This window comes from Streptomyces mashuensis (assembly GCF_014654785.1).
Taxonomy (GTDB): domain Bacteria; phylum Actinomycetota; class Actinomycetes; order Streptomycetales; family Streptomycetaceae; genus Streptomyces; species Streptomyces mashuensis.
Genome location: NZ_BNBD01000006.1, coordinates 114101 through 170527, shown reverse-complemented (window position 1 = coordinate 170527; position 56427 = coordinate 114101). Strand labels below are relative to the sequence as shown.

The 56427-nt window shown below is 72.9% G+C and carries 53 protein-coding genes and 1 riboswitch (1 of these 54 running past the window's edge); of the genes, 38 read left to right on the top strand and 15 right to left on the bottom strand.

Annotation, left to right across the window (positions count from 1 at the left end):
• Positions 1-72: 72 nt before the first annotated feature.
• The 3 genes from IE305_RS17235 to cutA all read left to right on the top strand — a co-directional run bounded on the left by IE305_RS17235 (position 73) and on the right by cutA (position 1250).
• Positions 73-573: an N-acetylmuramoyl-L-alanine amidase gene (locus IE305_RS17235; protein ID WP_229891102.1), complete on the top strand. Its 501-nt coding sequence runs from the start codon at positions 73-75 to the stop codon at positions 571-573.
• 42 nt (positions 574-615) lie between these two features.
• Positions 616-834 carry an EF-hand domain-containing protein gene (locus tag IE305_RS17230; protein ID WP_190130491.1) on the top strand — a complete coding sequence of 73 codons (219 nt, stop codon included), beginning with the start codon at positions 616-618 and terminating at the stop codon, positions 832-834.
• 107 nt (positions 835-941) lie between these two features.
• Positions 942-1250, top strand: coding sequence for a divalent-cation tolerance protein CutA (gene cutA, locus IE305_RS17225; protein WP_229891135.1), 309 nt, complete (start codon positions 942-944; stop codon positions 1248-1250).
• Between the two features lie 9 nt (positions 1251-1259).
• Here the strand turns inward: cutA and IE305_RS17220 are convergent, their stop codons facing one another.
• The gene (locus IE305_RS17220) at positions 1260-1514 is read right to left on the bottom strand and encodes a hypothetical protein (RefSeq protein WP_190130489.1); all 255 of its coding nucleotides are present in this window, start codon (positions 1512-1514) and stop codon (positions 1260-1262) included.
• Positions 1515-1715: 201 nt separating this feature from the next.
• Here IE305_RS17220 and IE305_RS17215 point away from each other — a divergent pair, with 201 nt between their 5' ends.
• Positions 1716-2756: a trypsin-like serine peptidase gene (locus tag IE305_RS17215; protein ID WP_190130488.1), complete on the top strand. Its 1041-nt coding sequence runs from the start codon at positions 1716-1718 to the stop codon at positions 2754-2756.
• Between the two features lie 76 nt (positions 2757-2832).
• Here IE305_RS17215 and IE305_RS17210 read toward each other — a convergent pair whose 3' ends face one another.
• The 4 genes from IE305_RS17210 to gcvT form a co-directional block, all read right to left on the bottom strand.
• Positions 2833-4215 (bottom strand): L-serine ammonia-lyase, encoded by a 1383-nt coding sequence (locus tag IE305_RS17210; protein ID WP_190130487.1) that lies wholly within the window; start codon positions 4213-4215, stop codon positions 2833-2835.
• 167 nt (positions 4216-4382) lie between these two features.
• The gene (gene glyA / locus IE305_RS17205; protein WP_190130486.1) at positions 4383-5651 is read right to left on the bottom strand and encodes a serine hydroxymethyltransferase; all 1269 of its coding nucleotides are present in this window, start codon (positions 5649-5651) and stop codon (positions 4383-4385) included.
• A 38-nt stretch (positions 5652-5689) separates the two neighbouring features.
• The gene (gene gcvH, locus IE305_RS17200) at positions 5690-6067 is read right to left on the bottom strand and encodes a glycine cleavage system protein GcvH (protein WP_190130485.1); all 378 of its coding nucleotides are present in this window, start codon (positions 6065-6067) and stop codon (positions 5690-5692) included.
• Positions 6068-6155: 88 nt separating this feature from the next.
• On the bottom strand, positions 6156-7271 hold the full coding sequence (gene gcvT / locus IE305_RS17195) for a glycine cleavage system aminomethyltransferase GcvT (protein WP_190130484.1): 1116 nt from the start codon (positions 7269-7271) through the stop codon (positions 6156-6158).
• Positions 7272-7462: 191 nt separating this feature from the next.
• Positions 7463-7572: riboswitch (glycine riboswitch) on the bottom strand.
• Between the two features lie 135 nt (positions 7573-7707).
• Here gcvT and IE305_RS17190 point away from each other — a divergent pair.
• The 10 genes from IE305_RS17190 to IE305_RS17145 all read left to right on the top strand — a co-directional run bounded on the left by IE305_RS17190 (position 7708) and on the right by IE305_RS17145 (position 19002).
• Positions 7708-8289 carry an AAA family ATPase gene (locus IE305_RS17190; RefSeq protein WP_229891100.1) on the top strand — a complete coding sequence of 194 codons (582 nt, stop codon included), beginning with the start codon at positions 7708-7710 and terminating at the stop codon, positions 8287-8289.
• Positions 8290-8355: 66 nt separating this feature from the next.
• Positions 8356-9111 (top strand): enhanced serine sensitivity protein SseB, encoded by a 756-nt coding sequence (locus IE305_RS17185; RefSeq protein WP_268255933.1) that lies wholly within the window; start codon positions 8356-8358, stop codon positions 9109-9111.
• A gap of 87 nt (positions 9112-9198) precedes the next feature.
• Complete coding sequence (locus IE305_RS17180; RefSeq protein WP_190130482.1) at positions 9199-10014, top strand: enhanced serine sensitivity protein SseB C-terminal domain-containing protein; 816 nt, start codon at positions 9199-9201, stop codon at positions 10012-10014.
• A 391-nt stretch (positions 10015-10405) separates the two neighbouring features.
• Positions 10406-11404, top strand: coding sequence for an ABC transporter permease (locus IE305_RS17175; protein ID WP_190130481.1), 999 nt, complete (start codon positions 10406-10408; stop codon positions 11402-11404).
• 61 nt (positions 11405-11465) lie between these two features.
• The gene (locus tag IE305_RS17170; protein ID WP_229891098.1) at positions 11466-13280 is read left to right on the top strand and encodes an ABC transporter substrate-binding protein; all 1815 of its coding nucleotides are present in this window, start codon (positions 11466-11468) and stop codon (positions 13278-13280) included.
• A gap of 117 nt (positions 13281-13397) precedes the next feature.
• Positions 13398-14396 carry an ABC transporter permease gene (locus IE305_RS17165; protein ID WP_190130480.1) on the top strand — a complete coding sequence of 333 codons (999 nt, stop codon included), beginning with the start codon at positions 13398-13400 and terminating at the stop codon, positions 14394-14396.
• Entirely contained in the window at positions 14393-15460 is a 1068-nt protein-coding gene (locus tag IE305_RS17160; RefSeq protein WP_190130479.1) for an ABC transporter ATP-binding protein, read from the top strand. Before IE305_RS17165 ends, IE305_RS17160 begins: the two co-directional genes overlap by 4 nt.
• Positions 15457-16545, top strand: a complete 1089-nt coding sequence (locus tag IE305_RS17155) for an ABC transporter ATP-binding protein (protein WP_373311659.1) — start codon at positions 15457-15459, stop codon at positions 16543-16545. The genes IE305_RS17160 and IE305_RS17155 overlap by 4 nt, the downstream gene beginning before the upstream one ends.
• A 76-nt stretch (positions 16546-16621) precedes the next feature.
• Complete coding sequence (locus IE305_RS17150; RefSeq protein ID WP_190130477.1) at positions 16622-18241, top strand: M1 family metallopeptidase; 1620 nt, start codon at positions 16622-16624, stop codon at positions 18239-18241.
• A gap of 92 nt (positions 18242-18333) precedes the next feature.
• On the top strand, positions 18334-19002 hold the full coding sequence (locus IE305_RS17145) for a trimeric intracellular cation channel family protein (protein WP_190130476.1): 669 nt from the start codon (positions 18334-18336) through the stop codon (positions 19000-19002).
• Positions 19003-19016: 14 nt separating this feature from the next.
• On the opposite strand, the gene IE305_RS17140 is transcribed toward IE305_RS17145, so the two are convergent.
• Positions 19017-19616: a TIGR03086 family metal-binding protein gene (locus IE305_RS17140; protein WP_190130475.1), complete on the bottom strand. Its 600-nt coding sequence runs from the start codon at positions 19614-19616 to the stop codon at positions 19017-19019.
• Positions 19617-19685: 69 nt separating this feature from the next.
• Here IE305_RS17140 and IE305_RS17135 point away from each other — a divergent pair, with 69 nt between their 5' ends.
• A complete protein-coding gene (locus IE305_RS17135; protein ID WP_190130474.1) occupies positions 19686-20639 on the top strand; it encodes a helix-turn-helix transcriptional regulator in 954 nt (317 codons plus the stop codon).
• 246 nt (positions 20640-20885) lie between these two features.
• On the top strand, positions 20886-22055 hold the full coding sequence (locus IE305_RS17130; protein ID WP_190130473.1) for a cysteine desulfurase family protein: 1170 nt from the start codon (positions 20886-20888) through the stop codon (positions 22053-22055).
• Here IE305_RS17130 and IE305_RS17125 read toward each other — a convergent pair.
• On the bottom strand, positions 22052-22684 hold the full coding sequence (locus IE305_RS17125; RefSeq protein ID WP_190130472.1) for an N-acetylmuramoyl-L-alanine amidase: 633 nt from the start codon (positions 22682-22684) through the stop codon (positions 22052-22054). The two genes, IE305_RS17130 and IE305_RS17125, sit on opposite strands and share 4 nt — an antisense overlap.
• Positions 22685-22732: 48 nt before the next feature.
• Here IE305_RS17125 and mnmA point away from each other — a divergent pair, with 48 nt between their 5' ends.
• The gene (gene mnmA / locus IE305_RS17120; RefSeq protein WP_190130471.1) at positions 22733-23887 is read left to right on the top strand and encodes a tRNA 2-thiouridine(34) synthase MnmA; all 1155 of its coding nucleotides are present in this window, start codon (positions 22733-22735) and stop codon (positions 23885-23887) included.
• On the opposite strand, the gene IE305_RS17115 is transcribed toward mnmA, so the two are convergent.
• Together IE305_RS17115 and IE305_RS33065 are read right to left on the bottom strand one after the other, a co-directional pair.
• The gene (locus IE305_RS17115; protein ID WP_268255934.1) at positions 23881-24402 is read right to left on the bottom strand and encodes a Uma2 family endonuclease; all 522 of its coding nucleotides are present in this window, start codon (positions 24400-24402) and stop codon (positions 23881-23883) included. The two genes, mnmA and IE305_RS17115, sit on opposite strands and share 7 nt — an antisense overlap.
• A 153-nt stretch (positions 24403-24555) precedes the next feature.
• The gene (locus IE305_RS33065) at positions 24556-24834 is read right to left on the bottom strand and encodes a hypothetical protein (RefSeq protein ID WP_229891094.1); all 279 of its coding nucleotides are present in this window, start codon (positions 24832-24834) and stop codon (positions 24556-24558) included.
• Between IE305_RS33065 and IE305_RS33060 the strand changes: the two genes are divergently transcribed.
• From IE305_RS33060 to IE305_RS17060, 11 genes are all read left to right on the top strand, one after another.
• The gene (locus IE305_RS33060) at positions 24824-25135 is read left to right on the top strand and encodes a hypothetical protein (protein ID WP_229891092.1); all 312 of its coding nucleotides are present in this window, start codon (positions 24824-24826) and stop codon (positions 25133-25135) included. The two genes, IE305_RS33065 and IE305_RS33060, sit on opposite strands and share 11 nt — an antisense overlap.
• Before the next feature lie 242 nt (positions 25136-25377).
• Positions 25378-26082, top strand: coding sequence for an SDR family oxidoreductase (locus IE305_RS17105; protein WP_190130468.1), 705 nt, complete (start codon positions 25378-25380; stop codon positions 26080-26082).
• 40 nt (positions 26083-26122) lie between these two features.
• Positions 26123-27124 (top strand): methionine synthase, encoded by a 1002-nt coding sequence (locus IE305_RS17100; protein WP_190130698.1) that lies wholly within the window; start codon positions 26123-26125, stop codon positions 27122-27124.
• 87 nt (positions 27125-27211) lie between these two features.
• On the top strand, positions 27212-29404 hold the full coding sequence (ligA, locus tag IE305_RS17095; protein WP_229891132.1) for an NAD-dependent DNA ligase LigA: 2193 nt from the start codon (positions 27212-27214) through the stop codon (positions 29402-29404).
• A gap of 173 nt (positions 29405-29577) precedes the next feature.
• Entirely contained in the window at positions 29578-31680 is a 2103-nt protein-coding gene (locus IE305_RS17090; RefSeq protein ID WP_190130466.1) for a putative bifunctional diguanylate cyclase/phosphodiesterase, read from the top strand.
• A gap of 100 nt (positions 31681-31780) precedes the next feature.
• A complete protein-coding gene (gatC, locus tag IE305_RS17085) occupies positions 31781-32077 on the top strand; it encodes an Asp-tRNA(Asn)/Glu-tRNA(Gln) amidotransferase subunit GatC (protein ID WP_190130465.1) in 297 nt (98 codons plus the stop codon).
• 4 nt (positions 32078-32081) lie between these two features.
• Complete coding sequence (gene gatA / locus IE305_RS17080) at positions 32082-33575, top strand: Asp-tRNA(Asn)/Glu-tRNA(Gln) amidotransferase subunit GatA (RefSeq protein WP_190130464.1); 1494 nt, start codon at positions 32082-32084, stop codon at positions 33573-33575.
• Positions 33572-33826, top strand: coding sequence for a hypothetical protein (locus tag IE305_RS17075; RefSeq protein ID WP_190130463.1), 255 nt, complete (start codon positions 33572-33574; stop codon positions 33824-33826). The genes gatA and IE305_RS17075 overlap by 4 nt, the downstream gene beginning before the upstream one ends.
• Before the next feature lie 24 nt (positions 33827-33850).
• Positions 33851-35359, top strand: a complete 1509-nt coding sequence (gatB, locus tag IE305_RS17070) for an Asp-tRNA(Asn)/Glu-tRNA(Gln) amidotransferase subunit GatB (protein WP_373311657.1) — start codon at positions 33851-33853, stop codon at positions 35357-35359.
• 194 nt (positions 35360-35553) lie between these two features.
• Positions 35554-36159: an AMIN-like domain-containing (lipo)protein gene (locus IE305_RS17065; protein ID WP_229891091.1), complete on the top strand. Its 606-nt coding sequence runs from the start codon at positions 35554-35556 to the stop codon at positions 36157-36159.
• A 206-nt stretch (positions 36160-36365) separates the two neighbouring features.
• On the top strand, positions 36366-38603 hold the full coding sequence (locus tag IE305_RS17060; RefSeq protein WP_190130462.1) for an MMPL family transporter: 2238 nt from the start codon (positions 36366-36368) through the stop codon (positions 38601-38603).
• On the opposite strand, the gene IE305_RS17055 is transcribed toward IE305_RS17060, so the two are convergent.
• Genes IE305_RS17055 through IE305_RS17045 form a run of 3 tightly spaced genes read right to left on the bottom strand, consistent with a single transcriptional unit; the run spans position 38569 to position 40963 of the window.
• Positions 38569-38745 carry a DUF6191 domain-containing protein gene (locus IE305_RS17055; protein ID WP_190130461.1) on the bottom strand — a complete coding sequence of 59 codons (177 nt, stop codon included), beginning with the start codon at positions 38743-38745 and terminating at the stop codon, positions 38569-38571. The genes IE305_RS17060 and IE305_RS17055 overlap by 35 nt on opposite strands.
• A 30-nt stretch (positions 38746-38775) precedes the next feature.
• Complete coding sequence (locus tag IE305_RS17050) at positions 38776-39906, bottom strand: PQQ-dependent sugar dehydrogenase (RefSeq protein WP_229891089.1); 1131 nt, start codon at positions 39904-39906, stop codon at positions 38776-38778.
• A gap of 58 nt (positions 39907-39964) precedes the next feature.
• Positions 39965-40963, bottom strand: coding sequence for an aldo/keto reductase (locus IE305_RS17045; protein ID WP_190130460.1), 999 nt, complete (start codon positions 40961-40963; stop codon positions 39965-39967).
• A gap of 85 nt (positions 40964-41048) precedes the next feature.
• Between IE305_RS17045 and IE305_RS17040 the strand changes: the two genes are divergently transcribed.
• From IE305_RS17040 to serA, 6 genes are all read left to right on the top strand, one after another.
• On the top strand, positions 41049-42011 hold the full coding sequence (locus tag IE305_RS17040) for a 2-hydroxyacid dehydrogenase (RefSeq protein WP_190130459.1): 963 nt from the start codon (positions 41049-41051) through the stop codon (positions 42009-42011).
• A 196-nt stretch (positions 42012-42207) separates the two neighbouring features.
• The gene (locus IE305_RS17035; RefSeq protein WP_190130458.1) at positions 42208-45153 is read left to right on the top strand and encodes a putative bifunctional diguanylate cyclase/phosphodiesterase; all 2946 of its coding nucleotides are present in this window, start codon (positions 42208-42210) and stop codon (positions 45151-45153) included.
• Between the two features lie 225 nt (positions 45154-45378).
• Positions 45379-47241, top strand: coding sequence for an acetolactate synthase large subunit (locus IE305_RS17030; RefSeq protein WP_190130457.1), 1863 nt, complete (start codon positions 45379-45381; stop codon positions 47239-47241).
• A 40-nt stretch (positions 47242-47281) separates the two neighbouring features.
• The gene (gene ilvN, locus IE305_RS17025; protein ID WP_190130456.1) at positions 47282-47806 is read left to right on the top strand and encodes an acetolactate synthase small subunit; all 525 of its coding nucleotides are present in this window, start codon (positions 47282-47284) and stop codon (positions 47804-47806) included.
• Positions 47807-47899: 93 nt separating this feature from the next.
• Positions 47900-48901, top strand: coding sequence for a ketol-acid reductoisomerase (gene ilvC, locus IE305_RS17020; RefSeq protein WP_190130455.1), 1002 nt, complete (start codon positions 47900-47902; stop codon positions 48899-48901).
• Between the two features lie 197 nt (positions 48902-49098).
• Positions 49099-50700: a phosphoglycerate dehydrogenase gene (gene serA / locus IE305_RS17015; RefSeq protein WP_190130454.1), complete on the top strand. Its 1602-nt coding sequence runs from the start codon at positions 49099-49101 to the stop codon at positions 50698-50700.
• A 71-nt stretch (positions 50701-50771) separates the two neighbouring features.
• Here the strand turns inward: serA and IE305_RS17010 are convergent, their stop codons facing one another.
• The gene (locus IE305_RS17010) at positions 50772-51197 is read right to left on the bottom strand and encodes a YjdF family protein (RefSeq protein ID WP_190130453.1); all 426 of its coding nucleotides are present in this window, start codon (positions 51195-51197) and stop codon (positions 50772-50774) included.
• A 122-nt stretch (positions 51198-51319) separates the two neighbouring features.
• Between IE305_RS17010 and IE305_RS17005 the strand changes: the two genes are divergently transcribed.
• The gene (locus IE305_RS17005) at positions 51320-52024 is read left to right on the top strand and encodes a GntR family transcriptional regulator (protein ID WP_229891087.1); all 705 of its coding nucleotides are present in this window, start codon (positions 51320-51322) and stop codon (positions 52022-52024) included.
• A 28-nt stretch (positions 52025-52052) separates the two neighbouring features.
• Here IE305_RS17005 and IE305_RS17000 read toward each other — a convergent pair whose 3' ends face one another.
• A complete protein-coding gene (locus IE305_RS17000; RefSeq protein ID WP_229891085.1) occupies positions 52053-53618 on the bottom strand; it encodes an MFS transporter in 1566 nt (521 codons plus the stop codon).
• 96 nt (positions 53619-53714) lie between these two features.
• Between IE305_RS17000 and IE305_RS16995 the strand changes: the two genes are divergently transcribed.
• The 3 genes from IE305_RS16995 (at position 53715) to IE305_RS16985 (ending at position 55955) form a co-directional block, all read left to right on the top strand.
• Positions 53715-54344 carry a TetR/AcrR family transcriptional regulator gene (locus IE305_RS16995; protein WP_190130451.1) on the top strand — a complete coding sequence of 210 codons (630 nt, stop codon included), beginning with the start codon at positions 53715-53717 and terminating at the stop codon, positions 54342-54344.
• Between the two features lie 171 nt (positions 54345-54515).
• A complete protein-coding gene (locus IE305_RS16990) occupies positions 54516-55730 on the top strand; it encodes a cytochrome P450 (RefSeq protein ID WP_190130450.1) in 1215 nt (404 codons plus the stop codon).
• A 30-nt stretch (positions 55731-55760) separates the two neighbouring features.
• Complete coding sequence (locus tag IE305_RS16985) at positions 55761-55955, top strand: ferredoxin (RefSeq protein WP_190130449.1); 195 nt, start codon at positions 55761-55763, stop codon at positions 55953-55955.
• A 17-nt stretch (positions 55956-55972) separates the two neighbouring features.
• On the opposite strand, the gene IE305_RS16980 is transcribed toward IE305_RS16985, so the two are convergent.
• Positions 55973-56427: the 3' portion of a PucR family transcriptional regulator gene (locus IE305_RS16980; RefSeq protein ID WP_190130448.1), read on the bottom strand. 808 nt of this gene lie beyond the right edge of the window; the window shows 455 of its 1263 coding nt (coding positions 809-1263); its start codon lies beyond the right edge, outside the window; it ends in the stop codon at positions 55973-55975.

The following is a 56427-nucleotide window of genomic DNA, read 5'->3' as shown; positions in this document are numbered from 1 at the left end:
TCGCCATTCAAAGGTGACGTCAGCCACGGGCCTTGAATTCCATGAATAGAACCCACGGTAGGGCTTATGTTTATGCGTGATCCTTGGAACCTGTCACTCCCCGCGCACCCCGCCAACTACACCGTCGCCGACCGCCCGGCCTCCCACCCCGTCCGGTACGTGGTGATCCACCTGACCGAGGAGACCTTCGCCGACACCACGCGCATCTTCCAGGACCCCGCCTCCCGCGTCTCGGCCCACTACCTGGTCGCCTCCGCCACCGGCGAGGTCGCCCGCCTCGTGGCCGAGAAGGACATCGCCTGGCACGCCGGCAACTGGGAGTACAACACCCACAGCATCGGCATCGAGCACGAAGGCTGGCCCGCCCGCCCCGAGTTCCTCACCGACGCCCTCTACCGCGCCTCCGCCCGCCTCACCGCCGCCGTCTGCGCCCGGCACGGCATCCCGGCCGACCGCGAGCACGTCATCGGCCACAGCGAAGTGCCCGGCGCCACCCACACCGACCCCGGCCCGCACTGGGACTGGAACCGTTACCTGCGCCTGGTGACTCTGTGCAGGAGGACCGGCGGCTAATCTTTGCCGGTCCCATCCACGACACACAGGGGAGGCCCCACCATGGCCGGAATCAACGAGGCCGAGGCCCGCACGGCGTTCGACCGCTTCGACGCCAACGGCGACGGTTTCATCACCGCCACCGAGTACAAGAGCGCGATGGCGCAGCTCGGCGACCACTTCGTCACGGAGACCATGGCCCAGGCCATCATCGACGAGCGCGACCTGGACGGCGACCGCCTGCTGTCCTTCGAGGAGTTCTGGACCTACCTCAACCGCTGACCCGGGGCCGCCGGTGCTCCGGTACGGTCGGCACCATGCCGGAGCACGAGTACGACGCCGTCCAGGACCCCTCCGCCGCGACGACGGCGAGCAGGGTGATCACGGTGATGACGACGACGGACGGCGAGGAGCACGCCCGTCACCTGGCGGCCACGGCCGTCGAACGCCGCCTCGCCGCCTGCGCCCAGATCGACGGACCCGTCACCAGCGTCTACCGCTGGGAGGGCGAGGTCCGCGCCGACCAGGAGTGGCGCGTGCTGTACAAGACGACGGCGGACCGCTGCGCGGCCCTGGAGGCCCACGTCCGGGCCGAGCACACCTACGACGTGCCCGAGGTCATCGCCCTGCCCGTGACGGCGGGCAGCGACGCGTACCTGGCCTGGGTGCGCGAGGAGACCCGGGAGCCCGGCGCCTGAGCCGTCCGCTCAGCCCTCGGGGTCGCCGCCGTGCCGCATGTTCTCCTGCGCCTCGCGGACGCGCTCGGGCGTCCAGTGGCGCGCCACGTCGTCCGGGCCGCCCGGCGCCACCTGCGTGACGGGGGCGTCCGGCGGAGGCTGTTGGGGCGTCGTGCCGCCGCGCCACAGGGCGGCGGTGACGGTCGCGGCCACCGCGGTCACGCCGGCCAGCGCCAGCACCGCCCGCCGCGTCCGCCGCGAGCTCCGGGACACCGTCCTCGTCATCCCGATCACCTGTCCTCCCCGCCGCTGCCCGCACCGGCCGGCGCGGGACGGCACACGCCGCCACCGTAGCAACGCCCCGCCACCCGGGCCGGGCCCGCCGCCGGGAACCGGCCAATGCGGGCCGAAGCCTTTCTTCCCCCTTCCGCCCCCTGCTGTCATCGCTCGCATCCCAGCAGAACAGCAGGCAAGGGGGGAAACGGGGTGACCACACGCTTCACGACGGCCGTGGCCGCGGCCGGCGCGCTGATGTGCGCGCTGAGCGTCCCGGCCGTGACGGCGCAGGCCGCGACGCCCGGTCCGATGGACGCGAACACGGCCTCCACGGCGGTGCAGCACAGCGCATCGGGCGACGCCTCGCAGGACCCGGCGGCGGTGTTACGCCACTGGACGCCCGAACGGATGAGAGCGGCCCGGCCGATGACGCCGCCGGCGGCGGGCAAGGAGCGCACGGCCGAGCCGCAGTCGCACCGGCTGCCGGCCCGCAGCGCGCCCGGCTCGGCACCCGCCGCGGCCACGAAGGGCGGCGCGGCACCGGACGCCGCGCTCGCCGACATCCCGCGCTCGCAGGTGTGGACGGCGCACGGGCGCATGCCGGCCACCACGATCGGCAAGCTGTACTTCACCACGCCCAAGGGCGGCAGCGAGTGCACCGCCACCGTCGTCAACACGCCGAACAAGTCCGTCATCTGGACGGCGGGCCACTGCGTGAGCGACGGCAACAAGCACTGGTACACCAACTTCCAGTTCGTGCCGGACTACCACGACAACCAGCGCCCGCTCGGCGCCTGGTCGTGGAAGTCGGTCACCACGCCCAAGGGCTGGCACGAGAAGCGGAACTTCGACTACGACCTGGCCGTCATCACCCTCTGGCCGCAGAACGGCCGCAAGGTGGCCGACGTGACGGGCTCGCAGGGCTACAAGTTCAACGGCGGCTACGCCTGGCAGGCCCACGAGTTCGGCTACCCGTACCGCACCCACCCGGCCCGCGGCGGCATCAACGGCCAGCAGCTGCGCTACTGCACGGGGAAGACCTGGCGCACGGGCAACCTCCAGGCCATCCACTGCGACCAGGGCGGCGGCGCCAGCGGCGGCCCCTGGCTGGACGACCTCCAGACGTCCCGCGGCTGGGGCTACATGGTGGGCAACGTCAGCCACCACCTGACGGAGTCCTCCGACGAGGAACGCAGCCCGCACTTCGGTGACGCGGCCGTCAAGGCGTACGACAACGAGAAGAACCGCTGACCCACGCGGCGGGGAAACACACCGGCCGCCGGCACCCCACGGGGTACCGGCGGCCGGTGGCCGTCTCAACGGACGATCAGCACTCGATGACGTTGACCGCGAGACCGCCGCGGGCCGTCTCCTTGTACTTGACCTTCATGTCCGCGCCCGTCTCCTTCATGGTCTTGATGACCTTGTCGAGGGAGACGTGGTGCCGGCCGTCGCCGCGCAGGGCCATGCGGGCGGCGGTGACGGCCTTGGCGGCGGCCATGCCGTTGCGCTCGATGCAGGGGATCTGCACCAGGCCGCCGACCGGGTCGCAGGTCAGGCCGAGGTTGTGCTCCATGCCGATCTCCGCGGCGTTCTCGACCTGCTCCGGGGTGCCGCCGAGGACCTCGGCGAGGCCGCCGGAGGCCATCGAGCAGGCGGAGCCGACCTCGCCCTGGCAGCCGACCTCGGCGCCGGAGATCGAGGCGTTCTCCTTGAAGAGCATGCCGATGGCGCCCGCGGCGAGCAGGAAGCGGACCACGCCCTCCTCGTCGGCGCCCGGCACGAAGTTCATGTAGTAGTGCAGCACGGCCGGGATGATGCCCGCGGCGCCGTTGGTGGGGGCGGTGACGACCCGGCCGCCGGCGGCGTTCTCCTCGTTGACGGCCATGGCGTAGACCGTGATCCACTCCATCGCGCGGGCCTGCGCGTCGCCCTCGGCACGCAGCTGGCGGGCGGTGCTGGCGGCCCGGCGGCGGACCTTCAGGCCGCCCGGCAGGATGCCCTCGCGGGACATGCCGCGCGCCACGCAGCCCTGCATCACGCGCCAGATCTCCAGGAGGCCCTCACGGATCTCCGTCTCCGTGCGCCACGCCTTCTCGTTCTCCATCATCATCGCGGAGATCGACAGGCCGGACTCGCGGGACATGCGCAGCAGCTCGTCACCGGTGCGGAAGGGGTACTTCAGCACCGTGTCGTCCAGGACGATCCGGTCCGCGCCCACCGCGTCCTCGTCGACGACGAAGCCGCCGCCGACCGAGTAGTAGGTCTTCTCCAGCAGCGGGGCGCCCGACTCGTCGTACGCGAAGAGCGTCATGCCGTTGGCGTGGTACGGCAGGGCGCGGCGGCGGTGCAGGATCAGCTGGGACGACTCGTCGAAGTCGATCTCGTGCGCCGAGCCTATTTCGGCGCCGAGCAGCCGCAGCCGCTTGGTCGTGCGGATGCGCTCGACCTCGTCGTCGGCGGTCTCGACGTCGACGGTGCGGGGCGAGTGGCCCTCCAGGCCGAGCAGGACGGCCTTGGGGGTGCCGTGGCCGTGGCCGGTGGCGCCCAGGGAACCGAAGAGCTCGGCGCGGACGGCCGTGGTCTGGGCCAGCAGCCCGTCCTTCTTCAGGCGGCCCACGAACATCCGGGCGGCGCGCATGGGGCCGACCGTGTGGGAGCTGGACGGGCCTATGCCGATCGAGAAGAGATCGAAAACGGAGATGGCCACAGTGGCTGCTCCCTGTCTGGTCGTGGGTCGTGCTGGTGGTGCTCTGTTTCAGTGTGCACGCTCGTGGTGCAGTGATGGAGCGGACGGGGCGCCGCACATCTCACAGTGTGTGCGGCGCCCCCTGCCCCTCGGTGAACGGCGGGTTACCGACCGTTACCCGTGGTGCCTCAGTCCTGCTTCAGGCCCGCGTACAGCGGGTGCTTGTCCGCGAGGGCGGTGACGCGGGCGCGCAGCGCCTGGACGTCGTAGGACGGCTTGAGGGCCTCGGCGATGATGTCGGCGACCTCGCGGAAGTCCTCGGCCTGGAAGCCGCGGGTGGCGAGGGCCGGCGTGCCGATGCGCAGGCCGGAGGTGACCATCGGCGGGCGCGGGTCGTTCGGGATGGCGTTCCGGTTGACCGTGATGCCGACCTCGTGGAGACGGTCCTCGGCCTGCTGGCCGTCCAGCTCGGAGTTGCGCAGGTCGACCAGGACCAGGTGCACGTCCGTGCCGCCGGACAGCACGGAGACGCCGGCCTCCTTGACGTCCTCGCGGGTCAGGCGGTCGGCGAGGATCTTGGCGCCCTCCAGCGTGCGGCGCTGGCGGTCCTTGAACTCCTCGCTCGCGGCGACCTTGAACGCCACGGCCTTGGCCGCGACGACGTGCTCCAGCGGGCCGCCCTGCTGGCCGGGGAAGACCGCGGAGTTGATCTTCTTGGCCAGCTCCTGGGTGGAGAGGATCACACCGCCGCGGGGGCCGCCGAGCGTCTTGTGCGTGGTGGTGGTCACCACGTGCGCGTGCGGCACCGGGTTGGGGTGCAGCCCGGCCGCCACCAGGCCCGCGAAGTGGGCCATGTCGACCATCAGGTACGCGCCGACCTCGTCGGCGATGCGGCGGAAGGCGGCGAAGTCCAGCTGGCGCGGGTAGGCCGACCAGCCGGCGACGATCAGCTTCGGGCGGTGCTCCTTGGCGAGGCGCTCGACCTCGTCCATGTCGACGCGGTTGGTCGCCTCGTCGACGTGGTACGCGACCACGTTGTAGAGCTTGCCGGAGAAGTTGATCTTCATGCCGTGGGTCAGGTGACCACCGTGCGCCAGGTTCAGGCCCAGGATGGTGTCGCCCGGGCTGAGCAGGGCGAACATCGCCGCCGCGTTGGCCTGCGCGCCGGAGTGCGGCTGCACGTTGGCGTGCTCGGCGCCGAACAGCGCCTTGACGCGGTCGATCGCGATGCGCTCGACGACGTCGACGTGCTCGCAACCGCCGTAGTAGCGGCGGCCCGGGTAGCCCTCGGCGTACTTGTTGGTGAGGACGGAGCCCTGGGCCTCCATGACCGCAACCGGAGCGAAGTTCTCCGAGGCGATCATCTCGAGGGTGGACTGCTGGCGGTGGAGCTCGGCGTCGACGGCGGCGGCGACGTCGGGGTCGAGCTCGTGGAGGGAGCTGTTGAGGAGCGACATGAGGTGTTCCTGGACTTCCCTTGGGGCGGAGGAGGGGGTCAGCCGGCGAATTCCGTGTACGCGTCGGCGGTCAGGAGGTCCGCCGGCTCGTCCGTGATCTTCACCTTGAACAGCCAGCCGCCCTCGAAGGGGGCGGAATTCACCAGCGAGGGGTCGTCCACGACGTCCTGGTTGGCCTCGACGACCTCGCCCGACACCGGGGCGAAGAGGTCGCTGACCGACTTGGTCGACTCCAGCTCGCCACAGGTCTCACCAGCGGTGATGGTGTCACCGACCGCGGGGAGCTGGGCGTAGACGACGTCACCGAGCGCGTTGGCCGCGAACTCGGTGATACCCACCGTCGCCACACCGTTCTCGTCGGTGGCCGACAGCCACTCGTGCTCCTTGGTGTAGCGCAGCTGCTGGGGGTTGCTCATGGCTCGATTCTCCTGTACGTGCGTGAGTGCTTCGGCATCGGGTCTTGACAGGTGAGACAGAAGTGGGACGGGGGTGGTGTCCGAGGGGTCAGCGGGCCCGCTTGTAGAAGGGGAGCGCGACGACCTCGTACGGCTCGTGGCTGCCGCGGATGTCCACCGCCACGCCCTCCGTGCCGGGCGTGGCGTGCTCCGCGTCGACGTAGGCGATCGCGATCGGCTTGGCCAGGGTGGGGGAGGGGGCGCCGGAGGTGACCTCGCCGATCACCGCGCCGCCCGCCACCACCGGGTAGCCGGCGCGCGGCACCCGGCGGCCGGTGGCGACCAGGCCCACGAGCTTGCGCGGCGGCTGCTGCGCGGCGCGCTCGGCCGCGGCCTCCAGCGCAGCGCGGCCCACGAAGTCGCCCGGCTTGTCGAACTTGACCACGCGGCCCAGACCGGCGTCGAAGGGCGTCGTCGCCGTGGTCAGCTCGTGCCCGTACAGCGGCATGCCGGCCTCCAGGCGCAGCGTGTCACGGCAGGACAGGCCGCAGGCGACGAGCCCGGCCTCCGCGCCGGCCTCGGTGAGCGCCTGCCACAGCTTCTCCGCGTCGCCCGGCGCGACGAACAGCTCGAAGCCGTCCTCGCCGGTGTAGCCCGTGCGGGCGATCAGCGCGGACACGCCGGCGACGGTGCCGGGCAGGCCCGCGTAGTACTTCAGGCCGTCCAGGTCGGCGTCGGTGACCGCCTTCAGGATGCCGGGGGAGGCCGGGCCCTGGACGGCGATCAGCGCGTAGTTCTCCCGGTCGTCGCGGACGGCCGCGTCGAAGCCGGCGGCGCGCTCCGTGAGGGCGTCCAGCACCACCTGGGCGTTGGAGGCGTTGGCGACGACCATGTACTCCTGCTCGCCCAGGCGGTAGACGATCAGGTCGTCGAGGATGCCGCCGTCCTCCCGGCAGATCATCGTGTAGCGGGCGCGGCCCACGGCGAGCGCCGAGATGTGACCCACGAGGGCGAAGTCGAGGGCCTCGCCGGCCTGCGGGCCCGTGAGGGTGATCTCGCCCATGTGGGACAGGTCGAAGAGGCCGGCGCGGGTGCGCACGGCCACGTGCTCGTCGCGCTCGCTGCCGTAGCGGAGCGGCATGTCCCAGCCCGCGAAGTCGGTCATCGTGGCGCCGAGGGCGCGGTGCAGCGCGTCCAGGGGCGTGCGGCGGGGGGCGTCGGTCATGTCAGGCTCCCGGGCATGAGTCGCGGCGGAGGAATACCGAGGTGAGGAAACACCGAGGTACGGCCTCCCCATCTGTCATCGGAACCTGAGAGGTTCACCGTGACCCCCGCCTGTCAGAAAGGGTCACGGCTTGCACCTTCGGTGGGACCGGGCCCTCCGCGACGGAAGGACGGTCCGCTTTTCAGATCTGCCTCACCCTCGCGGTACGGGGCCTGAGAGATTCAAGGGAGGAACTTGCTCCTTCGGCGCCCGGTGCGCGGCGTCGTACGACGCGGCACCGGGACTCTCCCGCGGGGGCTCGAGCGGCGCGATATGGAGTTGGGCGCGCACATCATTGCACGTACGAGCGTGCGACGGACTGCCCACCGCCCCATGACTTCGATTACGTTTTCCTGGAACGGGAGGGGGAGGGACGGCGGACAAGGTGCGGACGGACGTGACGGCGCGGGCCCCGGCCTGCCCGGACCGCGTCCGGGAACTGCGGTATCCGGCGGGTGACGTGCTGGTGGTCTCCGGGCTGCCCGGAAGCGGGAAGTCCACGCTGATCAAGCGCGCCGTGCGCGACGAGGCGGTGCTGTGCATCGACTCGCAGGACGCGCGCGCCCGCGTCGAGCGCCGGCTGCCGCCCGGGCTGCGCCGGCTCCCCTACGCCCTCTACCGGCCGGTCGTGCGCGGCGCGCACTACGCGGCCCTGCGCCGGGCCCTGCGCTCCGGCACCAGCCTCGTGGTGCACGACTGCGGGCAGTGGCCCTGGGTGCGCCGCTGGCTCGCCCGCGGCGCCGCGCGCCGCGGCGGCTCCCTGCACGTCCTGCTGCTCGCCGTGGACCCCGAGGTGGCGCTGGCCGGCCAGGCCGCCCGGGGCCGTACGGTGTCGCCCGCCGCCTTCCGCCACCACCGCCGCGCCATGGACCGCCTGACGCGCTCCGCGCTGGCCCCCGGCGGCGTGCCGGGCGCCGCCACCACCCGCGTGCTGGACCGCGCCGCCGCCACGGCGCTGCGCGCCATCACGTTCGGGTGACGGCGGGCTCCCGCCGTGCGGGGCACCCCTGTTCGCGGCCCGGGGTCCAGCCGTTATCTTTCGGGGGTGAGCATTCCCGAGCACTCCACCCCGTGGCCGGCCAACGAGCTGGAAGAGGTCCTCGCCGCGTCCGTGGGCATGCCCGGCGCCGGCCCCCGCATCGTCGACGTGCTCGGCCGCAGCAGCATCTGGGTGCCGCTGCCCAACGGCGGCGGCCCGGACAGCCCCGACCTCGACCTGCCCGCGCTGGAGCTCGACGGACAGGCGTACGTACCGGTGTTCAGCTCCCACGAGCAGTTCCTGCGGGTGATGGGCCCGCACACCTCCTTCGCCGTCGCCCCCGCCGTGCAGTTCGCCCGCGGGCTGCCCCCGCAGGTGGGCATCGCCGTCAACCCCGAGGGCACGGTCACGGTGCCGCTGCCGCCCCCCGCCGTCGCCGAGCTGTGCCGCGCCGGGCACGTCCCGCTCGACCCCGCCGAGCCCAGCGGCGGCCGGGTCCGGCTGTTCCAGCCCGACTGGCAGGAGGAGCCCACCGGTTTCCTCGCCGCCGCCGGACTGGAGTTCCGCAACACCCCCGGCGTCCGCACCGCGCGGCGCGCCCTCGCCAGCGTCGAGGGCGGCGACCCCGCCCTGTTCATCGGCGTCGAGCTCGACCTGCCCGACCCCGACAGCCGCGCCGCCGCCATGAACGCCCTCGGCCGCGCGCTGGGCGGCGCGCCCGTGCCCTGGCCCGTCCAGATGGTGTTCCTCGACGTCGCCAACGACCCCGTGGGCCACTGGATCCGCGACACCGTCCGGCCGTTCTACGACCGTGACCTGTGACGGCGGCCCTGCCCGCGGCCGCGGGCTCGTAAGCTGGTTGGACGACCGGACAGCCGGAACAAGAGCCGAGAGAAGAGGCGGACCCAGGTGAGCGCGGGCGCGGAGGGCGGCGTCGAGCAGGTGCTGCGCCAAGTGGCGCCCGGCCGGTACGAGACGTACGAGGCGTTGCTGCGCGCCCTGGCCGAGGGCCGGGTGTGGATGCTGCTCTGGCACGGGCAGCCCGGCGCCCCCGACGCCCAGTACGGCAACATGGAGGTCGAGGGCCACGGCTACGCCCCCTGCGTGACGTCCGCGCAGGAGCTGGCGGCCAGCGGCTGGACCCGCGCCCACGAGGTCGTGCCCGTCACCGCGGTCGCCGCCTCCCTCTACCCCGAGCGCTGGGGCCTGTGGCTCAACCCGCACGCGCCCGGCGGCGGCGTCGGCGTGCCCTGGGCCGACCTGCGCCGCATCGCCGGCGGCCTGGACCGGCTGCCCGCCGGCCCGCTGCGGCTGAGCGAGCCCGCCCTGGAGATCCCGCAGTTCTACGCCCTGCTCGGGCAGAACGCGCACCGCACCCCCGCCGTACGGGCCCTGCGCCGCGCCTGGGTGCAGCCCGCGCTGGGCACGCCCTACCTGGCCATCGGCCTCGATCTGTACGACGCGTCGCCGGCCGCCGTGGAGTCGGTGCGGCAGATGATGCGGCAGTCCGTGGACGCGGTGCCCGAGGGGCTGCCGGTCTCCACGGTGGCGCTGTCCGACGCGTACGACCCGGTCGCGCTGTGGATGCGGGCCCACGCCCGCCCGTTCTTCGACCGGGACGCCTACGGGGGTGCCGCGCCCGAGGCCCCGGCGGCGTCCTCCGGGCACGCGGGCTACGGTTACCCGCCGCCGGCGCAGCCCGGCTGGCAGGCCGGCACCTACTGATCCCGGTACTGATCCCGTACCGGTCCCCGTACTGATCCCCGTACCGATCCCGGGGAGCCGTGTCCGTATAACGGAACCTCCCTTCGCAGATCACGGTTGCGCATCCTTTGCGGGCCAGGGCTGGCGACTGATCGCGGACGCGATGAAGACTCCCCGCATCGAGGGCCGCCGGCTCCCCGCAGCGCCGGAAACGCCTGCTCCGCGGCCCCCCGTGTGCACTGCCCCGCACTGCCTCAGCTCCGTGTGAACGTCCCGCGCAACAGCACCACTTGCACGCCCTGCACGTCCCGTACGTCCTGCACGTCTGGCACGTCCTGCACAGGTGAGTGAACCCGCCGCGGCGCGGCGGGCGTTGGGCCGGCCGTACGCCGGCCGAGAGGGGTCCGCAGACATGACGGCACCACTGCACGACACGGGCGCGGCCGAGACCGCAGCCGTCGATGTCACCGCCGGCGCGCCGGCCAAGGCCATCGAGGGGCGCTCGCCCTGGCGCATCGCCTGGGTGCGGCTCCGGCGCGACAGGATTGCGCTGGCCGGCGGCGTGGTCGTGCTGCTGCTGGTCCTCGTGGCCGTGTTCGCCCCGCTCATCGTGAGCCTGCTGGGCCATCCGCCGAACGAGTACCACGAGGAGCGCATCGACGCGCTGTTCGGCACCCCGAAGGGCGCCTGGGGCGGCATCGACAAGGACTTCCTGTTCGGCGTCGAACCCGTCAACGGCCGGGACGTCTTCAGCCGCGTCGTCTACGGCGCCCGCGTGTCACTGCTGGTGGCCTTCCTCTCCGCGGTGGTGGCCGTGGTGGTGGGCACCGTGCTCGGCGTCGTCGCCGGCTACTTCGGCGGCTGGATCGACACCGTCGTCAGCCGCGTGATGGACGTGCTGCTGTCCTTCCCCCAGCTGCTGTTCATCATCGCGCTCGTCTCGGTCATGCCCAACTCCCTGCTGGGCCTGAGCGGTTCGGGCGTGCGGATGGCCGTGCTGATCCTGGTGATCGGCTTCTTCGGCTGGCCCTACGTCGGCCGTATCGTGCGCGGCCAGACGCTGTCGCTGCGCGAACGGGAGTACGTCGAGGCCGCGCGCAGCCTGGGGGCCGGGCGCGGCTACATCCTCTTCCGCGAGCTGCTGCCCAACCTGGTCGCCCCGATCACCGTGTACGCCACGCTGATGATCCCCACCAACGTGCTCAACGAGGCGGCGCTGAGCTTCCTCGGCGCCGGGGTGAAGTCGCCGACGTCGTCCTGGGGGCAGATGCTCTCCAAGGCCGTCACCACCTACGAGTCCGACCCCATGTTCATGATCATCCCGGGTCTGGCCATCTTCGTCACCGTGCTGGCCTTCAACCTCTTCGGCGACGGCGTGCGCGACGCGCTGGACCCGAAGGGCTCGCGCTGAGCCGGCGCCCTTCCGCACCCAACGCCGACACCACCGCCCACACCACGGAGGTCACGACACCTTGAGCGCGAGAAAAGCCGGAAAAATCACGGCGTCACCGACATCGCAGGCATCCCGGGCCGGGCGTCGCACGGCCGCCGGCGCGGCCCTCGTCGTCGCGGCCCTCGTCTCCACCGCCGCCTGCGGCGGCGGTGGCGGCGGCAAGGACGGCAAGGGCGGCGGCAAGGCCGCGGGCTTCAACGCCGGCATCAACAAGGTGGCGAGCGCCTCGGACAAGAAGGGCGGCGAGCTGAAGTTCATCGGCACCCAGGACGCCGACTCCTGGGACCCGCAGCGCGGCTACTACGGCTTCATGTGGGACTTCGCCCGCTACTACACCCGTACGCTCGTCACCCCGAAGCCCGCGCCCGGCGCGCAGTCCGTGGACGTGGTGGCGGACATGGCCACCGACACGGGCAAGCTGTCGGACGACAAGAAGACCTACACCTTCACCCTGCGCGACGGCCTCACGTGGGAGGACGGGCAGCCCGTCACCAGCAAGCAGATCAAGTACGGCATCGAGCGGACCTGGGCCACCGACAAGATCTCCGGCGGCCCCCAGTGGCTGATGCAGGTGCTGGACCCCGAGCGGTCCTACAAGGGCCCGTACAAGGACGACACGCCCGACAAGCTGGGCCTGAAGGCCATCGAGACGCCCGACGACAGGACCATCGTCTTCCATCTGCCCAAGCCCAACGGCGACTTCCTGCAGATGCTGGCCATCCCGGCCGCCGCGCCGGTGCGCCCGGACAAGGACACCGCCGAGAAGTACGGGCTGAAACCATTCTCCAACGGCCCGTACAAGTTCGTCTCCTACACCGCCAACAAGGGGCTGGAGCTGGTCCGCAACGACAAGTGGAACCGTGACTCCGACCCGGTGCGCAAGGCCCTGCCCGACAAGATCTCGCTCCGGCTGACCAGCAACGCCGACGACATGGACAAGAAGCTCATCGCCGGCGAGTACGACGTCGACATCAACGCCACGGGCATGGGCTCCGCCGGCCGGCAGAAGGCCCTCCAGTCCAGCCGCGGCAACATCGACAACCCGCAGACCGGCTTCATCCGCTTCGCCGCCTTCCCCAAGTCGGTCGCCCCGTTCGACAACGAGCACTGCCGCAAGGCCGTCATCTACGCCTCCGACCACACCTCCCTCCAGACCGCGCGCGGCGGCCCCGAGGCCGGCGGCGACATCGGCACGAGCATGCTGCCGCCCTCCGTGAAGGGCTACGACCCCGGCTACGACCCGTTCAAGCTCAAGCAGGGCAAGCCCGACGAGGCCAAGGCCAAGGAGGAGCTGAAGGCGTGCGGCAAGCCCGACGGCTTCCGCACCACCATCGCGGTCCGCAACAACAAGCCGCAGGAGATCGCCACCGCCGAGTCCATGCAGGCCGCCCTGAAGAAGGTCGGCATCGACGCCCAGATCGACCCGTACGACGGCGCGCAGAGCACCGGCATCATCGGGGCGCCCAAGAACGTCAAGGCCAAGGGCTACGGCATCCTCGTCTTCGGCTGGGGCGCCGACTTCCCCAGCGGCCAGGGCTTCCTCCAGCCCCTCGCCGACGGGCGCTTCATCCAGGAGAGCGGCAACCAGAACTTCCCCGAACTCGACGACCCGGCCATCAACAAGCTCTTCGACGACGCCATCGCCGAGACCGACCCCGACAAGGCGGGCAAGCTCTACCAGGAGGCCAACAAGAAGGTCACCGAGGGCGCCTGGTACATGCCCTTCACCTACGAGAAGAACATCATCTGGCGCAGCTCCCGGCTGACCAACGCCTACACCTCGGACGCCTACAACGGGCGTTACGACTACGCCTCCCTGGGCGTCGTCAGGTGACCGCCGCTCCGTCCGCTCCGCCGGCACAGCCGCCCCTAGGCCCGAAGGGCAGGTGAGGGCCGCGCGCGGCGGCCGGGGACCGTCCTTCCGTCCCCGGCCGCCGCCGGGCCGACCGCAGTGTTCGCTTACCTCGTCAGGCGGCTGTTCGCCGTCATCGTGATGCTGGGCGTGGTCGTCCTGGTGACGCTGAGCATCTTCTTCGCCATCCCCAAGCTCACCGGGACGGACGTCGCCACGCTCTTCGTCGGGAAGCAGGCCGACCCCGCGTCCATCGAGGGCATCCGGCAGAAGCTCGAACTCGACGACCCCATCCTCGTGCAGTTCTGGCACTTCGTCTCCGGCCTGTTCGCCGGCCGGGACTACACCGGAGGGGGCACCACCGAGCACTGCCCGGCACCCTGCTTCGGCTACTCCTTCCGCAACGAGCAGCTGATCTGGCCCGTGCTGACCGACCGGCTGCCCGTCACGCTCTCCCTCGTCTCCGGCGCCGCCGTGCTGTGGCTGCTGGGCGGCGTCGCCACCGGCGTCGTCTCCGCCCTCAAGCGCGGCACCCTCTGGGACCGCTCCGCCATGACGGTCGCCCTCGCCGGCGTGTCCCTGCCCATCTACTTCACCGGCCTGCTCTCGCTCGCCGTCTTCCACTACTGGCTGGGCTGGGTCGACGGCGAGTACACCGACTTCGCGGAGGACCCCGGCGCCTGGTTCAGCGGCCTGATGATGCCGTGGATCACGCTGGCCTTCCTCTACGCCGCCATGTACGCCCGGCTCACCCGCGCCACCATGCTGGAGGTGCTCGGCGAGGACTACATCCGCACCGCCCGCGCCAAGGGCCTGCGCGAGCCCGTCGTCATCGGCAAGCACGCCATGCGCTCCACCATGACGCCCGTCCTCACCATCCTCGGCATGGACCTCGGCGCCCTCATCGGCGGCGCGATCCTCACCGAGTCCACCTTCAACCTCCAGGGCCTGGGCCGGGCCGCGGTCGTGGCGATCGGCGAGCGCGACCTGCCGATGATCCTCGGCGTCACCCTCTTCACCTCCACCGCCGTCATCGTCGCCAACCTCGTCGTGGACCTCCTGTACGCCGTGATCGACCCCCGAGTGAGGCTGTCGTGACCCCTGCCCCCACCGCCTTCCTGGAGGTGCGCGACCTGCGCGTGCACTTCCCCACCGACGACGGCCTGGTGAAGTCCGTGGACGGGCTGTCCTTCACCCTGGAGAAGGGCCGCACCCTCGGCATCGTCGGCGAGTCCGGCTCCGGCAAGTCCGTCACCTCCCTCGGCATCATGGGCCTGCACACCGTCGGCCAGTACGGCCGCCGCAAGGCCCGCATCAGCGGCGAGATCTGGCTCGACGGCACGGAGCTGATGAGCGCCGGCCCCGAGGAGGTGCGCCGGCTGCGCGGCCGCGACATGGCCATGATCTTCCAGGACCCGCTGTCGGCCATGCACCCCTACTTCACCGTCGGCGCCCAGATCGTCGAGGCGTACCGGGTCCACCACGACGCCGACAAGGCCACCGCCCGCAAGCGCGCCGTCGAACTGCTCGACCGGGTCGGCATCCCCGAGCCCCACCGCCGCGTCGACGACTACCCGCACCAGTTCTCCGGCGGCATGCGCCAGCGCGCCATGATCGCCATGGCGCTGGTGAACAACCCCGAGCTGCTCATCGCCGACGAGCCCACCACGGCCCTCGACGTCACCGTCCAGGCCCAGATCCTCGACCTCATCCGCGACCTCCAGAAGGAGTTCGGCTCGGCCGTCATCATCATCACCCACGACCTGGGCGTCGTCGCCGAGCTGGCCGACGACATCCTCGTGATGTACGCGGGCCGCTGCGTCGAGCGCGGCCCCGCCGAGCAGGTCTTCCATCACCCCCAGCACCCGTACACCTGGGGCCTGCTGGGGTCCATGCCGCGCATCGACCGCGAGCAGACCGAGCGGCTCATCCCCGTCAAGGGCTCGCCGCCCAGCCTGATCAACGTGCCGCCGGGCTGCGCCTTCAACCCGCGCTGCCCCTACGCGGACGTACCGGCCGGCGACGTCACCCGCACGCAGCGGCCCGAGCTGCTCCCGGTGCCGGGCGCCACCGCCCACCACTCCGCCTGCCACCTGCCGCCCGCGGAGCGCACCCGGATCTGGAACGAAGAGATCGCACCGAAGCTGCGGGGTACGTCGTGAGGAAAGCCGTGACCAACCAGGACGCTGTGACGAACGAGGGTGCACCGCTCCTCAAGGTCGAGGGGCTGGTCAAGCACTTCCCGATCCGCAAGGGCCTGCTCCAGCGCACGGTCGGCGCCGTCCAGGCCGTGGACGGCATCAGCCTGGAGGTGCGCGCGGGGGAGACCCTCGGCGTGGTGGGCGAGTCGGGCTGCGGCAAGTCGACCATGGGCCGGCTCGTCACCCGGCTGCTCGAACCGACCGCCGGCCGCATCGAGTTCGAGGGCACCGACATCACCCACCTCGGCGTGGCCGGGATGCGCCCGCTGCGCCGCGACGTGCAGATGATCTTCCAGGACCCGTACTCGTCGCTCAATCCGCGGCACACCGTCGGCAGCATCGTCGGCGCCCCCTTCCGCCTCCAGGGCATCACGCCCGACGGCGGGGTGAAGAAGGAGGTGCAGCGGCTGCTGGAGCTGGTGGGCCTCAGCCCCGAGCACTACAACCGCTACCCGCACGAGTTCTCCGGCGGCCAGCGGCAGCGCATCGGCATCGCCCGCGCCCTCGCCCTCAAGCCCAAGCTGGTCGTCGCCGACGAACCGGTCTCCGCGCTCGACGTGTCCATCCAGGCCCAGGTGGTCAACCTCCTGGACGACCTCCAGGACGAGCTGGGGCTGACGTACGTCATCATCGCCCACGACCTGTCGGTCATCCGGCACGTCTCGGACCGCATCGCGGTGATGTACCTCGGCAAGGTGGTGGAGCTCGCCGGCCGCGCCTCCCTCTACACCGGGCCCCGGCACCCGTACACCAAGGCGCTGCTGTCGGCCGTGCCGGTGCCGGACCCGGCGCGGCGCACCAAGCTGGGGGCACCTCCCGGCGGTAGCCGGGGGCGCATTTTGCTCAAGGGCGACGTGCCCTCGCCCATCGCTCCGCCGTCCGGGTGCCGCTTCCACACGCGCTGCTGGAAGGCCACGGACGTGTGCAAGCAGCAGGAACCACCCCTGCTCGAACTGGCCCCCGACCACCGGGTGGCCTGCCACCACCCCGAGCCGGCGGCGGACTCCCCGGCCGATGCGGCCAAGGCGGTGGGGCCGAACCGGTGACAGGGGACGTGCGGCGGCCGTACCCGCGTGCGAAGCTGACTTTCGCGTGCGCGAACGGGCTCGAAAGGGACGGCCGATGGCACCACCCCCCAAACCGCCTGCATTCTCCATACCGCCGGCGCTGCTGCGGGCCCTGACCGGTCTGCGGGAGCGAATAGGCGCCCGAACAGGCGCCTGCGCGGAACGGATACGCGCCTGCCGGGAGTGGACCCGCGCCCGCCTCCGCCGCCTGCGGACCCCCGCCCTGCGCGCCTGGGCCTTCCTCCGGCCCCCCGGCCGCGGCCCCCTGCGGCTCATCGCCGTCGGCGCCCTCGCCGGCACCGTCGTGGCGGTCCTCACCGGCCCCGCCCGTCCGCCCCGCACCCCGGCCGGCCCCTCCCAGCGGCCCACGGCCGGCGCCGCCGGCATCGGCGACGCGTACTTCCCGGGCCTCGGCAACGGCGGCTTCGACGTCCGCCACTACGACCTCGACCTCCGCTACGCCCCCGGCACCGGGCGGCTCGACGGGCGCGCCACGATCACCGCGCGCACCACGCGGGCCCTGTCCTCCTTCGACCTCGACCTCCAGCAGCTGGACGTCCGCTCCGTGGAGGTCGACGGCAGGCCCGCCGCGTTCGTCCACGCCGGCGACGAACTGGGCATCCGCCCCGCCCACCCCCTGCCCAAGGGCCACACCTTCACCACCACCGTCACGTACGGCGGCACGCCCCGGCCGCTCGGCGGGCCCGTCGTCTTCGGCTCCCGCTACGGCTGGATCCGGACCCGCGACGGCGCCTTCGTCGCCTGCGAGCCCAACGGCGCCTCCACCTGGTTCCCCGCCAACGACCACCCCTCCGACAAGGCGACCTTCGACGTGCGCATCCGCGCGCCCAAGGGCCTGACCGCCATCTCCAACGGCCGGCTCGTCTCGCTGACCGACGACGGCGACCACGCGGTCGCCCACTGGCGCGAGAGCCAGCCCATGGCGCCCTACCTGGCCACCGCCACCATCGGCCGGTTCCGGGTCCGGCAGGGCCGGACGCCCGCGGGCATCCCCATGTACGTGGCCACCGACCCCGCGCTGGCCGGCCGCGGCCCCGACTTCTACGCCCTGACCGCCGAGGTCACCGACCACTGGGCACGCGTCTTCGGCCCGTACCCCTTCGAGCAGACCGGGGCCGTGGTCGACGACGTGCCCGAGGCCGAGTTCTCGCTGGAGACCCAGACCAAGCCGCTGTACTCGGCCGTACGGGACGAGTCGACGATCGTGCACGAGCTGGCCCACCAGTGGTTCGGCGACTCCGTCTCCGTCGAGCGGTGGCAGGACATCTGGCTGAACGAGGGCTTCGCCACGTACGCCGAATGGCTGTGGGACGAGCACAAGGGCCGGCAGAGCACCCACCGGTCCTTCCTCGCCGCCTACAACCAGCGCTCCGCCGGCGACCCCTTCTGGCAGATCGACATCGCCGACCCGCGCCGCGAGACGCTGCTGTCGCGCTCCGTCTACTACCGCGGCGCCATGACCCTCCAGGTGCTGCGCGAACGCATCGGCGACCGGGCCTTCTTCTCGCTGCTGCGCCAGTGGACCCGGATGCACCGCGGCGGCAACGTCCGGACCGGCCAGTTCATCGCCCTCGCCGAGGCCGTGTCGCACCAGGACCTGAGCAAGCTCTTCGCCACCTGGCTCTCCAGCCGGGACAAGCCGAAGCTGGGCTGAGCGCCCTCACCCCCGTCGCCCCCGTCGTCCATGTCATCCCAGCAGGTGACACGCCGAACAGGAGCACGGCCGGCGCCGAGTAAGAATGTCTGGTGCTCACCGATCTGTTCAGCCCCACCGTCCAGCACTCGCTGGACCTCGCAGGGATCTTCGTCTTCGCCATCTCGGGCGCGCTCCTGGGCGTGCGCAAGAACTTCGACGTCTTCGGCATGGCGGTCCTGGCCGAGGTCACGGCGCTGGGCGGCGGGCTGTTCCGGGATCTGATCATCGGCGCGGTGCCGCCCGCGGCCTTCACCGACCTGGGCTACTTCCTCACCCCGCTGCTCGCCACGGTGATCGTCTTCTTCCTCCACCCGGAGGTCGAGCGCATCACCAAGGCCGTCAACGTCTTCGACGCCGCCGGCCTCGGCCTCTTCTGCGTCGCCGGCACCGTCAAGGCGTACGACCACGGCCTCGGGCTGACCTTCGCCGCCACCCTCGGCCTGGCCACCGCCGTGGGCGGCGGCGTGCTCCGCGACGTCCTCGCCCACGAGGTGCCCTCACTGCTGCGCTGGGACCGCGACCTGTACGCCGTCCCCGCCATGGTCGGCTCCACCATGGCCGCGCTCCTCATCCGCTACGGCGAGCTGAACGCGCAGACCAGCATGGTGCCGGCCCTCACCGCGTTCGCCCTGCGGCTGATGGCCATGCGCTACCACTGGCGCGCACCGCGCGCCTGGCACCGGCGCAGCGCGGCCACGGAGGGGCCGGACGGCACCTGACCGGCCCCACCCGGTCAGCCCGCCTGCCCCACGGGCCGGCCCAGCCACGCCGCCAGCCGGTCGTACGCGCCGGCGTCCTCCGCCACCGGCTGCACCGGGCCGAACGGCACGCCCTCGCCACGACGGTCCGCCGCCAGCGCCCGCCGCGCCCACGCCAGCGCGTACTCGGCCAGCTCCTCGTCCAGCGGGAACGGGTCGCCGAGCGCGCGCGACAGGTCCCAGGTGTGGGCCACGGTCTCCAGCACGCAGCCGCTCGCCAGGTACGCGCCGCCCGGCATCTCGCCCCACGGCACGCGCACGGGCCGCTCCAGCAGCGCGTCGTCCGACCAGACGGCCAGCAGATGCGCGGCGGCCTCCTCGTACTCCTTCGCCCACGCGCCGTCCGGCACGCCGGCGGGCGGCGCGAGGGTGACGTCGCGGTTCCGCTCGCCGAGGGCGGCACCGGCCCGGGCGCCCGCGACGAGGTGGGCGAGCAGCCCGCGGACGTCGAACTCCTCGCACGGGGTGGGGTCGCCCAGCCGGCCCTCGGTGGCGGCGGCGATCAGCCGGGCGACCTGGGCGGCGGCGCGGCGGTAGAGGGGACGGGGGTCGGCGGTGGTGATCTCGCTGTTCATGCGCCGCAGCCTGCCGCCATAACCTGACACCTGCCGTCAGGTTTTCCGGAGACGGGGGGAGAACGAAAAATGAAGGCGGACCGCCTGCTGTCGGTGCTGCTGCTCCTGCAGAGCCGGGGCAAGGTCCCGGCGGCCGAGCTCGCCCGGCGGCTGGAGGTGTCGGTACGGACCGTCTACCGCGACGTCGAGGCGCTGTCCGCCGCCGGCGTCCCCGTGTACGCGGAACGCGGCCGGCACGGCGGCATCGCGCTGCTGCCCGGCTTCCGCACCGACGTGACGGGCCTGACGGCGGACGAGGCCCGCGCCCTGTTCGTGCTCGCCGGGCCGGGCACGCACGCCGCGCTCGGCCTGGACGGCGCACTGGGCTCGGCGCTGCGCAAGGTCATGGCGGCGCTGCCCGCACCGCACCGGCCCGCCGCCGAGGCCACCAGCCGCCGCATCCTCGTCGACCCCGTCCGCTGGATGGCGGGCCCCGGCCCCGGCGCCGACCTGGGCGACCTGCACACGGCCGTCTTCACCGACCGGCGGCTGCGGCTGCGCTACCGGCACGCCGGGCAGGCGGAGGCGCGCACGTACACCGTCGACCCGTACGGCCTGGTCGCCAAGGCGGGCGTCTGGTACCTCGTGGCGGACCGCCGCGGCCGCCCCCGGCTGTTCCGCGCGGACCGCGTCGCGGCCGTGACGGTCACGGACGACCCGGTCCGGCGCCGGCCGGGCACCGAGCTGACGGACGTGTGGCAGGTCCTGCGCCGGCAGGTGGAGGAACGCCCGGCGGAAGCCCTGGTACGGGCAACGGTGCGCCGGCACCGCCTCGACTTCTTCCTCCGCCTCCACGGCGGCCTCCTCACGGGCCCGCCGACGGACGACGACCCGGCGGTGGTGGAACTCGCCCTGCCGGACCCGAGGGCCGCACGGGCACTGCTGGCGTTCGGAGCGGACGTGGAGGTGCTGGGGCCGGAGGAGGTGAGGGCGGATCTGAGGGAGCGGGCGGAGGAGATCGTGGCGCTGTACGACGGGTATTGACCAAAGCCGGCTGCCGGGCGGGCTGTACGACGGGCATCAGCCAAATCCAGCCCCGCCGGCGTTTGAGGCGCGGGGGTCCGGGGGCGGAGCCCCCGAAAGGGCCGCGCGCAGCGCGGCCGGGGCCCGGGGGCCTGCCCCCGGTTTCGGGAAAGGGCGGGGTGGGGAAAGGCCCGGCGCAGCGCCCCCCGCAGCGCCCCCCACGCACCCGCACCCGCCCCCGCCCGCACTCGTAGAATCGTGCCCACCATGGCCTACCTCGACCACGCCGCCACCACCCCGATGCTCCCGGAGGCGGTGCAGGCGATGACCGCCCTCCTCCCGCTCGCGGGCAACGCCTCGTCGCTGCACGCCGCCGGCCGGCGGGCCCGCCGTACCGTCGAGGAGGGCCGCGAGTCGCTCGCGGCCGCCCTCGGGGCCCGCCCCAGCGAGGTGGTGTTCACCGCCGGCGGCACGGAAGCCGACAACCTCGCCGTGAAGGGCCTCTACTGGGCCCGCCGCGCCGCCGACCCGGCCCGCACCCGCGTCCTGACCAGCCCCGTCGAGCACCACGCGGTCCTCGATGCCGTGCACTGGCTCGCCGACCACGAGGGCGCGGCCGTCGAGTACCTGCCGGTCGACGCGCTCGGCCGGGTGCACGCGGACGCGCTGCGCGAGGCGATAGCCCGGAACCCCGCGGACGTGGCGCTGGTCACGGTCATGTGGGCCAACAACGAGATCGGCACGGTCATGCCGGTGCGGGAGCTGACCGCCGTCGCCGCGGAATACGGCATTCCGGTGCATGCGGACGCGGTGCAGGCCGTCGGCCAGCTGGACGTGGACTTCGCCGCGTCGGGGCTCGCCGCGATGACCGTCAGCGGGCACAAGATCGGCGGCCCGTACGGGGTCGGGGCGCTGCTGCTGGGCCGCCAGTACGCGCCCGTACCGCTGCTGCACGGCGGCGGCCAGGAGCGCCAGGTCCGCTCCGGCACGCTGGACGTGCCGGCCGTGGCGGCGTTCGCCGTGGCGGGCACGCTGGCTGCGGAGCGGCGCGCGGAGTTCGCGCGCGAGATCGGGGCGCTGCGGGACGAGCTGATCGCGGCCGTACGGGCGGCCGTGCCGGACGCGGTGCTCGGCGGCGACCCTGACCCGGCGGGCCGGCTGCCCGCCAACGCGCACTTCTCCTTCCCCGGCTGCGAGGGCGACTCGCTCCTGCTGCTGCTCGACGCGCAGGGCATCGAGTGCTCGACGGGCTCGGCGTGCACGGCGGGCGTCGCCCAGCCCAGCCACGTCGTCCTGGCCACCGGCACCGACCCGGACCTGGCGCGGGGCACGCTGCGGTTCTCGCTGGGCCACACGTCGACGAAGGAGGACGTGGCGGCGGTCGCGGCGGCGATCGGCCCGGTCGTGGAACGGGCCCGCACGGCGGGGCTCAGCTAGGCGGCGGCCCGCACCAGGCGGAGGTACCGCTCCCAGTCCCAGTGCGGCCCGGGGTCGGTGTGGTCCGTCCCCGGCACCTCGACGTGCCCGACGATGTGCCCGCGGTCCACGGGGATGCGGTAGCGCGCGCAGATCCCGGCGGTCAGGCGGGCCGACGCCGCGTACAGGGCGTCCGTGAAGCCGGCCGGGCGGTCGACGAAGCCCTCGTGCTCGATGCCGATGCTGCGCTCGTTGAACCGCCGGTTGCCGGAGTGGAAGGCGACGTCGAGCTCGCGGACGAACTGGGCGACGCGGCCGTCCTCGCGCACGACGTAGTGCGCGGCCGCGCGGTGCACGGGGTCGCGGAAGACGGTGCGCGCGTCGGCGAAGCTGCCCTCGACGACGTGGACGACGACCCGGTCGACGGCGTAGTCGCCGGGGCGGTCGGCGCGCCGCCAGTTGGCCGACGAGGCGGCGATCCACTCGGCGCCGGGGTGGTCGACGGCGCCGTCCGTGCGCGGCTTCTCGACGCCGGGGAGCCGCCACCACCAGCGGGTCAGTTCGTCCTGGGCGGCGTACCCGGCCGCGCCCGCGGCCACGGCCGCCCCGCCGCCGATCAGCAGTCCGCGCCGGCTGATGCCCCGCGCCATCGGTCTCCCCCCTTCGCCGGTGGACGCACACCGTACTCTGGAGGGGCTATGAGTGACTTCCCCGGTGCACCTTCCGCCCCTCGCGACGGCCGTCGCCTCCGCGTGCTCGCCGCCATGTCCGGCGGCGTCGACTCCGCCGTCGCCGCCGCCCGCGCCGTCGAGGCGGGGCACGACGTGACCGGCGTGCACCTCGCGCTGTCGGCGAACCCGCAGTCCTTCCGGACGGGCGCCCGCGGCTGCTGCACGATCGAGGACTCGCGCGACGCCCGCCGCGCCGCCGACGTCATCGGCATCCCCTTCTACTGCTGGGACCTGGCCGAACGTTTCCGCGAGGACGTGGTCGAGGACTTCGTCGCCGAGTACGAGGCCGGCCGGACCCCGAATCCGTGCCTGCGCTGCAACGAGAAGATCAAGTTCGCGGCGCTGCTGGACAAGGCCCTCGCGCTGGGCTTCGACGCGGTCTGCACCGGCCACTACGCGACGGTCGTGGTGAACGAGGACGGCACGCGCGAGCTGCACCGGGCGTCCGACATGGCCAAGGACCAGTCGTACGTGCTGGGCGTGCTGGACGAGCGGCAGCTGGCCCACGCGATGTTCCCGCTGGGCGACACGGTCACCACGAAGGACGAGATCCGCGCGGAGGCGGAGCGGCGCGGCCTGGCCGTGGCGAAGAAGCCCGACAGCCACGACATCTGCTTCATCGCCGACGGCGACACGCAGGGCTTCCTGGCGAAGCGCCTGGGCAAGGCGGAGGGCGACATCGTCGACGAGGCCGGCAACCGGCTCGGCACGCACGAGGGCGCGTACGGCTTCACGATCGGCCAGCGCAAGGGCCTCCGCATCGGCCACCCGGCCCCGGACGGCAAGCCGCGCTATGTCCTGGACATCTCCCCGGTGACCAACACGGTGACGGTCGGCCCGGCGGAGGCACTGGACGTCACGGCCCTCACCGCCATCAAGCCCCGCTGGTGCGGCGTCGCCCCGGAGGGCCCGGGCACGTACACGGCCCAGCTGCGCGCCCACGGCGGCGAGACCGAGGTGACGGCGGAACTGGTGGGCGAGGAGCTCCGCGTCCGCTTCACCGAGCCGGTCCGCGGCGTGGCCCCGGGCCAGGCGATCGTGCTGTACGACGGGACGCGCGTGGTGGGCTCGGCGACGATCGCGGCGACGGAGCGGGTGCGTACGGGGGCGGCGGCTCAGTAGGTGCGGAGGGCCGAGGTGTCGAGGTCGGTGTCGATGGGGGCGCCGATGGGCACCGGGTCGCCGAACTTGCTGACGACGCGGGAGCGGTCCCTGCCGTCCTCGGGCAGTGAGTGGAGCACGCACTCGCGGTTGATGGGGTTCACGACGAGGTAGTAGGGGATGCCTGCGATCGCGTACTTCTCGACCTTGCGGCGGGTGTCCTTGTCAGCGGTCGACGGGGAGACGACCTCACCGACGAGCGCGAGCTCGTCCGCCGGGAAATCCTCGTGGTTCACGCCCTGGTGGGAGAGGTCGGCCACGGACAAGTCGGGGCGCAGATAGGTCATGCCCTGCCAGCTGTCATGGACAGTGTTGACCTTGGTCGCGACGCACCACTGGGCAGCCAGCTGGGTCAGGAGGGTGACCACCATCCGGCCATGAGCCCACCCGACCAGGGTCTCGATGCAGACCTCTCCGTCGATCATTTCGGCGTGCAAGTCCGGGAATGCTGCGTCGATTGCTTCGAATCGATGCATTTCGAGGTTCGTCACCGGGCGCTCCAGCTGAAGTGTCCTGCGTCCGCCCGCGGCAGGGCAGCGACGTGCGGACGACTCTGCCCCAGGCGGCAAGTCGTCCGCACGTCGCTACCGTGTTCTTACTCCGAATAGGGGAACCTGTGTACGGCGGCCTCAGCTCCGCGTCGCCTGCGTCACCGAGCACTTGAACGTGCCGCCCGGGGCGCCCGGCTTCGGGACGTACGGGGTGGAGACGTCGAGGGAGTCCGTCTTGCCCGGGCGGACCCAGGGGATCGACGGGTGGCGCGTGGCCGTGCGGCCGTCGGGGAGGGTGAAGTCCACGGTGAGGCTGTAGCTGTAGGTCTGCGTCGCGCTGCCGTTCGTGGCGCTGATCTTCGCCGTGATGCCGCGGGCGTCGCTGTACGTGCAGCTGTCGATCTTGATGTCGCGCATCGCCTCGTTGCCCGAGCTGCTGCCCCGGCCGGACGAGCCCAGCACCGAGGAGCTGCCGCCGGAGGTGGTGGTGCTGTCCGTGCCGCCGCTCGTGGTCATGCCGCCGCCCGACGTGCTGCTGTCGGTGCCGCCCGTCGTCGTACCGCCCGTCGTCGTCGTGCCGCCCGTCGTGCTCGACCCGCCGGACGAGGAGCTGCTGCTGTGGTGGCTGGAACCGCCGCCGCAGCTCGCGCCGTGGTGGCCGCGGGCGCCGGTCAGGGCGACGACGCAGACTCCGAAGACGGCGGCCGCGCGGACATGACGAAGCTTCACGCTGTGAACTCCCCCGGTTGGTGGCTGAAAAGCAGTGCTCGCGAACCTGAACCTTGACGAGCGCACGTCACGCTAACAATGGCTTTACACCTCGCCAAACCACGGTTGTTCCTGTGACAGGGCCGGAACCGAACAGGTCCCGAACCGGTACATGGCACGGCCGGAATCCGGACATACCCCGCGCCGCCCCGCCCAGCCCCGCCCCCGCGCCCGTAGGGCAAGCTGGGGGGCATGGCAACACATCTGATCACCGGGGCAGGATCGGGCATCGGAGAGGCGGTCGCGCGGCGGCTGCACGAGCGCGGGGACGAGCTGTGGCTCGTCGCGCGCGACGCCGGGCGCGCCAAGGAACTGGCCGCCGCGTTCCCCGGTGCCCACACCCTCGTCGCCGACCTCGGCAACCCCGACCGGCTGTCCTGGGCGCTCGGCCACCAGACGCTCCCCGACCGCCTCGACTCCCTCCTGCACGTCGCCGGGGTCGTCGACCTCGGCACGGTCGGCGAGCTGACCACGAAGACGTGGAACAGCACCCTCGCCGTCAACCTCGTCGCGCCCGCCGAGCTGACCCGGCTGCTGCTGCCGCAGCTGCGCGTCTCGCAGGGCCACGTCGTCTTCGTCAACTCCGGCGCCGGCCTGCGCGCCAACGCCGAGTGGGGCGCGTACGCCGCCAGCAAGCACGGCCTGAAGGCCCTCGCCGACGCGCTGCGCGCCGAGGAGCACACCCACGGCGTGCGCGTCACCAGCGTCTACCCGGGCCGCACCGCCACCGCCATGCAGGTGAAGGTGCACCAGCAGGAGGGGAAGGCGTACGAGGCCGGCAAGTGGATCAGCCCGGAGTCGGTGGCCACGACCGTGCTGTGCGCGCTCGACCTGCCGCGCGACGCCGAGGTGCACGACCTCACCGTCCGCCCGGGATGGTCCGGGTCCGCCGGGTGACGTCTCGTACGCTTCCCGGGTGAGCGAGAACAACAGCAGCATGTGGGGCGCCGGGACCGCCACCGGCGTGGGATCGATGCCGGGAACGGACGCCCGGGAGGCCGCCAGGACCGTCACGGGGTCGCTGGAGACGCTGCCGCACCTGCCGGAGCTGCCGGCGCGCGGGCCCGGCGCGGACATGATCGGCCGCACCGCCGGGCTGCTCGTGGACGTCTTCGCGCACGTCGAGCCCAGCGGTTGGCGGATCAGCGACCGGCCGGGCCGTGACACCCGGCGCGCCCGCTCCTGGCTCGGCGAGGACCTGGACGCGCTGGAGGAGTTCACCCAGGGCTACGAGGGCCTGCTCAAGGTCTCCGCGGTGGGCCCGTGGACGCTCGCCGCCGCGCTGGAGCTGCGCAGCGGCGAGGCCGCGCTCGGCGACCCCGGCGCCTGCCGCGACCTGGCCGCCTCCCTCGCCGAGGGCCTGCGCGGCCACCTCGCCGACGTCCGGCGCCGCGTGCCCGGCGCCCGCGTCGTGCTCCAGCTGGACGAGCCTTCCCTGACCGCCGTCCTGCGCGGACAGATCCGTACCGCCAGCGGCTACCGCACCCACCGGGCCGTGGACCGCGCCGTCGTCGAGGGCGCGCTGCGCGAGCTGGCCGGCGTGGCCCAGGAGGTCCCCGGCGGCGCGCTCGTCGTCCACACCTGCGCCCCCGACGTGCCGTTCGCGCTGCTCCGGCGCGCCGGCGCCGCAGCCGTGTCGTTCGATTTCTCGCTGCTCACCGAACGTGATGACGAGGCGATCGGTGAGGCGGTGGAGGCGGGCGTCACGCTGTTCGCGGGCGTGGTGCCGGGCGTGGACACCCCATTGTCCGACCCTGCCGGTAGCGTCATGGGTGTCAGGACGCTGTGGCGCAGGCTGGGGCTGTCGCCGGGGACTCTCGCCGAGTCCGTGGTGGTCGCCCCGGGGTGCGGGCTGGCGGGCGCTTCGCCCGCGTACGCCCGTGCGGCCCTCGCCCACTGCGTCCGGGCGGCGACATCACTCGCAGACAACCCTGAGTGACGGGTCTCGGGGACAAACGGGAGGACGGGAACGGTGGCTGTCGAACAGCGGGACGCGCGGGGCGGCCGGAGCGGGGAGCTCGAGGGCATCGCGGCGCAGGCCGCGGTGCCCGCCGAGGCGCGCGAGCGGCACGCCCGGCTGGCCGAGCAGGTCGAGGAGCACCGGTTCCGGTACTACGTGAAGGACGCGCCGGTCATCAGCGACGCGGAGTTCGACAAGCTGCTGCGCGCCCTGGAGGCGCTGGAGGAGGAGCACCCCCCGCTGCGCACCCCCGACTCGCCCACCCAGAAGGTGGCCGGGGCGTACGAGACGGAGTTCACCGCGGTCGAGCACCGCGAGCGCATGCTCTCCCTCGACAACGCGTTCGACGACGAGGAGCTCACCGGCTGGGCCGACCGCATCTCCAAGGAGCTCGGCGACACCGGCTACCACTTCCTGTGCGAGCTGAAGGTCGACGGCCTGGCCGTCAACCTCACCTACGAGAACGGCCGCCTCACCCGCGCCGCGACCCGCGGCGACGGCCGCACCGGCGAGGACATCACGCCGAACATCCGCACCATCGAGGAGATCCCCGACGAGCTGACGGGCAAGAACGTCCCCAGCCTGGTCGAGGTGCGCGGCGAGGTCTACTTCCCGGTCGAGAAGTTCGACGCTCTCAACGCACGCCTGGTGGAGGCCGGCAAGCCGCCGTTCGCCAACCCGCGCAACGCCGCCGCCGGCTCGCTGCGCCAGAAGGACCCGCGCGTGACGGCCTCCCGTCCGCTGCACATGGTGGTGCACGGCATCGGCGCCCGCGAGGGCCTCACCATCGAGCGCCAGTCGCAGGCGTACGAGCTGCTGCGCGCCTGGGGCCTGCCCACGGCCGCGCACGCGCAGGTCGTGGACTCGCTGGAGGACGTCCGCGCGTTCATCGCCCACTACGGCGACCAGGACGTCCGGCACTCCATGGAGCACGAGATCGACGGCGTCGTCGTCAAGCTCGACGAGATCCCGCTCCAGGGCCGGCTCGGCTCCACCGCGCGCGCCCCGCGCTGGGCCATCGCGTGGAAGTACCCGCCGGAGGAGGTCAACACCAAGCTGGTGGACATCCGGGTGGGCGTCGGCCGTACGGGGCGCGTCACGCCGTACGCCGTCGTGGAGCCGGTCACCGTCGCCGGCTCCGAGGTCGAGTTCGCCACGCTGCACAACCAGGACGTCGTCAAGGAGAAGGGCGTCCTCATCGGCGACACCGTCGTGCTGCGCAAGGCCGGCGACGTCATCCCCGAGATCCTCGGCCCCGTCGTCGGCCTGCGGGACGGCACCGAGCGCGAGTTCGTGATGCCGGCGGAGTGCCCCGAGTGCGGCACGCCCCTGCGGCCGATGAAGGAGGGCGACGTCGACCTCCGCTGCCCCAACGCCCGCTCCTGCCCCGCCCAGCTCCGCGAACGGCTGTTCTATCTCGCCAGCCGCAAGTGCCTGGACATCGAGAACTTCGGCTACGTCGCCGCCTCCGCCCTCACCCAGCCGCTGGAGCCCGCCGAGCCGCCGCTGCGCAGCGAGGCCGACCTGTTCGACCTCACTGTCGAACAGCTGCTGCCCATCAAGACGTACGTCCGCGACCCCGACACCGGCCTGCCGAAGGTCGACCCCGCGACGGGCGAGCCCAAGGTGGTGACCTTCTTCGCCAACCAGGAGGGCGAGCCGAAGAAGAACACCCTGGCCATGCTCGCCAACATCGAGGCGGCCAAGCAGCGCCCGCTCGCCCGCTTCCTCACCGGCCTGTCCATCCGCCACGTCGGCCCGGTCGCCTCCGAGGCCCTGGCCCGCGAGTTCCGCTCCATCGACCGCATCGCCGACGCGACCGTCGAGGAGCTCGCCGAGGTCGACGGCGTCGCCGGCACCACCGCGGCCGCGGTCAAGGAGTGGTTCGCCGAGGACTGGCACCGCGAGATCGTGGACCGGTGGAAGGCCGCCGGCGCCCGGATGGAGGAGGAGGCGCACAAGGACGAGGGCCCGCGCCCCCTCGCCGGCGTCACCGTCGTCGTCACCGGCACCCTGGCCGGCTGGACGCGCGACGCGGCCAAGGAGGCCCTCCAGAACCTGGGCGCGAAGGTGACCGGTTCGGTGTCGAAGAAGACCGGCTTCGTGGTCGTCGGCGACAACCCCGGCTCCAAGTACGACAAGGCGATGCAGCTGAAGGTGCCCGTGCTCGACGAGGAAGGGTTCGCCGTCCTCCTCGACCAGGGGCCCGAGGCGGCGCGCGAGGCGGCCGTGCCCCAGGAGGCCACCCCCGCGGAGTAATGCCCGCATAGTCAGTGGGCATTACCCCTACAGCGCGTACGGAACGGCTGCAGACGGCCGGATCGCATTCGGGCAACCGCTGCCGATCGCTGCCCGCCGTAGCCTCCTGCGGCCTACTGTTGAGATGTGCGCCTGCCGTGGCGCGGGCACCGCCGGCTGTGAGAGGGACGGGCATGAAACCCACCGACAGCGCCGAACCGGCATCACGGCAGCGCCGGGTGTCCCCACCCGCGCTGCCGACGGTCTGTGCGGGACTGGCCGCGGCGGTCCTCGCCGGCGGCGTCTGCCGGGCCGTCAGCGCCGGCCGGGCCCTCTTCCCCGGCGGCGCCACGGGCGTGTCCCTGGCCGTCCTCACCGGCCTCATCGTCGTCCACCTGGTCGCCCTCGGCCGCGACCGCTGGTGGGGCGGCACCGGCTCCGGTGCCGCCCTCACCCTGGCCGTGCTGCTCCTCTACGGCTGGCTGCCCTCCGCCCTCATCGGCATCGCCGTCGTGGCCCTCGTCTCCCTCGCCCGGCACCACCGCTGGCGACAGGCGTTAGTCCACGGCGCCGCCGACGTCCTCGGCATCGCCGTCGCCGGGCTCTCCCTCGCCGCCTGGGGCGTCACCCCCACCGTCGAGGAGCCCTGGCTGCCCGACACCTGGCAGCCCGTCGCCGCGCCGCAGATCGCCCTCGCCGCCTTCCTCCACCTCGCCGTCACGCGTGCCCTGCTCTGGTACGCCATGGCCCCGCGCGCCCCGCTGACCAGCATCGCCCGCACCGCCCTCGTCCGGCAGGCGCTCGTCGGCATCGCCCTCCTCGGCCTCGCCCCGCTCATCACCGTCGTCGCCGACCACACCCCGCTGCTGCTCCCGCTCTTCGCCGTCCCGCTGATCGCCCTGGACTCCACCCTGTGGATCGCCCGCGCCCGCGCCGAGGAACAGCTGCGCGACCCGCTCACCGGGCTGCCCAACCGGCAGTGGCTCCTGGAGCGCACCTGGACCGCCCTCGACGAGGCCGAGCGCGCCGGCGACCGGGCCGCGCTCGTCCTGATCGACCTCGACCGGTTCCGTTCCGTCAACGACACCCTCGGCCACCTCGCCGGCGACCGGCTGCTGCTCCAGATAGCGGAACGCCTGCGCCTCGCCCTCCCGCGCGACGCCGAGGCCGCCCGGCTCGGCGGCGACGAGTTCGCCGTACTGCTGCCCAGCGCCGACTCGCTCACCGGCGCCCAGCGGGTGGCCCGCGCACTGGTCGCCGACCTCGGCTCGCCCCTCGACCTCGACGGCCTCACCCTCGTCCTGGAGGCCAGCGCCGGCGTCGCCGTCTACCCCGACCACGCCCTCGACGCCGAAGGGCTGCTGCGCCGCGCCGACGTCGCCATGTACCAGGCCAAGCGGGACCGCAGCGGCGTCGAGGTCTACGAGGCCCGCCGCGACGGCAACACGCCCGACCGCCTCGGCCTGCTCGGCGACCTCCGCCGGGCCCTGGACGCCGGCCAGGTCGAACTGCACTACCAGCCCAAGGTCGCCTTCGACGGCCACGTCGAGGGCCTGGAGGCCCTGGTGCGCTGGGTGCACCCCGAGCGCGGCCGGGTCTCGCCCGACGAGTTCATCGCCATCGCCGAGTCCTCCGGCCTGATGCCGCGGCTCACCGAGTACGTCCTGGAGACCGCGCTCGGCCAGGTCGCCAAGTGGTGGGCCATGGGCCTGGAGGTCCCGGTGGCGGTCAACGTCTCCCCGCGCGACGTCCACACCCCCGGCTTCGCCGGGTCCGTCGCCGCCCGGCTCGCCCGGCACGGCGTCCCCGCCGGCGCCCTGCAGCTGGAGATAACCGAGCACGTCCTGCTGGAGGACCCCCAGCGGGCCGCCGACACGCTGGCCGGGCTGACCGGCCACGGCGTGAAGATGTCCCTGGACGATTTCGGCACCGGCTACTCCTCGCTGGTGCACCTGCGCCGGCTGCCGGTGAGCGAGCTGAAGATCGACCGCTCCTTCGTCGCCCGGCTGGCCATCGACAACGAGGACGCGGAGATCGTCCGCTGCACCCTCGACCTCGCCCACTCGCTGGGCCTGCTCGTCGTCGCCGAGGGCGTCGAGGACGACGAGACCTGGGAACGCCTGCGCGACCTGGGCTGCGACGCGGTGCAGGGCTGGCTGGTGGCCGCCGCAATGCCGCCGGACGAGACCACGGCGTGGCTGCGGCTGCGCAGCGGGGCCGGCCGGCGCCCCCCGGTCGCCGCCGAGGCCGTGCCCGCCGCGGACCCCGCCGGCGCGGCGGACCAGCCGGTGACGTAGCCGTCCCGGCAGGGCGGCGGCGGAAAGCGTTTCGCGGGCATGGCACGCGGAGCCATAGGATTGGGGCGAAACCTATACGCCCACCCTTGAGGATCGCTGCATGCCTGGCATCACGCGCGAGGAGGTCGCCCACCTCGCCCGGCTGTCGCGTCTGGAGCTGAAGGCCGAAGAGCTCGACCACTTCGCCGAACAGCTCGACGTGATCATCGGCGCGGTCGCCCGCGTTTCCGATGTGGCCGCCGAGGACGTCCCCCCGACCTCCCACCCGCTGCCGCTGACCAATGTCATGCGCCCGGACGAGGTCCGTCCGTCGCTGACGCCCCAGGAGGCGCTCTCCGGCGCCCCCGCCCAGGAGCAGCAGCGTTTCAAGGTGCCGCAGATCCTGGGGGAGGACTGAGATCGTGACGGACATCATCAAGCTCACCGCGGCCGAGATCGCCGAGAAGATCGCCTCCGGCGAGCTCACGGCCGTCCAGGTCACCGAGGCCCACCTGGCCCGCATCGAGGCCGTCGACGAGAAGGTGCACGCCTTCCTGCACGTCGACCGCGAGGGCGCCCTCGCCCAGGCCCGTGAGGTCGACGCCAAGCGCGAGCGCGGCGAGAAGCTCGGCCCGCTCGCGGGCGTCCCGCTGGCGCTGAAGGACATCTTCACCACCAAGGGCGTCCCCACCACCGTCGGATCGAAGATCCTCGAGGGCTGGATCCCGCCGTACGACGCCACCCTGACGCGCCGGCTGAAGGACGCCGACGTCGTCATCCTCGGCAAGACCAACATGGACGAGTTCGCCATGGGGTCCTCCACCGAGAACAGCGCCTACGGCCCCACCGGCAACCCCTGGGACCTCACCAAGATCCCCGGCGGTTCCGGCGGCGGCTCCTCCGCCGCCCTCGCCGCCTACGAGGCGCCGCTGGCCATCGGCACGGACACCGGCGGCTCCATCCGCCAGCCCGCCGCCGTCACCGGCACCGTCGGCGTCAAGCCGACCTACGGCGCGGTCTCCCGCTACGGCATGGTGGCCTTCTCCTCCTCGCTCGACCAGGGCGGCCCCTGTGCCCGTACGGTCCTCGACGCGGCCCTGCTGCACGAGGTCATCGCCGGTCACGACCCGCTCGACTCCACCTCCGTCGACGCCCCGGTGCCGCCGGTCGTCGAGGCCGCCCGCAACGGCTCCGTCCAGGGCATGCGCGTCGGCGTCGTCAAGCAGTTCCGCGGCGAGGGCTACCAGGCCGGCGTCCTGCAGCGCTTCGACGAGTCCGTCGAGCTGCTGAAGGAGCTCGGCGCCGAGATCGTCGAGCTGGACTGCCCGTCGTTCGACCTGGCGCTGGCCGCGTACTACCTCATCGCGCCCTCCGAGTGCTCCTCGAACCTCGCCCGCTTCGACGGCCTGCGCTACGGGCTGCGGACCGGCGACGACGGCACCCGCTCCGCCGAGGACGTCACCGCCCTCACCCGCGAGGCCGGCTTCGGCGCCGAGGTCAAGCGCCGCGTCATGCTGGGCACCTACGCCCTGAGCTCCGGCTACTACGACGCGTACTACGGCTCCGCGCAGAAGGTCCGCACGCTCATCTCGCGCGACTTCGACGCGGCGTTCGAGCAGGTCGACGTGATCGTCTCGCCGACCACGCCGACCACCGCCTTCGCCATCGGCGAGCGTGTCGACGACCCGATGGCGATGTACCTCGCCGACCTGTGCACCATCCCGACCAACCTCGCGGGCAACGCGGCCATGTCGCTGCCCTGCGGCCTCGCGCCGGAGGACGGTCTCCCGGTCGGCCTGCAGATCATCGCGCCCGCCATGAAGGACGACCGGCTCTACAAGGTCGGTGCCGCGGTCGAGGCCGCGTTCACCGAGCGCTGGGGCCACCGACTGCTGGAGGAGGCACCGTCGCTGTGAGTGGTGACAAGAAGAGCGCGCTGAAGAAGGCCAAGGGCTTCAAGAAGTCGAAGGCCGGCACGTACCTGTCGATCGGCACCACGCTGTTCGGCGCGGTGAGCGTGGTCAAGCAGGCGAAGTCCGCCCGTACCGAGCAGGACACGCTCCAGCTCGTCGACGCGGTCGTGTCCGCCGCCGCCATCGTCACCGGCGTCGCCCTGCTCGTCCGCGAGCTGCGCCGCATGAACAGCGACGACGTCCTCGCGGGCTGAGCCGGGACTGAGAGGTAAATTTCCGTGACCGTCACTGAACTGGTGTCGTACGAGGACGCGCTGGCGACCTTCGAGCCCGTCATGGGTCTCGAGGTGCACGTCGAGCTCGGCACCAAGACCAAGATGTTCTGCGGGTGCTCCACCGCACTGGGCGCCGAGCCCAACTCGCAGACCTGCCCCACCTGCCTCGGCCTGCCCGGCTCCCTCCCGGTCGTCAACGCGGCCGGCGTGGAGTCCGCCATCAAGATCGGTCTCGCGCTGCACTGCGAGATCGCCGAGTGGTGCCGCTTCGCCCGGAAGAACTACTTCTATCCGGACATGCCGAAGAACTTCCAGACCTCGCAGTACGACGAGCCGATCGCCTTCAACGGCTACCTGGACGTCCAGCTGGAGGACGGCGAGATCTTCCGCGTGGAGATCGAGCGCGCCCACATGGAGGAGGACACCGGCAAGTCCACGCACGTGGGCGGTGCCACGGGCCGTATCCACGGCGCGTCCCACTCCCTGCTCGACTACAACCGGGCCGGCATCCCGCTGATCGAGATCGTCACCAAGCCGATCACCGGTGCCGGCGAGCGCGCCCCCGAGGTCGCCAAGGCGTACGTCGCCGAGCTGCGCGAGCTGATCCGTTCCCTGGGCGTCTCCGAGGCCCGCATGGAGATGGGCCAGATGCGCTGCGACGTCAACCTGTCGCTGATGCCGAAGGGCGCCGACCGGTTCGGCACGCGCTCCGAGACGAAGAACGTCAACTCGCTGCGGTCCGTCGAGCGCGCCACCCGCTACGAGATCATGCGCCACGCGGCGGTCCTGACCTCCGGCGGCACGATCGTGCAGGAGACCCGTCACTTCCACGAGGACGACGGCTCCACCACCTCCGGCCGCATCAAGGAAGAGGCCGAGGACTACCGCTACTTCCCCGAGCCGGACCTGGTGCCGGTCGCGCCCGCGCGCGCGTGGGTGGAGGAGCTGCGCAAGGGCCTGCCCGAGCTGCCGCGCGTCCGCCGCAACCGGCTGCGCGAGGAGTGGGGCGTCTCGCAGCACGACATGCAGTCGATCCTCAACGCCGGTGCCGTCGACCTGATCGAGGCCACCATCGAGGCCGGTGCCGACTCCGCCGCCGCCCGCAAGTGGTGGATGGGCGAGCTGGCCCGCCGCGCCAACGAGGAGGGCGTGGCCCTCTCGGCGCTGCCGGTCACCCCGGCGCAGGTCGCCCGGATCGCCGCGCTCGTCGCCGACGGTTCGCTCAACGACAAGCTGGCCCGCCAGGTGTTCGAGGGCGTGCTGGCCGGCGAGGGCGAGCCGGACGAGGTCGTGGAGAAGCGCGGCCTGAAGCTGGTGTCCGACGACAGTGCCCTGGGCACCGCCGTGGACGAGGCCATCGCCGCCAACGCCGCCATCGCGGACAAGATCCGCGGCGGCAAGGTCGCCGCGGCGGGTGCGCTCGTCGGCGCGGTCATGAAGGCCACCCGTGGCCAGGCCGACGCGGCGCGCGTGCGCGAGCTGATCCTGGAGAAGCTCGGCGTCGAGGGCTGACGCGGCCGTCAACACGGCGACAGGGGCCGTCCCTCTCCGGAGGGGCGGCCCCTGTGCCGTCTTTGCCGTCAATCCTGCTGGGTATGTCCCCTGTTGGCCGGATTTTGCCGGTACCGCTCCCCTCGGGAGGAACGGTCCGGCAGGATCGCGACAGCGGGCCCGCCATGCGCCCGCACCAGAGGCTGGGGGTAGCAATGCGACGGTCGATCGTGCAACGGGCGGCACTCCTGCTGGCAGGCGCCGGACTGGCGGCGACGCTGCCGGCCGCTACGGCTGCGGCGGGAACGGCACCGGTGACGGCATCGGCGGCCGCGCGCGCCGAGGCGTGCGCCGCCGGCTGGGGAAGCCTCCCCAAGGCGAGCACCACCACCGACTACAGGCCGCTGCGGGACGTCAGAACCGGCCGGCACGCCTGCTACGACCGCATCGTCTTCGACGTGCTGGGCCCGCACACCGGCGGCCCCATCGGCTACCACGTCCGCTACGTCGACGCCCTGCGCCAGGACGGCTCCGGCGACGTGATCCCGGTGGGCGGCGGCGCGGTCCTCGAAGTCCGCGTGGCCGCGCCCGGCTACGACCCCGCCACCGGCCGGCCCACCTACGACGGCAAGGTGAAGGAACCGCTGCCCGGCGTCGACGTCTCCGGCTACCGCACCTTCCGCGACACCCGCTTCGCCGGCAGCTTCGAGGGCGACACCCAGGTGGGCCTCGGGGTCCGGGCGCGGCTGCCGTTCCGCGTCTTCCAGAGCGGCGACCACGTCGTCGTCGACGTGGCGCACGACTGGCGCGGCTTCCACTGACCCCGGGAGTCCCGCGCATTCCTCCCGTCCGTGTGGTGTCACCCACAAAGAGGACAAAGGATCTTTTCCGGCTGCCACAGTAGGGCGACGGGCCCGCACCGACCCCTCGGACGCGCCCTCGCCCAGCTGCCCAGCGGTCGGACGGCACGGGTCGTTTTCCCGGCTGTATCGACGCGTTCGATACCCGGGGAATCGGTGGACCGGTGATGACCTCTCTTGCCCGGTGGTGCCTGCGCCGCCGCCTCGCCGTCGTCCTCCTGTGGCTGGCGGCCCTCCTGGGCACCACCGCCGCCGCGACCGCCGCCGGCAGCGCCTACTCCGCCGACTACGGCGTCCCCGGCACCGAATCGGCCCGCGCCACCGCCCTGCTGGAGCGCGCCTTCCCCGGCCAGGGCGGCGACGACCGCATCGTCTGGCACACCACCTCCGGAACCGTCCGCGCCGCCGCCGTCGAGCAGCGCATGACCGCCGTGCTGCGCGAGGTGGCCGCCCTCCCCGGAGTGGCCGGCGTCGACAGCCCGTACGGCGGCCGGTACGCCGGCACCGGACAGGGCCGCATCAGCCCCGACCGGCACACCGCCTACGCCCCGCTGACCTTCACCGGCACCCCCGGTGCGGACCAGGTCGCCCGCGTGGTGAAGGCCGCCCGCGCCGCCGCCGGCGACGGGCTGGACGTCGCGGTCGGCGGCAGCGCCGTGGCCGCCGGGCAGAGCACCGGCAGCCACCTCAGCGAGATCGTCGGCCTGGTCGTCGCGGCCGTCGTCCTCCTCCTCGTCTTCGGCTCGCTCGCCGCCAGTCTGCTGCCCATCGCCACCGCCCTCGTCGGCGTCGGCACCGCCGCCATGGCCACGAGCCTGCTCGGCCACCTCATGCACGTCGCCGACTTCGCCCCCATGCTGGGCACCCTCATCGGCCTCGGCGTCGGCATCGACTACGCCCTGTTCATCGTCACCCGCCACCGCAAGGGCCTGCGCGCCGGCCTGCCCGTGCCGCTCGCCGCGGAACGCGCCGTCGCCACCACCGGGCGCGCCGTCGTCTTCGCCGGCGGCACCGTGTGCGTGGCCCTGCTGGGCATGCTCGTGCTGCGCCTCGACTTCCTCACCGGCGTGGCCGTCGCCGCGTCCCTGACCGTCGTGCTGACCGTGGCCGCGTCGGTGACGCTGCTGCCGGCGCTGCTCTCGTACATCGGGCAGCGCGCCCTGGGCCGCCGCGAGCGGCTGCGCCTGGCCGAGGGCGGCCCGGCGCCGGAGGAGCCCCCCACGGGTCCCGCCGCGCGCTGGGCGGCGTTCGTCGAGCGGCACCCCCGCAAGCTGGGCGCCGTGGCCGCCGGCGTGATGCTGCTGCTGGCGCTGCCCACGTCCGCCCTCCACCTGGGCACCTCCGACCAGGGCAGCGCGCCGCGCAGCGCCACGACCCGGCAGGCGTACGACCTGCTGGCCGCGGGCTTCGGTCCCGGCGTCAACGGGCCGCTGACGCTCGTCGCCCCGCTGGACGGCGCCGCCGAGCGGCTGGCCTTCCAGCGTCTGCCCGACACGCTCCGGCACACGCCCGGCGTGGCCGCCGTGAGCCCGGTGACCCTGAGCGGCAGCGGGGACACCGGTGTCCTCACCGTCGTCCCCACCACCTCGCCGCAGTCCCGCGCCACCAGCGACCTCGTGGACCGCCTGCGCACCCACGTCCTGCCGCGGGCCACCCACGGCACCGGGACGGAGGTGCGGGTGGGCGGCCTCACCGCCGCCTACGACGACTTCGCCGCCGTCATCCTCGGCAAGCTGCCGTGGTTCGTGGGCACCGTGGTGGCCCTGGGCTGCGTGCTGCTGCTCCTGGCGTTCCGCAGCATCGGCATACCGCTGAAGGCGGCCGTGATGAACATCGCCGCCGTCGCCTCGTCCTTCGGTGTCGTCGTGGCCGTGTTCCAGTGGGGCTGGGGCAGCGAACTGCTCGGCCTGGGCCGCGCGGGACCCGTCGAGCCGTTCCTGCCGGTGGTGATGGTCTCCGTCCTCTTCGGCCTCTCCATGGACTACCAGGTCTTCCTGGTCAGCCGGATGTACGAGGAGTGGCTGGCGTCCGGCGACAACCGGCGCGCGGTCCGGGTGGGCCTGGCCGAGACCAGCCGTGTGATCAACTCCGCGGCGGTCATCATGATCTCGGTGTTCCTGGCGTTCGTGCTCAGCGGCGACCGCGTGATCGCCATGTTCGGCATCGGCCTGGCCACGGCCGTGGCCCTGGACGCGTTCGTGCTGCGCACGCTGCTCGTGCCCGCGCTGATGCACCTGCTGGGCCGGGCCAACTGGTGGCTGCCCGGCTGGCTGGAGCGGCGCCTGCCGCGCCTGAGCATCGAGCCGGCCGAACCCCTTCCGGCGGGGACCGGGCGGACCGGACCGGAGCAGGTGCCCGGCCCGGCCGCGGTCACGGAGCGGCGCGAGGAGCCGGCGGCCGTATGACGACGCGGCCCGAGTCGAGGTCGACCGGGCCCGCGGCCGGATCGCCGTCGCCGACGTCGTCGCGGACGAGTTCGAGCTTGTTGCGCTCGTCCTCGGTGTGCCGGCGGCCCGGTGCGAACAACTCCTCTATCGCGTTGAACATCCGCCTCTCCCGTCCCTTCCGGCCGGCCTCTCAGCCGGTCGCCAGCCGCAGCAGGCGGTCGTCGCCGGGGCGTGGATCGCCCCGGCCGTCGGTGTTGCTCGTGGTCAGCCACAGGCCGCCGGCCGCCGCCGCCACGACGGTGCGCAGCCGGCCGTAGGTCCCCTTGAGGAACGCCTCGGGCGGCCCCGTTGTTTCCGCCGCTCCTCCCCTGGGCAGCGGGACGCGCCACAGCCGCTCGCCCCGCAGCGCCGCCAGCCACAGCGCGCCGTCCGCGTAGGCGAGCCCGCTGGGGGAGGCGTCGGCGGGCCGCCACTGCACGACGGGGTCGGTGAAGCCCGCGCGGTGCGCGACGCCCTCCACACGCGGCCAGCCGTAGTTCCGGCCCGGCTCGATCAGGTTGAGCTCGTCCCAGGTGTCCTGCCCGAACTCCGCGGCCCACAGCCGCTTGTCCGCGTCCCACGCCAGGCCCTGCACATTGCGGTGCCCCCAGGAGTACACGAGCGAGGACGGGCCGGGGTTCCCGGGCGCGGGGCGGCCGTCGGGCGTCATGCGGAGGATCTTGCCGCCCAGGGAGGAACGGTCCTGCGCCAGGTCGCGGTGCCCGCTCTCGCCGGTGCCCGCGTACAGCATGCCGTCCGGCCCGAAGGCGATCCGCCCGCCGTTGTGCACCTCGCCCTTGGGGATGCCGTCCACCACCACGCGCGGCGCGCCCAGGCGCCGGCCCTCGGGGGCGCCCTCGTCCACCGGCATCCGCACCACGCGGTTGTCGGAGGCGGTGGTCAGGTACGCGTACAGGGCGTGGTCGGAGGCGTAGCCGGGGGAGAGGGCCAGCCCCAGCAGACCGCCCTCGCCGGACGCGGCGACGCCGGGGACGGTGCCGAGCGTCTCCTGGCGGCCGTCGCGCACCGCGACGTGCGTGACCCGGCCGGTGTTCCGGGAGCCCACGAGCAGGTCGCCGCCGGGCAGCTCCGCCACGCCCCAGGGCGAGTCCAGCTGCGTCGCGACCGTGCGCCGCACCTCCACCGGGCCGTGGGCCGGGGTGCCCGCCGAGGCGGAGCCGGACGGCCCGGAGGGGTGCCCGCCACTGTCCGAACAGCCGCTGATCACACCGGTCGTGGCGAGCAGGAGGGCGCAGAGAACGGCGGCCGGGCGTCGTCGCACGGGGGTCCCTTCGCCGGTACGGGCGCGGTCACCCTCCTTGATACACGGGTCCGGGCCCTCAGTCCCAGGAACCCAGCGCCGCGGGCAGCGTGGCGATCTCCGTCAAGTCCTGCGGGGTGAGCCGCAGTCCGGCGGCCGCGGCGTTCTCCACCGCCCACTCCGGCCGCTTGGTGCCGGGCACCGGCACCACGTGCCGGCCCTGCGCCAGCACCCAGGCCAGCGCCACCTGGGCGGGCGTGGCGTCGTGCCGCCGCGCGACGCGCCGCAGGCCCGCCACTATGGGCTGGTTGGCCGCCATCATCTCGGCGGTGAAGCGCGGGTGGCGGGCCCGCACGTCCTCCGGCTCGAAGCCCTGGCCGGGGGTGAGGGTGCCGGTGAGGAAACCGTTCCCCAGAGGCATCGCGGCCAGCACGCCCACGCCGCGCGAGGCGCACCACGGCACGAGCCGGTCGAGCGCCTCCCGGGACCACACCGACAGCTCGGCCTGGACGCAGCCGACCGGGAAGACCTGCTGGACGCGCTCCAGCTGCCGGATCGTCGCGTCGTACATGCCCGCGCCCGCGCCGTAGCCGCGCTGGGCGCGCGCCCCCATCGCGCACCACCCCAGCGCGCGCACCTTGCCGGCCGCGACCAGCTCGGCCATCGCGCCCCAGGTCTCCTCCACGGGCACCTCGGGGTCGGGGCGGTGCAGCTGGTAGAGGTCGATGACGTCGGTCTGGAGCCGGCGCAGCGAGGCGTCGCAGGCCCGGCGGACGTAGGCGGGGCGGCCGTTGGCGACGATGTGCTGGTCGCCCACGAGCAGGCCGCACTTGGTGGAGACGAACGCCTCCGGGCGCCTCTCCCGCAGCACCCGCCCCAGCAGCAGCTCGTTGGTGAAGGGCCCGTACATGTCGGCGGTGTCCAGCAGGCTGGTGCCCGCGTCGAGGGCGGCGTGTATCGCGCGCAGGGCGCGCTCCCCGCTCTGCTGGGAGGCGCTGTAGGCCCAGTGCATGGGCATGCACCCGAGGCCGACCGCGCCCACCTCCAGCGCCGCCGCACCGACTGTCCTGCGCTCCACCGGTTGCTTCCTCCCGTTGTCCCGCCCGCTCCGCGCGCCCCAAACTAACCTCTGGTCCCACCGCCCTTTCGCATAGCCTCCAGGCATGAGCGCAGATCACAGCGGTGGCGGCCGTCCCCTGGCCTGGCTGCCGATCCCTCCGGAGGAGATCCCCGGGCTCCCCGCGGAACTGGAGTACGCCCACTGGGACGGCGGCCCCGACTACCCCACCGACCCGGCCCGGTGCGTCTTCTACGCCGTGCCGTACATGCAGCCGGTCGCGGTGACCACGCGGCCGCTGCCGGAGATGCGGCGGCTGCGGGTGATGCAGGCCCTCATGGCGGGCGTGGACGACCTGCTGCCGTCGGTGCCGCTGCTGCCGCCGGGCGCGCGGCTGTGCAACGCGCGCGGGCTGCACGACGCGAGCACCGCCGAACTGGCGCTGACGCTGGTCCTGGCCTCGCTGCGGGGCGTTCCGGGGTTCGTGCGGGCGCAGGGCGCGGGGGAGTGGCGGCCGGAGTTCCGGCCCGCGCTGGCGGACAAGGAGGTGCTGATCCTGGGCTACGGCTCGATCGGCGCCGCCGTGGAGGACCGGCTCGCGGCCTTTGAGTGCGCGCGGGTGGTGCGCGTCGCGCGCTCCCGGCGTACGGCAGCACGGGGTCCGGTGCACGCGGTCACCGACCTGCCGGAGCTGCTGCCGGGCGCCGACGTGGTGATCGTCGTGACCCCGCTGACCGAGGAGACCCGCGGCCTGGTGGACGCCGGCTTCCTCGCGCGGATGAAGGACGGCGCGCTGCTGGTGAACGTCGCACGCGGGCCCGTGGTCGACACGGAGGCGCTGCTCGCCGAGCTCACCACGGGCCGGCTGCTGGCCGCGCTCGACGTCACCGACCCCGAGCCGCTGCCCGCCGGGCACCCGCTGTGGGCGGCACCGGGCGTGCTGATCACCCCGCATGTGGGCGGCCCGTCGTCGGCCTTCCGGCCCCGCGCCGAGGCCCTGCTGCGCGACCAACTGACCAGATTCGTACGGGAGGAGCCCCTGCGGAACGTCGTCGTCACCGCCCGCTGAGCACGCCCTTTACCACGCTCGGGCACGGTCCGACTGCACAGCGTGTCCGGAGCCCCCTCGTCGATTACGCAGTGTATATGAGCTATGTCCCTGAGTGACGATCCTGGTGTATCGTCCCGACGGGGGCTGCTCCGCGCACCGAACCGGCGCAGCGAAGTACCGGAACTCGAGGGGGGCGACGGGCGATGCACGGCCAATGGACGATCAACCCGACGCGGCGGGGGCAGGGACCACGACCCGGGACGGCGACGCGGTGAGCGCGTCCGGAGCGGCCCTGCCCCGCCGGCCCGCCCCCGCCACCGGTCCGGGCGTGTTCCCGCAGCTCTTCCTCGCGGTCCTGTGCGGGGGTTACGCCACGGGCGCCGCCTTCGGCTGGGGCTCGGCCCGCATGGCCAAGGTCATGGGCGACTTCGGGCTGAGCGGCGCGGCCTGCCTGGCCGCGATCTCCTGCTTCTGGTACGGGCGCACGCACGGCACCCGGTTCCGCCCGGCCTGGCTGCTGTTCGCCGCGTCCTCCGCCATGGCCGGCTTCGGCAACGCCATCTGGGGCTGGTACGAGGTCGTCCTGCGCAGCGACGTCCCCGCCACGTCGCCCGCCGACTTCTGCTTCCTGCTCTTCGCGCCGCCCGCCATCATCGGCCTGCTGGTGCTGGCCCGCCGGCCCGTCACCCGCGCCGGCTGGGTGTGCCTGGCCCTGGACTCCTGGCTCATCGGCGGCTCGCTGCTGACCCTCTCCTGGAGCCTGGCCCTCGCCCACACCGCGCACTTCGCCGGCGAGGCCGTGGCGCACGTCGCGCTCTCCCTGGCCTACCCGCTGCTGGACATCGTGCTGGTGTCCATGGTGCTGGCCCTGCACTTCCGGCGGTCCTCCGCCAACCGCTCGGCCATCAACACCGCCATCGCGGCGCTCGCCCTGACGGTGCTGTGCGACGCCCTGTTCACCTCCCCGCTGCTGCGCGTCCACTACCGCTCCGGCCAGATCCTCGACGCCGGCTGGTTCGCCGGCTACATGCTCATGGCGTACGCGCCCTGGGTGGCCCGCGAGGGGAACGGCGAGACCGCCGGCGGCCGCGGCCGCCCCGTCCCGCAGAACGCCGGCCGGCCCATCGCCGGCTCCCTCGCCGCCCTCACCCCGTACCTGGCCGCCGCCGTCTGCACGCTGGGCATCCTGTACAACGTCCTCGACGGCCACCACGTCGACCGCGTGGTGCTCTTCACCGGCTGCACCGTCGTCCTCGCCCTCGTCGTCCGCCAAGGCATCATGCTGCTGGACAACATCTCCCTCACCCAGGAACTGGCGCAGAAGGAGAACCACTTCCGCTCCCTGGTGCAGGGCTCCAGCGACGTCATCATGATCGCCGCACCCACCGGCATACTGCGCTACGTCAGCCCCGCCGCCGCCGGGGTCTACGGGCGCGACGCCGAGGAACTCGTCGGCTCCGAGCTGGCCTCCCTCATCCACCCCGAGGACCTCGGGCGCGTGGTGCACGAAGTACGCCGCTTCCTGGCCGCACCGCCCTCCGAGGAGCCCGCCACGCGCATCGAGTGCCGCTTCCGCTCCGGCAACGGCGAGTGGCTCAACGTGGAGTCCACCGTCAACCGCCACCACGGCGGCCTGATCTTCAACAGCCGCGACGTCACCGAACGCGTCCGGCTCCAGGCCCAGTTGCAGCACACCGCCGAGCACGACCCGCTCACCGACCTGCCCAACCGCGCCCTGTTCACCAAGCGCGTCCAGCAGGCCCTCAGCGGCCGCAGAGTGACCGACGCCGGCACCGCCGTGCTCTTCATCGACCTCGACGGCTTCAAGGCCGTCAACGACACCGTCGGCCACCAGGCCGGCGACGAACTGCTGGTCCAGGCCGCCCGCCGGCTCCAGGACTCCGTGCGCGCCGGCGACTCCACCGCCCGCTTCGGCGGCGACGAGTTCGCCGCGCTCATCCTCGGCGACGGCACCCGCGACCCCGCCGCCCGCGAGTACCGCATCCTGGAGATCGCCGACCGGCTGCGCGTCACCCTCTCCCAGCCCTACCTGGTCGAAGGAGGCACCGAGGTCCGCGTCGCCGCCAGCATCGGCGTCGCCTTCGCCGAGCCCGGCATCACCCCCGGCACCCTCATGCGCAACGCCGACCTGGCCATGTACCGCGCCAAGCAGGCCGGCAAGGGCCGCGTCGAGCTGTACGCGCCCCAGATGCAGGACGACGTCGTCCGCCGCGCCGAGCTCGCCACCCGGCTGCGCACCGCGCTGCACGACGGCCAGTTCGCCCTGCTGCACCAGCCCGTCGTCGACCTGGCCACCGGCCGCATCACCGCCGTCTCCGCCCAGGCCCGCTGGCGCTCCGCCCAGGGCATCCTCTTCACCCCGGACGAATTCCTGCGCGTGGCCGAAAGGGACCGCACGGACGAGACGGTACGCACCGCCGAACTGGGCCGCTGGACGCTGGAGAAGGCCGCCGAACAGGCCGCCCGCCGGTGCGCCGCCGGTCACCCCGTGCCCGTCCACGTCCGTCTGCCCGCCGCCCGGCTGGTCGACAAGTCGCTGCCCGCCAAGGACATCGAGGCCCTCATCCTCCGCCACGACCTGCCCTCCGGCTCCCTCGTCCTGGAGCTCACCGGCAGCGACCCGCGGCTGCCCCTGGACGAGCTGGAGCGCCGGCTCGTCTCCCTGCGCCGCTTCGGCGTCCGTGTCGCCCTCGACGGCTTCGGCAGCGGATACGCCGCCATGAGCGCCCTGCGCCGGCTCCCCATCGACGTCCTCAAGCTCGACCGCGGCCTGGTCGACGGCGTGGCCGAATCCGCCCGGCTGCACAAGATCACCGCCGGGTTGCTGCGCATCGCCACCGACCTGGGCATGGAGTCCGTGGCCGAGGGCGTCGACGGCCCCGAGCAGGTCCGCGCCCTGCGCGCGATGGGCTGCACCCATGGCCAGGGCCTGGCCTTCGCCGGCGCCCTCGACGAGCACCGGCTGCGGCACGCCCTCGACTCCGGCCCGTACACATTGCCGAACGATCAGGCCAACGAGGGGCAACAAGTCCTCGTGGGCGGCGCACTGCCCGTACGATCCGGTGCGGTGGGTGGACCCGGAGCCCTGGCACATGCTCCATTGCGCTCAAATAATGAGACGCCCGTCCCACCCGCTTGACACTGGATGTCCGCCGGAGGGAGGGTCGATGCCATGCGCACCCGAATTCTCGTACTTGGACAGCGCGTCGGCTGAAGCGGGCCGTACGACCGGCCCCGCTGACCTCCCCGGCGCGCTCCCCTCGCTTGCCTCCCGGCACGAGGGGTTTTTTGTTTCCCGGACCCGGGTCCCGCCGCCCGGAACCCCGCCGATTCCGTCCCACCCGGACCATCCTTCGAGAAGAGAATGTCGATGACAGAGCAGGCCACCGGGGCCCATCATCCGCAGCCGCGGCCCCGCAGCGGCGCCCAGACACCCTCCCCCGTCGAGCACGTCACCGGCGCGCAGTCCCTCATCCGCTCCCTGGAGGAGGTGGGGGCGGAGATCGTCTTCGGCATCCCCGGTGGTGCGATCCTCCCGGCCTACGACCCCCTGATGGACTCCTCGAAGGTCCGCCACGTCCTCGTCCGCCACGAGCAGGGCGCCGGCCACGCGGCCACCGGCTACGCCCAGGCCACCGGCAAGGTCGGCGTCTGCATGGCCACCTCCGGCCCCGGCGCCACCAACCTGGTCACGCCCATCGCCGACGCGCACATGGACTCCGTCCCCCTGGTGGCCATCACCGGCCAGGTCGCCTCCAAGTCGATCGGCACGGACGCCTTCCAGGAGGCGGACATCTGCGGCATCACCATGCCGATCACCAAGCACAACTGGCTGGTCACCGACGCCGCCGAGATCCCCCGGACGATCGCCGAGGCCTTCCACGTCGCCTCCACCGGCCGGCCCGGCCCGGTGCTGGTGGACATCGCCAAGGACGCCCTCCAGTCGATGACCACCTTCTCCTGGCCGCCGCACACCGACCTGCCCGGCTACCGGCCCGTCACCAAGCCGCACTCCAAGCAGATCCGCGAGGCCGCCCGGCTCATCACCCAGTCCCGGCGCCCGGTGCTCTACGTCGGCGGCGGCGTGCTCAAGGCCGACGCCACCGCCGAGCTCAAGGTCTTCGCCGAGCTCACCGGCGCCCCCGTCACCACCACCCTGATGGCCCTCGGCGCCTTCCCCGACAGCCACCCGCAGCACCTGGGCATGCCCGGCATGCACGGCTCCGTCGCCGCCGTCACCTCGCTCCAGAAGGCCGACCTCATCGTCGCCCTCGGCGCCCGCTTCGACGACCGCGTCACCGGCCGGCTCGAGTCCTTCGCCCCGCACGCAAAGATCGTCCACGCCGACATCGACCCCGCCGAGATCGGCAAGAACCGCACCGCCGACGTGCCGATCGTCGGCGACGCCCGCGAGGTCCTGGCCGACCTCATCGTCGCCGTCCAGGCCGAGCACGCCGAGGGCCACCGCGGCGACTACACCGAGTGGTGGGCGGACCTCGACCGCTGGCGCGCCACCTACCCCCTCGGCTACGACGACCCCGAGGACGGCAGCCTCTCCCCGCAGCGCGTCATCCAGCGCCTGGGACAGCTCGCCCCCGAGGACACCATCTGGACCGCCGGCGTCGGCCAGCACCAGATGTGGGCCGCCCACTTCATCGGCTACGAACGCCCCCGCACCTGGCTCAACTCCGGCGGCGCCGGCACCATGGGCTACGCCGTGCCCGCCGCCATGGGCGCCAAGGCCGGCGCCCCCGAGCGCACCGTGTGGGCCGTGGACGGCGACGGCTGCTTCCAGATGACCAACCAGGAGCTGGTCACCTGCGCACTCAACAACCTGCCCGTCAAGGTCGCCATCATCAACAACGGCGCCCTGGGCATGGTCCGCCAGTGGCAGACGCTCTTCTACGACCAGCGGTACTCCAACACCGTCCTGCACTCCGGCCCCGGGGACCACGGCACCCCCGCCCCCGCCGCCGGCACCCGCGTCCCCGACTTCGTCAAGCTCGCCGAGGCCATGGGCTGCGTGGGCCTGCGCTGCGAGGACCCCGCCGACCTGGACAAGGTCATCGCCGAGGCCAACGCCATCAACGACCGGCCCGTCGTCGTGGACTTCATCGTCCACCAGGACGCCATGGTCTGGCCCATGGTCGCCGCCGGCACCTCCAACGACGAGATCTTCGCGGCCCGCGGCGTGCGCCCGGACTTCGACGGCATCGACGCCGACTGACGCCGCAGCACGAGACCGAGAGGGAAGAAGGCCAAGGGCCATGACCAAGCACACGCTCTCCGTCCTGGTGGAGAACACCCCCGGCATCCTCGCCCGGGTCGCCGCACTGTTCTCCCGGCGCGGCTTCAACATCGACTCGCTCGCCGTCGGCGTGACCGAGCACCCCGACATCTCACGCATCACCATCGTCGTCAACGTCGAGACGCTCCCCCTGGAGCAGGTCACCAAGCAGCTCAACAAGCTCGTCAACGTGCTGAAGATCGTCGAGCTGGAGGAGAGCGCCGCGGTCCAGCGCGAGCTCGTCCTCGTGAAGGTGCGCGCCGACAACGAGACCCGCTCCCAGATCGTGGAGATCGTCCAGCTCTTCCGCGCCAAGACCGTCGACGTCGCCCCCGAGGCCGTCACCATCGAGGCCACCGGCAGCGGCGACAAGCTCGGCGCCATGCTGAGGATGCTCGAGCCGTTCGGCATCAAGGAACTGGTGCAGTCCGGCACGATCGCCATAGGACGCGGCGCCCGCTCCATCACCGACCGCAGCCTGCGCGCGCTCGACCGCTCGGCCTGACGGCCGGACCGCAGACCACCCGAACCCCACCCGTCCCGCCCGTCATACGGTGGGACCCACACCGGAACGACCGGAAACAAGGAGATATCCCACGTGGCCGCCGAGCTCTTCTACGACAACGACGCCGACCTCTCCCTCATCCAGCGCCGCAAGGTCGCTGTCCTCGGCTACGGCAGCCAGGGCCACGCCCACGCGCTGTCGCTCCGCGACTCGGGCGTCGACGTCCGCGTGGGCCTGCCGGAGGCCTCCACGTCCCGCGTGAAGGCCGAGGAGCAGGGCCTGCGCGTCGTCACCCCCGCCGAGGCCGCCGCCGAGGCCGACGTCATCATGATCCTGGTGCCGGACCCGGTCCAGGCCAAGGTCTACGAGGAGTCGGTCAAGGAGCACCTGAAGGACGGCGACGCCCTCTTCTTCGGCCACGGCTTCAACATCCGCTTCGGCTTCATCAAGCCCCCGGCCGGCGTCGACGTCTGCATGGTCGCCCCCAAGGGCCCCGGCCACCTGGTGCGCCGTCAGTACGAGGAGGGCCGCGGCGTGCCGTGCATCGCCGCCGTCGAGCAGGACGCCACCGGTGGCGCCTTCGCGCTCGCCCTCTCCTACGCCAAGGCCATCGGCGGCACCCGCGCCGGCGTCATCAAGACGACGTTCACCGAGGAGACCGAGACCGACCTCTTCGGCGAGCAGGCCGTCCTCTGCGGTGGCGCCTCCGCCCTGGTCAAGGCGGGCTTCGAGACCCTGGTCGAGGCCGGCTACCAGCCCGAGATCGCGTACTTCGAGTGCCTGCACGAGCTCAAGCTCATCGTGGACCTCATGTACGAGGGCGGCCTGGAGAAGATGCGCTGGTCGGTCTCCGAGACCGCCGAGTGGGGCGACTACGTCACCGGCCCCCGCATCGTCACCGACGCCACCAAGGCCGAGATGAAGAAGGTCCTCGGCGAGATCCAGGACGGCACCTTCGCCAAGAACTGGATGAAGGAGTACGAGGCCGGCCTGCCGAAGTACAACGAGTACAAGAAGGCCGACGAGGACCACCTCCTCGAGACCACCGGCAAGAAGCTGCGCAAGCTGATGAGCTGGGTCGACGACAAGGAGTGAGCTCCCGCCCGCGGGGCCGCGGCATCCGCCGCGGCCCCGCGGGCGTTCCCTCCCCACGCGCTCCCGGGCGCCGTTACACTGCGGAGCACATACGCGTCAGGCTCACAGCGTCGTGCGTCTTCCACGCGGCTGCCCCCCTTCACCGCCTTCGGCCGTCGGGACGGCCGTCGGCGAAGGACAGTAGAGGACTGAACCACGTGAGCACTGCTTCGCCTCGCAAGCCCGTCGTACTCATCGCCGAAGAACTCTCGCCCGCCACCGTGGACGCCCTCGGCCCCGACTTCGAGATCCGGCACTGCGACGGCGCCGACCGCACCGCGCTGCTCCCCGCGATCGCCGACGTCGACGCGGTCCTGGTGCGCTCGGCCACGCGCATCGACGCCGAGGCCATCGCCGCCGCCAAACGGCTGCGGGTGGTCGCGCGGGCCGGCGTGGGCCTGGACAACGTCGACGTGGCCGCCGCCACCAAGGCCGGCGTGATGGTCGTCAACGCCCCCACCTCCAACATCGTCACCGCCGCCGAGCTGGCCTGCGGCCTGCTGATCGCCACCGCCCGCAACATCCCGCAGGCCGACGCCGCCCTCAAGCGCGGCGAGTGGAAGCGGTCGAAGTACACCGGCGTGGAGCTGTCCGAGAAGACCCTCGGCGTGGTGGGCCTGGGCCGCATCGGCGTGCTCGTCGCCCAGCGCATGGCGGCCTTCGGCATGAAGATCGTCGCGTACGACCCGTACGTGCAGCCCGCCCGCGCCGCGCAGATGGGCGTGCGGCTGGTGACGCTGGACGAGCTGCTGGCGGCCTCCGACTTCATCACCGTCCACCTGCCGAAGACCCCCGAGACGGTCGGCCTCATCGGCGACGAGGCGCTGCGCAAGGTCAAGCCGGCCGTCCGCATCGTCAACGCCGCCCGCGGCGGCATCGTGGACGAGGAGGCGCTCGCCGCCGCGCTCAAGGAGGGCCGGGTCGCCGGCGCCGGCCTCGACGTCTACGCCGTCGAGCCGTGCACCGACTCGCCGCTCTTCGAGTTCGACAATGTGGTCGCCACCCCGCACCTGGGCGCCTCCACCGGCGAGGCGCAGGAGAAGGCGGGCCTCGCGGTCGCCCGGTCGGTGCGGCTCGCGCTGGCCGGTGAGCTGGTGCCCGACGCGGTCAACGTGCAGGGCGGTGTCATCGCCGAGGACGTCAAGCCTGCGCTGCCGCTGGCCGAGAAGCTGGGCCGGATCTTCACCGCGCTGGCCGGCGAGGTCGCGGTGCGGCTGGACGTCGAGGTGTACGGCGAGCTCACCCAGCACGACGTGAAGGTGCTCGAACTCTCCGCGCTCAAGGGCGTCTTCGAGGACGTCGTCGACGAGACGGTGTCGTACGTCAACGCCCCCCTGTTCGCCCAGGAGCGCGGCGTGGAGGTACGGCTCACCACCGGCTCGGAGTCCCCCGACCACCGCAACGTGGTCACCGTCCGCGGCACGCTCGCCGCCGGCGGCGAGGTCGCCGTCTCCGGCACCCTGGCCGGCCCCAAGCACCTGCAGAAGATCGTCGCCGTCGGCGACCACGACGTGGACCTGGCCCTGGCCGAGCACATGGCGTTCCTGCGCTACGCCGACCGGCCGGGCGTCGTCGGCACGATCGGCCGCGTCCTGGGCGCCGCGGGCATCAACATCGCCGGGATGCAGGTGTCGCGGACGGTCGAGGCGGGCGAGGCGCTGGTCGCCCTCACCGTCGACGAGGCCGTGCCGGCGCCGGTGCTGGCGGAGATCGCCGCCGAGATCGGTGCGGCGTACGCCCGTGCGGTCGACCTGACCTGAGCCGACCGGCGAACAGCACGGCGGCCGGGACCCGAGGGTCCCGGCCGCCGTGCTGTTCCACGAACGGTACGTCACCGCCCGCGGTGCCGGGCCCGTGCCTTGGCACGGGCCAGTGCGCGCCGCTGTTCCGCCTCCGCTGCCTGCCGTCGCTTGGCCGCCGCGCGGTTCTCCGACGTCGTCCGCTCGAACGCCTCCCGCAGCGCGTCCTGCGCGGCGGTCGTCACCGGCCGTCCCGCCTGCTCGCGGGCGGCGGCACGCGCCGCCCGCTTGGCGTTCCCCCGGCGGGGCCGCGGCACGCGGTCCGCGGTGACCACCGGCGCGGCGAGCGCGGTGTCGAGCAGCGGGCCGAAGTCCCGCCGGACGAACTCCTCCAGCTCGGGCCCCGTCGGTTCGCCGCCGAAGACGTGCCGCGCCGCGCGGACGCCGTCGCCGTCGTGGACCTCCAGGACGCCGACCCAGAAGGGGTCGTCGAAGAACACGCTGAACGTGCTCGGCATCGTTCCTCCCATGGTTGTGGTGCGGAGGGACGAACCGGACACCCTGGGAGGGAGGTTACTGACCCGCGGGGACCGCGGGCGCCCGGACTACCGACCGGGGCTGTGTTTTCGTTCGTCCCGCCATGAAACTACCCGCTATGGACTATCTGCGCATCGCCGCGGAGTTACGTGCCCGTATCGCCTCGGGCGAGCTCGGGCCGGGGGAGAAGGTCCCGTCCACGCGCCGCATCACGCAGGAGTGGGGCGTGGCCATGGCCACGGCCGGCAGGGCCCTGGCGGTCCTCCGGGAGGAGGGTCTGGTTCGCACGGTGCCGGGGGTCGGCACGCTGGTGGCCACGGACGGTGCGCCGCGCCGCGGCCGGCGGCCCCGGGCGCGGGTGGCGCTGACCCGGGAGCAGGTGGTGCGGACGGCGATCGCGATCGCCGACGCGCGCGGTTCGGCGGCCCTGTCGATGCGGTCGCTGGCGGCGGCGCTGGGCGTGCCGACGATGATGCTGTACCGCCATGTGCCGGGGAAGGCGGGGCTGCTGGTGCTGATGGCGGAGACGGTTCGCGCCGAGGCGCCCGACCGCGCCGCGTGCCCGGGGGCGGTGGCCCGCCGGCAATGGGAGCTCTACCGCCGTCACCCTTGGCTGGTGGCGACGCCTCCACCGTCGGACGACACCCCCCTGACGGCCTCGGTCACGGCGCTGCTGCGCGGTCTGGCCCTGCGTCTGGGGGAGGGGGCGGAACCGGCGGGCCTGGAGGGGGCGCTGGAGTTCGGCCTGGAACGGCTGGTGGGCTGCGGGGCGCACGGGCACGGCGGGGACGGCGGTGCCGCCGGGTGAGACGGCGGCACCTGCTCGTACCGCCCGTTCAGCGGGTCACGCCCGCCGGTTCCCTCGGCTCCGTCGTCGCGTCGGCCCGCCGCTCGCTCGTCCGCAGGGTCCTGGCCGCCAGGGCCGACGCCAGGAGGAAGACCACCCCGCCGGCCACCGCCGCCACGTGCATCCCGTGCACGAAGGCGTCGCGGGCCGCCGTGAGGACCGTGTCGGCCAGGGTGCCGGGCAGGGCGCGGGCCGCGCCGACCGCCTGGCCGAGCGTTTCGGCCGCCGCGTCGGCGGCCGGGCGCGGCAGGTCCGCGGGGAGGGCGGGCGGGACGTCGGCGCGGTAGACCGCCGTGCCGACGGAGCCGAAGACGGCCATGCCCAGCGCGCCGCCGAACTCCTGGCCCGACTCCAGCAGGGACGCGGCCGTGCCGGCCTTGGCCACCGGCGTCGTGCTCAGGGCGAGGTCGGAGACCAGCGCCATGACAGTGATGATGCCGCAGCCCACGACGGCCGCCGCGATCAGCGTGGTCCACAGGTCGTCCGGCCCGGCCAGGGCCAGCAGGCCGAAGCCGGCGGCCGCGACGACGAAGCCGGCGGCGATGACGTACGCCTTCTGCACGCGCTGGGCGACGGCGGTCGCCACCGGGCCGGCCGTGCCGATGGCCACGGACGGCGCGATGCTCCACAGCGCCGCCTCCAGCGGGCCCTTGCCGAGGACGCCCTGGAGGTACTGCGTGGTGAAGAAGCTGGACCCCATCATGCCGAAGGCGGCGATCGTGTTGACGGTGATGCCGGCGCCGAAGAGGCGGTGCCGGAACAGGTCCCGGCCGAGCAGCGCGTGCGGGTGGCGGCGCTGCCGGCGGACGAAGACCCAGCCGACGAGCAGGCCGGCGGCGATGGTCCCGGCCGCGACGGCGTCCACCGCGTTGTCCGCGGCGATCCGCTTCATGCCGTACGTCACCGGCAGCACCGCCGCCATCGACAGCGGCACGGACAGCAGGTCGAAGCGGCCCGGCGCCGGGTTCTTCGACTCGGGCACGAGGAACGGGGCGAGCACCAGCAGCAGGGCCATGGCCGGCACGTTGACGAGGAAGACCGAGCCCCACCAGAAGTGCTCCAGCAGCAGGCCGCCCAGCACGGAACCCAGGGCGATGCCGCCGGCCATGACGCCGGACCAGATGCCGATGGCCTTGGACCGCTGCCGGTCGTCCCGGAACATCTCGCGGACCAGCGCCATCGTGCTGGGCATCAGCGTGGCGCCGCCGATGCCGAGCACGGCGCGGGCCGCGATGAGCATCGGCGCGTTCGGCGCGTACGCCGCGGCGACCGAGGCCGCACCGAACGCCGCGGCACCGGCGAGCAGCAGCTTGCGGCGGCCGATGCGGTCGCCCAGCGAGCCCATGGTGATCAGCAGCCCGGACAGCGCGAACGCGTAGATGTCGAAGATCCACAGCTGCTGCGCGCCGGTGACGTGCAGCGATTCGCTGATGGAGGGGATCGCGAAGAAGAGGACGGAGACGTCCATGGAGACCAGGAGAAGCGGCAGGAGGAGGACGGTGAAGGCCGTCCACTCCCTGCGCCCGGCGAGGGCCGGGCCGGCGTGCGTCGTCATGGTCACGACCATACAAGCGTCTTAAACGCTTGTCTATGACGCTTGTATAAGACAGCCGTCTGTGACGCTTGTCAGGGGCGCCGCTAGGCTGCGCGCATGGGACATCGCGAAGACCTCCTCGACGGCGCGAAGCGCTGCCTGCTGGAGAAGGGCTGGGTGCGCACGACCGCGCGCGAGATCGTGGCCGCCTCCGGCGCCAACCTGGCCTCGATCGGCTACCACTACGGCTCCAAGGAAGCCCTCATGCTGGAGGCGTTCATGCGCCTGACGGAGGAGTGGGGCGAGGGCGTGGGCCGCAGCCTGGCGGAGAACGCCGCCGAGGCGCCCTCCCGCGAGGACCGGGTCGCGCACGTCGTGGACGCGCTCGTGGCGAGCTTCGGTGACAGCCGTGACTTCTGGAGCGTCCAGCTGGAGGTGATGGGCCAGCTGGGCAACCACCCCGAGCTGCGCGAGCGGTTCGCCGCCGTGCTGCCGCAGGGTCGCGAGGGGATGACCGCCATCTTCGAGGGCGTCGACGACAAGGACGTGCCCGAGCGTGCCTCGCGCACCGCCGGCGCCGTCTACCACGCACTGTTCATCGGGCTGTGGGTGCAGTGGCTCATCAAGCCCGAGGCGGCGCCCGACGGGCGGGACGTCGTCGAGGGGATGCGCCGCATCCTGGCCGGCACGGTGCTGGAGCCGGGGGAGCCCGGGGAGTCCCGGGACGACGCGCCGACAGCGAAATAGCGTTGCGCGAAGGTGTGTTCGCGGGGCGTACTGGACCTGACGGGACGTTGTGGGGTCTACTGAAGACTAGTTGCCCCAGGCATCTGTTCTGGGGCGGCTGTTGCTCTGCTTGCTCCGCCTCCACCGCGTTGTCGACATCCAGTCCGGAAGAGCCGCCTGGAAGGTCCCACCATGACCGTGACAGACAGCCACCGCAGCGCACCGGCGACCCCGGTCTTCCCGCAGGACCGCACCTGCCCCTACGACCCCCCGCCCGCCTACCCCGAACTGGCCGCGCAGGGCCCGCTGAGCCGGATGAGCCTCTACGACGGACGCGAGGTCTGGTTCGTCACCGGCCACGCCGAGGCCCGTGCCCTGCTCGCCGACCCCCGCCTGTCCTCGGACCGGCACCGCCCGGAGTTCCCCGTCGTCCTGCCCGCGGCCGAGAAACAGGCCGAGACCGACCCCGTACCGCTCGTCTCCGTCGACGACCCCGAGCACGCCCGGCAACGCCGCATGCTCATCCGCTACTTCAGCCACAAGCGCATTACCGCGCTGCGGCCCTTCATCCAGTCCACCGTGGACCGCCTCATCGACGCGATGCTCGCCGCGGGGAACGAGGCCGAGCTCGTCTCCGCCTTCGCCCTGCCCGTGCCGTCGATGGTCATCTGCGAGCTGCTGGGCGTCCCCTACGCCGACCACGACTTCTTCGAGGGCTGCTCCCGCCGTCTGCTCTCGGCCGGTACGTCCGACGAGGTGATCGCCGCCCGCGACGAGCTCCTGGACTACCTCGGCGGGCTGGTGGACGAGGGGCGCGCCGCCGAGGGCGGCCTCCTCGCCGAAGTGGCCGCCGAGCACATCGCCACCGGCGGGACCGACCGCGAAGAGCTGCGCAACATCGCGCTGATACTGCTGGTCGCCGGCCACGAGACCACGGCCAACATGATCTCCCTGGGCACCTACGTCCTCCTGCGCCACCCCGAGCAGCTCGCCGCGCTCCGCGCCGACCCGGCCCTCCTGCCCGGCGCCGTCGAGGAGCTGCTGCGGCACCTGTCGATCGCCGACGGGATGGTCCGGCTGGCCACGGAGGACATCGAGATCGCCGGCCACACCATCAGGGCCGGCGAAGGCGTCCTGTTCCCCACCTCCGTGATCAACCGCGACGCCACCGTCTACGAGGACCCGGACCGCCTCGACGTGCGCCGCACCGCCCGCCACCACGTGGCGTTCGGCCACGGAGTGCACCAGTGCCTCGGGCAGAACCTGGCCCGCGCCGAGATGGAGATCGCGTTCTCCGCCCTCCTCACCCGCATCCCCGGGCTGCGGCTGGCCGTTGCCCCGGAGGAAGTGTCCTTCAAGCCGGGTACGACCATCCAGGGTCTGTACACCCTCCCGGTCGCCTGGTGACCTGAGCACAACCGAGGAACGGAGAACCCCATGCGCGTCAGCATCGACTCCAGCGTCTGCATCGGCTCGGGCATGTGCGCCCTGACCGCGCCGAGCGTCTTCGACCAGGACGACGAGGGCTACGGCACCGTCCGTCCCGGCCGTGCGGACGGCGCCGGCGACCCCCTGGTGAAGGAGGCGGTCCGCGCCTGCCCGGTGCAGGCCGTCCGCCTCGACGAGGACTGACGCCGCCGTCGCCCGGGCTACCGCAGCCGGGCGGCCTTCAGCGTCATGTGCAGCAGCAGCCGGTCCTCGCCGTTGTCCAGGTCGAGGCCGGTCAGCTGCTCCACCCGGTTCAGCCGGTAGTACAGCGTCTGCCGGTGCACGCCCAGCGCCGCCGCCGCACGCCCCGCCTGGCCCGCGCAGTCGAGGTAGACCTCGGCCGTCCGGGCCAGTTCGGTGTGCTGGCCGGCCAGCAGTGGCCGTACCGCCTCGTCCGCCGCCCGGCCGGCCGACAGGTCCGTCAGCACCCGGTAGGGCCCGATGCCCGACCACTCCGCCACGGGGCCCAGGCGCCGCTCGGCCAGTGCGGCGCGCGCCGCGGCCAGCGCCTCCGCCCACACCTCCGGCAGCTCCGCCAGGCCCCGCCGCGGCGTGCCCACACCGGCCGCCGCCGACGCCGGCGTCGCCGCCCGGCCCGCCCGCGGGGAGCGCAGCA

Excerpts from the sequence above, each read along its gene's own strand:
- IE305_RS33065 (WP_229891094.1), bottom strand. The coding sequence starts at position 24,834 with ATGCGCGACATCAAGATCGACAGCTGCACGTACAGCGACGCCCGCGGC.
- IE305_RS17140 (WP_190130475.1), bottom strand. The coding sequence starts at position 19,616 with ATGAACAGCGAGATCACCACCGCCGACCCCCGTCCCCTCTACCGCCGC.
- IE305_RS17060 (WP_190130462.1), top strand. The coding sequence starts at position 36,366 with ATGACCTCTCTTGCCCGGTGGTGCCTGCGCCGCCGCCTCGCCGTCGTC.
- IE305_RS17010 (WP_190130453.1), bottom strand. The coding sequence starts at position 51,197 with ATGCCGAGCACGTTCAGCGTGTTCTTCGACGACCCCTTCTGGGTCGGC.
- IE305_RS17100 (WP_190130698.1), top strand. The coding sequence starts at position 26,123 with ATGTGGGGCGCCGGGACCGCCACCGGCGTGGGATCGATGCCGGGAACG.
- IE305_RS17105 (WP_190130468.1), top strand. The coding sequence starts at position 25,378 with ATGGCAACACATCTGATCACCGGGGCAGGATCGGGCATCGGAGAGGCG.
- IE305_RS17130 (WP_190130473.1), top strand. The coding sequence starts at position 20,886 with ATGGCCTACCTCGACCACGCCGCCACCACCCCGATGCTCCCGGAGGCG.
- IE305_RS17055 (WP_190130461.1), bottom strand. The coding sequence starts at position 38,745 with ATGTTCAACGCGATAGAGGAGTTGTTCGCACCGGGCCGCCGGCACACC.
- IE305_RS17220 (WP_190130489.1), bottom strand. The coding sequence starts at position 1,514 with ATGACGAGGACGGTGTCCCGGAGCTCGCGGCGGACGCGGCGGGCGGTG.
- mnmA (WP_190130471.1), top strand. The coding sequence starts at position 22,733 with ATGAGTGACTTCCCCGGTGCACCTTCCGCCCCTCGCGACGGCCGTCGC.
- IE305_RS17125 (WP_190130472.1), bottom strand. The coding sequence starts at position 22,684 with ATGGCGCGGGGCATCAGCCGGCGCGGACTGCTGATCGGCGGCGGGGCG.
- IE305_RS17175 (WP_190130481.1), top strand. The coding sequence starts at position 10,406 with ATGACGGCACCACTGCACGACACGGGCGCGGCCGAGACCGCAGCCGTC.
- IE305_RS17005 (WP_229891087.1), top strand. The coding sequence starts at position 51,320 with ATGAAACTACCCGCTATGGACTATCTGCGCATCGCCGCGGAGTTACGT.
- IE305_RS17030 (WP_190130457.1), top strand. The coding sequence starts at position 45,379 with ATGTCGATGACAGAGCAGGCCACCGGGGCCCATCATCCGCAGCCGCGG.
- gcvH (WP_190130485.1), bottom strand. The coding sequence starts at position 6,067 with ATGAGCAACCCCCAGCAGCTGCGCTACACCAAGGAGCACGAGTGGCTG.
- cutA (WP_229891135.1), top strand. The coding sequence starts at position 942 with ATGACGACGACGGACGGCGAGGAGCACGCCCGTCACCTGGCGGCCACG.
- IE305_RS17040 (WP_190130459.1), top strand. The coding sequence starts at position 41,049 with ATGAGCGCAGATCACAGCGGTGGCGGCCGTCCCCTGGCCTGGCTGCCG.
- IE305_RS16995 (WP_190130451.1), top strand. The coding sequence starts at position 53,715 with ATGGGACATCGCGAAGACCTCCTCGACGGCGCGAAGCGCTGCCTGCTG.
- IE305_RS17150 (WP_190130477.1), top strand. The coding sequence starts at position 16,622 with ATGGCACCACCCCCCAAACCGCCTGCATTCTCCATACCGCCGGCGCTG.
- IE305_RS17230 (WP_190130491.1), top strand. The coding sequence starts at position 616 with ATGGCCGGAATCAACGAGGCCGAGGCCCGCACGGCGTTCGACCGCTTC.
- IE305_RS16985 (WP_190130449.1), top strand. The coding sequence starts at position 55,761 with ATGCGCGTCAGCATCGACTCCAGCGTCTGCATCGGCTCGGGCATGTGC.
- IE305_RS17090 (WP_190130466.1), top strand. The coding sequence starts at position 29,578 with ATGAAACCCACCGACAGCGCCGAACCGGCATCACGGCAGCGCCGGGTG.
- IE305_RS17135 (WP_190130474.1), top strand. The coding sequence starts at position 19,686 with ATGAAGGCGGACCGCCTGCTGTCGGTGCTGCTGCTCCTGCAGAGCCGG.
- IE305_RS17000 (WP_229891085.1), bottom strand. The coding sequence starts at position 53,618 with ATGACGACGCACGCCGGCCCGGCCCTCGCCGGGCGCAGGGAGTGGACG.
- IE305_RS33060 (WP_229891092.1), top strand. The coding sequence starts at position 24,824 with ATGTCGCGCATCGCCTCGTTGCCCGAGCTGCTGCCCCGGCCGGACGAG.
- IE305_RS17115 (WP_268255934.1), bottom strand. The coding sequence starts at position 24,402 with ATGCATCGATTCGAAGCAATCGACGCAGCATTCCCGGACTTGCACGCC.
- IE305_RS17065 (WP_229891091.1), top strand. The coding sequence starts at position 35,554 with ATGCGACGGTCGATCGTGCAACGGGCGGCACTCCTGCTGGCAGGCGCC.
- ilvN (WP_190130456.1), top strand. The coding sequence starts at position 47,282 with ATGACCAAGCACACGCTCTCCGTCCTGGTGGAGAACACCCCCGGCATC.
- IE305_RS17035 (WP_190130458.1), top strand. The coding sequence starts at position 42,208 with ATGGACGATCAACCCGACGCGGCGGGGGCAGGGACCACGACCCGGGAC.
- gcvT (WP_190130484.1), bottom strand. The coding sequence starts at position 7,271 with ATGACCGACGCCCCCCGCCGCACGCCCCTGGACGCGCTGCACCGCGCC.
- IE305_RS16990 (WP_190130450.1), top strand. The coding sequence starts at position 54,516 with ATGACCGTGACAGACAGCCACCGCAGCGCACCGGCGACCCCGGTCTTC.
- gatC (WP_190130465.1), top strand. The coding sequence starts at position 31,781 with ATGCCTGGCATCACGCGCGAGGAGGTCGCCCACCTCGCCCGGCTGTCG.
- IE305_RS17235 (WP_229891102.1), top strand. The coding sequence starts at position 73 with ATGCGTGATCCTTGGAACCTGTCACTCCCCGCGCACCCCGCCAACTAC.
- glyA (WP_190130486.1), bottom strand. The coding sequence starts at position 5,651 with ATGTCGCTCCTCAACAGCTCCCTCCACGAGCTCGACCCCGACGTCGCC.